Below are 57671 nucleotides of genomic sequence, written 5' to 3' on the forward strand. Positions count from 1 at the left end.
GAGCAGTTCAAGTTACCCGCCCGCCGAGAACGAAGTTACCCAAGGTGCATCAAAGCCAAACCACAGAAGTATGCGACGAGAAAACCTAGTAAAAACAATGCCAGTCAGGCTTAACTGACTGGCATTAGAGCCATCGGCTCCCGTTTTTTATTGGTGCAAGAGGGCGTCTCAGCCCCGGCGACGGATCACCCCTTCCTGCATGGTGCTCGCCACCAATACCCCATCCCGGGTGAAGAACTGGCCGCGCACCAGACCCCGACCGCCGCTGGCGCTCGGGCTGTCCACCACGTAGAGCAGCCAGTCGTCCAGCCGGAACTCCCGGTGGAACCACATGGAGTGATCGATGGTGGCCACCTGCATGTCCGGCTCCCAGTAGGAGACCCCGTGGGGCTGCAGGGCGGCGAACAGGAAGTGGAAGTCGGAGGCATAGGCCAGCAGGTAGTTGTGGACCCGCTGATCATCCGGCACCGGGCCATTGGCCTTGAACCAGGTGTAGCGAAGGGGCTCGTGAACATCCGGGCGGATGGGGTCCACCAGGGTCACGGGGCGAATTTCGATGGGCTTCTCGCACAGGATCTTGTCCCGCAGGGCCGCCGGGATCATCTGCTCGTAGGGACGCACCAGCTCCAGCTCGCTCTTGAGCTGCTCCGGGGGCGTGATGCCGGCCGGCATCTTCGCCTGGTGCTCGAAGCCCTCGGCCTCCACCTGGAAGGAGGCGTTGAGGTAGAAGATGGGCTTGCCATTCTGGATGGCCTTGACCCGGCGGGTGGAGACGGTCTGGCCGTCGCGGATGTTCTCCACGTCGTAGACGATGGGCTTGTTGGCATCCCCGGGGCGCAGGAAGTAGGAGTGGAAACTGTGGACCTGGCGGTCGCTTGCCACCGTCTGCTTGGCGGCTGACAAGGCCTGCCCCATCACCTGTCCGCCAAACACGGATCGCAACCCGAGATCCTGGCTCTGGCCCCGAAACAGGCCCTCCTCGATCTTTTCGAGCGCCAGCAGTGCCAGCAGCTCATCCAGTACCTTGCTCATTGGTTTCTCCTGTATCAGTGCGGGAAAGGCTAACAAGCCCGTCCCGGCAGGGCAACCTTCCTGGCGCGCATCCCGGCCGCAACCCCCTCCCGGCCTCCCCCTTCAAAAGGGGGAGGAGCATGAGCTCTCCAACCCACACAGAGGCAACTCTGGCCCCCTCCCCTGGCAAGGGGAGGGCTGGGGTGGGGTCAGACGTGATCAAGCCATGCCCGAATAGATACAACCACTCCGGGTAGATTTTGCATCACCTCCCTGTTGCTAAATCTCAGTACCGTCAACGACAGGGCCGCCATATAGGCATCCCGTTGCTTGTCATGGCTCAAGCCTCGCTCGTCGAAATGGCTGTCACCATCGACCTCTATCACCAATAACCGCTCGGGACAGTAAAAGTCGGCAATGTATGGGCCAATGCCTTGTTGACGGCGAAACTTGACTCCCAGTTGCCCAGCCCGAAGCACCTGCCACAATCGCCGTTCGGGCTCTGTCGGATTGCCTCTTTGTTCACGTCGTTTATCCAGCGTGGCCTCACGGTTGAAAATACGGACGGGCCTCTCGCTCATGGCTGTGCTCCTTTGGCTACAAACTATTTCAGCGTAAACCACAGCCACCCCCTCCCGGCCTCCCCCTCTCTGAGGGGTAGGAGCCTGTCTGGCCCTTTCTCTCCCCTGTGCGATTCAGTCTCAAGGAGCCCGGCGGGAACAGGCAACAAAAAGCCCGCACCATAAGGTGCGGGCTTGGGTTGTTCCGGGCCGACAGGGCGACGGCTTACTTGCTGCCGGTGCCGGAGTTGCGGGTGGAGGAGGTCGGCTTGCGACGGGCGGTGGTGCTGCGCGCGCGCGGCTCCTTGCCCTGCATCTCCTTGTGGCGCTTGACGGCGCGACGGATCTGGGCGGCCTGCTTGTGGCGACCGGCCTTGCCGTCCTGCTGCAGATCCACCTTGGACTCGGTCTCGTTCGGCAGATTCACCAGGCCGCGCAGGTAGTTCACCTCGGGGAGTTTCAGCTCCTGCCAGCCGCCGCGGGGGATGCCGCGATCCAGCTTGACGTCGCCGTAGCGGATACGCATCAGGCGGCTCACCTGCACTTCCTGGGATTCCCACAGGCGGCGCACTTCCCGGTTGCGGCCCTCGGTCAGGGTGACGTTGAACCACTGGTTCAGCCCCTCGCCACCGGCGGGCTTGATCTTGTTGAACTTGGCCATGCCGTCTTCCAGCTGCACGCCCTTGCGCAGGCGCTGCAACATGGCTTCGGTGATCTCGCCAAAGACCCGCACCGCGTATTCCCGCTCCACTTCGTGGCTCGGGTGCATCAGGCGGTTCGCCAGTTCACCGTCGGTGGTGAACAGCAAGAGACCGGAGGTGTTGACGTCAAGGCGGCCGACCGCAATCCAGCGGGCGCCATCCATCTTGGGCAGACGATCAAACACGGTGGGACGTCCTTCCGGATCGTGGCGGGTGCACATCTCCCCTTCGGGCTTGTGGTAGGCCAGCACGCGGCAGATCACTTCCTCTGCGGCGCGGGTCTTGACCTGGTGGCCATCCACCCGGATCACGGCGTTCACTTCGACGCGATCCCCCAGCGTGGCGACCTTGCCATCCACGCTGACCCGACCTGCGGTGATCAGGGCCTCCATCTCACGACGGGAGCCTTGACCCGCGCGGGCCAATACTTTTTGCAGTTTTTCACTCATCGGGTTTACCTGATTGTTGATCGCTGCCCGCCGACATCGCGGACAACCTTGGCTCTTGTGGGAAGGCCCCGTTGGCCTCCCCACCATGTTCATGCTCAGCACGGCCTGCCAGAGGCTGACCGTCACCGCCCTCGCCCGGCATGAGCGACAAGGGGGCCTGCAGCTCGGGATCCAGCTCGGGGAGCTGCTCCAGACTCTGCAGGTTGAAATAGTCCAGAAATTCACGGGTGGTGGCGAGCAGCTCGGGGCGACCCGCCACCTCCTTGTGGCCGATGCTGCGCACCCAGCCACGCTCCTTGAGGGTGTTGACGATCTGGCTCGACACCGCCACCCCGCGGATGGCTTCTATCTCCGCCCGGGTGATGGGCTGACGATAGGCAATCAGCGTCAGCGTCTCCATCACGGCGCGGGAATAACGGGGAGCCCGCTCGCTCCACAGGCGCGACAGCTCCTCGGCATACTCCTGGCGGGCCTGGAAACGCCAGCCGGAGGCCACCTCTTTGAGCTCGACCCCCCGCTCGCTGTAATCCTGTCTGAGCTCTGCCAGCAGCAGCTGGACATAGCGGCCGGTGACCGGGTAGTCCGAGAGCACGCTGCCCTTGATTTCGCTCACCGTGAGGGGACGCCCCGCCACGAAGATCGCCGCCTCGATCAGGGTCTTCAATCGTTCAGCAGGCAGCGCCACGGTGGACCTCCCGGGTCCGCGCCCCTGGCGCCGCCCCTCGCTCAGTGTAGATGCTCATGCTCCTCCCCTTTCCCCTGACTGGCCAGGGCAAAATGGATGGGGCCCAGGGGCTCCGCCTGCAAGATCCAGATCAATTGTTCCTTGCACAGCTCCAGCAGGGCCAGGAAGGTCACCAGCACCCCCATGCGCCCCTCCTCGGCCCGCAGCACCTGCTCCAGGCGCAGGGTCTGGCCCAGGGAGAGCATGGCGAGGATCTCCGCCATCCGTACCCGGGTCGGGATCTGCTCGCGGCGGATCTGGTGATGTTCAAAATGAGTCGCGCGTTTTACCACACTTTGCATGTAAAGGGCGAGTTCAACCAGAGAAACATCGGGCGCCAATGGCTTCAAGGCACCAAAATCCGGCGCCATGGCGGCGGCGACGAAGATCTCCCGCTCCACCCTCGGCAGGGCATTGACCCGCTCCGCCCCCAGCTTGTAGCGCTCGTACTCCTGCAGGCGACGAATGAGGGTGACGCGAGGATCTTCCCCCTCCTCCTCGTCTTCCAGCTCCGGGGCCTTGGGCAGCAGCAGGCGGGACTTTATCTCCGCGAGCCAGGCCGCCATCAGCAGGTATTCCGCCGCCAGCTCGAGATTGAGCCCCTGCATCAGATCCACGTACTCCATGTACTGGGCGGTGATCTGCAGGATGGGCAGGTTGAGGATGTCGAGCTGCTGGCGCCGGATGAGGTAGAGCAAGAGATCCAGCGGCCCCTCGAAGGTGTCGAGAAACACCTCCAGCGCATCGGGGGGGATGAACAAGTCCTGGGGCAGCTCATGGTAGGGCTGCCCCAGCACGGTGGCGATGGGCGGGGGAAGGGAAGCCTCCCCCGTCGTGCCCGCGGGGGTTGTCAGCGCGGGCACGGGGTCGGCAAGATCACTCAAACGGCGTCGGATCCCCGGCACCGCGGCGACGCAGCACGGGCTCGTCGTCGGAGAAGTCCACCACAGTGGTGGGCTGCTCGCCCAGATACCCGCCGTTGACCACCAGATCCAGCTGCTTGCCGAGCTTGTCGGCAATCTCCTCGGGGTCGAACTCCGCCATCTCGGAGCCCGGCAGGATCAGGGTGGTGGAGAGCAGCGGCTCACCGAGGGCCTCGAGCAAGGCCAGCGCGATGTTGTTGGCCGGGACCCGGATGCCGATGGTCTTCTTCTTCTCGTTCATGAGGCGGCGCGGCACCTCCTTGGTGGCCTTGAAGATGAAGGTGTAGGGTCCGGGGGTGTTGTTCTTGACCAGCCGGAAGGCGGTGTTGTCCACCTTGGCGTAAGTGGAGATCTCCGAGAGATCCCGGCACACCAGGGTGAAGTCGTGGTTCGGCTCGATGCGACGGATGCGGCAGATGCGCTCCAGGGCATCCTTGTTGCCCATCTGGCAGCCCAGGGCGTAGCCGGAGTCGGTGGGATAGACGATGACGCCGCCGTTTTGCAGGATCTGCACCGCCTGGCTGATGAGGCGAACCTGGGGATTGTCGGGATGTACGTAAAAATGCTGACTCATATGCTCTTCTCGCGATAGGGGGCACGCTCGTTGCCCGCTTCATGGTCAAGGGCCCCTTGGCCCATGACACTACCTTAACCTGTTTGACGCAGACTCGCCTGCATCAAAGATGCCGGCCCGGGGCGCTCAGCGGCTGGCCAGCAGGCCCGCATGCTCCTCGGGGGTGAGCCCGAAATGACCGGGGTGACCGAGCCACAGCGGCATCCCCTCCTTGGGGAGCCAGAGGTGGCGGCCAAGCTCGGTCCAGTTGGAGGGGAAGTGAAAATCGGACCCCACCGAAATATAGAGATCGTGCTCCCTGGCCCACTGGCCGAGATTCGCCCGCTCCTGTGGGCTCTGCTGGGGCAGGGAGACCTCCATGGCATCCCCCCCGACGGCCTTGAAGGCCACCAGCAGCCGCTTGATCCACTTGGCGGTGAGATTGTAGCGGCTCGGGTGGGCCAGCACCGCCAGCCCGCCTGCGGCGTGGATGGCCTCGATGGCCTCCCCCATCCCGGGCCACTCGGCGGGAACATAGCCCTTGTTGCCCCGGCTCAGGTACTTCTTGAACACCTTCTGCATATTGTCGGCCACCCCGCGCGCCACCAGCACCCGGGCAAAGTGGGCCCGGGTCACGGCGGCGTCACCGGCAAGCTGCTTGGCCTCTTCATAGGTGCCCGGGATGAGGCACTTCTCCAGACGACGCCCTATTTCCTCGGCGCGCGCCTCCCGGCGAGCCCGCTGCCCTGCCAAAAAGGCGAGCAACTGGGGATTTTTCTCGTCCACCCCGAGGGCCACGATGTGGATCTCGTGATGCTCCCACCCGGTGGAGATCTCCACCCCGCTCACCAGGCGCAGTGGCAACTGGTCGGCCGAGATGGTCTGGCGCACCTCCTCAAGCCCGTCGAGGGTATCGTGGTCAGTGACCGCTAACACCTCCACCCCTTTTTCGGCGGCGCGGCGCACCAGGTCGGCGGGGCTCAGCACCCCGTCCGAGGCGGTGGTGTGGCAATGAAGATCGAATCTCATCGGCGTGTTTCGCTCTTGTTTGGGACCTGCCTGGAAAAGGCCGGCAAAAAAGCGACTTGACTTGGCCGCGGCTTTATCGTTTTCTGTAGGCACTTCATTGCAAACATCTTTTTACAGGACTCAATCTCATGCAAGCGACTTCCATCCTGACCATCTGGTGGTGGCACACTCCCTGACATGCGGGCGTGTGGTCGTTGCTGTACCTGTAATCTGACAGCAAGTTAAGAACCCAAAGAAAAAGCCCGCTGACCCCAGCGGGCTTTTTTATTATCCGGCAAATGGACCTGTGATGAAACCGACAATTCAGAGAAGCACACTGACATGGCGATGGCGAACTCGCTGACGTGACCCGAACCCGACCCATTTTCAAGAGAGACAGCGCCATGACCATCGGTGACACACAACACATGCAAGGGAAGGCATTATGACAGGCAACAAGACCCGTTTGCCCCTGGGCGAATTCGATACCATCCGGCTCAATGCCCCCTATGTGACAGACCCCCTGGCACTCTATACTCGACTCTGCCAGGACAGACCCAACAACCTGCTGCTCGAATCGGTGGAGATCGACTCCAAGGCCGGTACCCAGAGCCTGCTGCTGGTGGACGCCTGCCTGCGCATCGAGTGCCGCGGCCGCGCCGTGCAGGTGCGCCCCCTCGGCGACAACGGCGCCGCCCTGCTGCGTCTGCTGGAGCAGCGCCTGCCCGCCGTCATCACCCAGACCCGGGTGGCGGACGAGCTGCACCTCGACTTCCCGGCGTCCGATCGGGAGCTTGACGAAGACAGCCGCCTCAAGGGCAGCAGCGTGCTGGACGTGCTGCGTACCCTGCAGCGGGAGCTGCAATGCCAGCAGGGCAAAGAGGCCCTCTTCATGGCGGGCAGCTTCGCCTACGACCTCATCGCCTCCTTTGAAGACTTGCCCGAGGTGCCAGAGGGGAGCAACGACTGCCCTGACTACTGCTTCTATGTGGCCGAGACCCTGATCACCATCGATCACATCAAGCAGAGCACCCAGTTGCTGGCCTGCCTGTTCGGCGGCGAAGAGGATGAGCAGCTGGACGCGCGCTACGCCCGCCTGACCGCTCGCCTCGAGTCCTTCAAACAGGCCTGTCAGCAGCCGCTGCCTGCGCCGCAGGGCACGGCGCCGCTGACCGGCGCCCTGGCCGTCGACAAGGGAGACAAGCAGTTCTGCGCCGAGGTCGAGAAGCTCAAGGGCTTCATCCGCCGTGGTGACATCTTCCAGGTGGTGCCGTCCCGCAGCTTCTCCCTCCCCTGCCCGGATCCCGTCGCCGCCTATCGCCGCCTCAAGCAGACCAACCCCAGCCCCTACATGTTCTACGTGCAGGACGAGGGCTTCACCCTGTTTGGCGCCTCCCCCGAGAGCGCGGTCAAGTTCTGTGCCAACAGCCGCCAGGTGGAGATGTACCCCATCGCCGGCACCCGCCGCCGTGGCCTCAACCCGGACGGCAGCATCAACCTGGATCTGGACGGCCGCATCGAGCTGGAGCTGCGCCAGGACGAGAAAGAGGTGGCCGAGCACCTGATGCTGGTGGATCTGGGCCGCAACGACATCGCCCGCATCTCCGCCCCCGGCACCCGCTACGTCAAGGATCTGCTCAAAGTGGATCGCTACAGCCACGTCATGCACCTGGTCTCCCGGGTGGTGGGCACCCTTCGCGCCGACCTTGACGCCCTGCACGCCTACCAGGCCTGCATGAACATGGGCACCCTGACCGGTGCCCCCAAGCTGCGCGCCAGCGAGCTTATCCGCATGGTGGAAGGCAAGCGTCGCGGCAGCTACGGCGGCGCCGTGGGTTACCTGAACGGCGCAGGGGAGATGGACACCTGCATCGTCATCCGCTCCGCCTTCGTGAAAGAGGGGGTCGCCCATGTCCAGGCCGGCGCCGGGGTGGTCTATGACTCCAAACCCCAGGCCGAGGCGGACGAGACCCGCGCCAAGGCGGCGGCCGTGCTGGCCGCCATCGCTGCCAGCCATGGCACCTCCCTGCAGGCCCTCAGCGCCCAGCAGGAACAACACAAGGACGTGAGCCATGACTAACATCTTCCTGCTCGACAACGTCGATTCGTTCACTTACAACGCTTTGGCCGACCAGTTCCGCACTTCGAAGGAGCAGTCCCATGACTAACATCTTCCTGCTCGACAACTTCGACTCGTTTACCTACAACCTCGTCGACCAGTTCCGCACCCTGGGCTACCCGGTGCGCATCTACCGCAACAGCCTGCCGGCGAGCCGCATCATGAGTGAGATCGACGCCTGCGAAGGGGACGCCGTGCTGGTGCTCTCCCCGGGGCCGGGCGCCCCCCATGAGGCGGGCTGCCTCATCGATCTCATCAAGCTGGCCCGGGGCCGGGTGCCCATCCTCGGCATCTGCCTCGGTCATCAGGCCCTGTGCGAAGCCTACGGCGGCACCGTCGGGGCGGCGGGGGAAATCGTCCACGGCAAGCGCTCCCTCATCGAGCACAACGGCCATGGCGCCTTCGCGGGGCTGCCGAGCCCCTTGCCGGTGGCCCGCTACCACTCCCTGGTGGCCACCTATGTGCCACAAGAGTTGCAGGTGATTGCCCACTATCAGGGCATGCCCATGGCCATCGAGCAGCGTGACGAGCGGGTGCTGGGCTTCCAGTTCCACCCGGAATCCATCATGACCAGCGAAGGGGCCCGCCTGCTCACCCAGGCCCTCGCCCATGTCACCCGTCCAGAAAGCCACGTGCGGTAAGGAAGAGACCATGCATCAACATCTCAACACCCTCTATCAGGGTCAGTCTCTCACCCGCGACGCCGCCCGCGACGCCTTCGGCCAGGTGGTTCGTGGTGAAGTGGATCCCATCGTGCTCGCGAGCCTTTTGACCGCCCTCAAGATCAAGGGGGAGACCCCGGAGGAGATCGCCGGCGCCGCCGAGGCGCTCTTGGCCGAAGCCCGCGACTTCCCGCGCCCGGACTATGCCTTCTGCGACATCGTCGGCACCGGGGGAGACGGCCTCAACACCATCAACGTCTCCACCACCTCGGCCCTGGTGGCCGCCGCCTGCGGCCTGAAAGTGGCCAAGCACGGCAACCGCTCGGTCTCGAGCAAGTCGGGGTCGAGCGATCTGCTCGATAAAATGGGCATCAAGCTCGACATGAGCCCGGCCCAGGCCCGCCGCTGCCTGGACGAGCTCGGGGTCTGCTTCCTGTTCGCCCCCCAGTACCACGCCGGGGTGCGCCATGCCATGCCGGTGCGCCAGGCCCTCAAGACCCGCACCCTGTTCAACGTGCTGGGGCCGCTCATCAACCCCGCTCGTCCCAGCTTCCAGCTGATGGGGGTCTATGCCCCCGAGCTGGTGCGCCCCATCGCCGAAACCCTGCTGGCACTCGGCCTGAAAACCGGTATGGTGGTGCACGGCGCCGGTCTCGACGAGATTGCCATCCACGGCCCGACCCAGGTGGCGGAAATCCGCGACGGCGAAATTCGCGAGTACTTGCTCACCCCGGCGGACTTTGGCCTCGACACCTACCCGGTCAGCGCCATCCAGGGCGGTGAGCCCGAGGAGAACCGCGCCATCACCGCCGCCATCCTGGAAGGACGCGGCAGCCCGGCCCACAACGCCGCCATCGCCGCCAACGTGGCGCCGCTCCTGGTCATGGCGGGCGAGGCCCCGGACTTTAGGCAGGCCGCCGCCCGGGTGCTGGCGGTGCTGGCAAGCGGCCAGGCCGCCCTCCTCGCCCGGGATCTCGCCACCCTGAGCCATCAGGAGGCATGATGTCAGCCACCACCACAGCGTGCCCCAGGGGCACTCACCCAGAACGCCCGACGGGCAACAGCCAGCTTCGCAAGGATAACGAGATGTCAGATGTCATTGCTCCCCACGCCTTTCTGAACATGGCCTCCATCAGCCAGACCATCCTCGGCAAGATCGTGGCGGCCAAGCAGGAGTGGGTCGCCGCCCGCAAGGAGAGCCAGCCCCTGGCGAGCTTCCAGGACGCGCTGACCCCAAGCGATCGGGACTTCGAGGGGGATCTGCGCCAAGGCTCCACCCGCTTCATTCTGGAGTGCAAGAAGGCCTCCCCCTCCAAGGGCTTGATCCGCAACGACTTCAGCCCGGAGGCCATCGCCGACATCTATGGCCACTACGCCACCGCCATCTCGGTGCTGACGGACGAGAAGTTCTTCCAGGGGGATTTCGCCTTCCTGCCCCGGGTACGCGGCCGCGTCCAGCAGCCGGTGCTCTGCAAGGACTTCATGATTGACCCCTATCAGGTCTATCTGGCCCGCCACTATCAGGCGGACGCCATCCTCTTGATGCTCTCCGTGCTCACCGACGAGGGGTATCGCGCCCTGTTCAAAGTGGCGAAAGAATTGGGCCTCGGGGTGCTCACCGAGGTGAGCAACGAGGAGGAGCTGACCCGCGCCATCGACCTCGGCGCCCCGGTGATTGGCATCAACAACCGGGATCTGCGGGATTTGAGCGTCGATCTTGCCCGCACCCGGCAACTGGCGGCCAGGATCCCGGGGGATCGGGTGGTGATCAGCGAATCCGGCATCAACCACCGCGCCCAGGTGGCGGCCCTGCGCCACCACGCCAAGGGCTTCCTGGTGGGATCTTCCCTCATGGCGGAGCCGGATCTGGAGGCCGCGGTGCGCAAGCTCGTGCTCGGCCAGAACAAGGTGTGCGGCCTGACCCGTCCCGAGGACGCCGCCGCCGCCCATCAGGCGGGCGCCGTGTTCGGCGGCCTCATCTTTGTGGCGAAAAGCCCGCGCTACGTGGACATTCCCGCCGCCCGCGCCGTGATGGCGGGCGCGCCGCTCTCTTACGTCGGGGTGTTTCGCAATGCCCAGCCCGCCACCATCGCCAAGACGGTGGATGCGCTGGGGCTCGCCGCCGTGCAACTGCACGGGGACGAAGACGCCGCCTATATCGAGACCCTGCGCCCCCTGCTGCCGGCGGGCTGCCAGATCTGGAAGGCCGTCGGAGTCACAAGTGGCGAGCCCCTGCCCACCCTCGACTACCCGGCGGATCGCCTGCTGCTCGATACTGTCGTGAAAACTGCGGTCGGCAGCCAGAGCGGCGGCACCGGCCAGGCGTTCGACTGGACCCTGCTGGCCCATCTCGATAAAGCCCGGCTGATGCTGGCGGGGGGCCTCAACCCCGACAACGCCCTCGAGGCCGCGCAAGTGGGCTGCCTCGGCCTTGATTTCAACTCCGGGGTGGAGAGTGCCCCGGGCAGGAAGGATGCCCACAAGCTGGCTGCCGCCTTTGGCGCCCTGCGCCAACTGTGAGCGCCCCCGTGACTCATTCAACGAATTAATGAACTGCGTTTGCCCATAAGCACAAGGAATAATGTATGACCCTGCTCAATCCGTTTTTCGGTGAATTTCGTCGATGACATGTATGTGCCCCAGCCATACGCCTCAGCCCGCCAAGGCTCATACCTGATCTCAATTGCAGAATGTAAAGGAAGATAACCATGACCCTGCTCAATCCGTTTTTCGGTGAATTTGGTGGTATGTACGTGCCCCAGATCCTCATCCCCGCCCTGCTCCAGCTGGAGAAGGCCTTCGTCGATGCCAAGGACGATCCGGCCTTCGTCGCCGAGTTTCAGGCACTCCTGACCGAGTACGCCGGTCGCCCGACCCCGCTCACCCTGACCCGCAATCTGACCAAGGGCACCAAGACCCGCCTCTACCTCAAGCGTGAAGATCTGCTGCACGGCGGCGCCCACAAGACCAACCAGGTGCTGGGTCAGGCCCTGCTTGCCAAGCGCATGGGCAAGCACGAGATCATCGCCGAGACCGGCGCCGGTCAGCACGGTGTGGCCACTGCACTGGCCTGCGCCCTGCTCGGCCTCAAGTGCCGGGTCTACATGGGAGCCAAGGATTGCGAGCGCCAGAAGCCGAACGTGTTTCGCATGAAGCTGATGGGCGCCACCGTGATCCCGGTGCACTCCGGCTCCAGCACCCTCAAAGATGCCTGCAACGAGGCGCTGCGGGACTGGGCTGCCAACTACGAGACCGCCCACTACCTGCTCGGCACCGCCGCTGGCCCCCACCCCTTCCCCACTATCGTGCGGGAGTTCCAGAAGATGATCGGGGAAGAGGCCAAGGCCCAGTGCTTCGAAAAAGAAGAGCGCCTGCCCGATGCGGTGATCGCCTGCGTTGGCGGCGGCTCCAATGCCATCGGCATGTTTGCGGACTTTATCGATGAGCCTTCCGTGCGCCTTATCGGGGTCGAACCCGGTGGTCACGGCATCGAGAGCGGCGAGCACGGCGCGCCGCTCGGTCACGGCAGCAAGGGGGTCTTCTTTGGCATGCACTCCTTCCTGATGCAGGACAACCAGGGCCAGATCCAGGAGTCCTACTCCGTCTCGGCGGGGCTGGACTTCCCCTCCGTCGGCCCCCAGCACGCCCACCTGGCCGCCATCGGCCGCGCCGAGTACCCCTCGGTGACCGACAAGGAGGCGCTGGACGCCTTCCAGGAGCTGGCCAAATCCGAAGGCATCATACCCGCGCTGGAGTCCTCCCACGCCCTGGCCCATGCCCTCAAGATGGCCCGCAGTGAACCGGAAAAAGAGCAGGTGCTCATCGTCAACCTCTCCGGCCGTGGCGACAAAGATATCTTCACCGTTGCCGACATTTTCGAGAAAGAAGGAACCTTGTCATGAACCGTTACGCACAACTCTTCTCCCGTCTGGACGAAGCCAATCAGGGCGCCTTTGTGCCGTTCGTGATGCTGGGTGACCCCACCCCCGAATTGTCCCTGGCCATCGTCGATGCCCTGGTCGAAGGGGGCGCCGACGCCCTCGAACTCGGCATTCCCTTCTCCGATCCGGTGGCGGACGGCCCCACCATTCAGGGTGCCGCCCTGCGCGCCTTTGCCAGCCACACCACCCCGGATGACTGCTTCGGCCTGCTCGCCCGCATCCGCGCCAAGTACCCACAGCTGCCCATTGGCCTTTTGGTCTACGCGAACCTGGTCTATGTGCGCCACATCGACGGCTTCTACGAGAAGTGCCAGCAGGCGGGGGTGGACTCCGTGCTGGTGGCCGACGTGCCGGTGCAGATGTGCGAACCCTACAAGGCGGCCGCCGACAAGTTCGGCATCGACAGCATCTTTATCGCCCCGCCCAACGGCGATGCCGAGACGCTCAAGGCTGTTGCCGAGCTGGGCTCCGGTTACACCTATCTGGTGAGCCGCGCCGGCGTGACCGGTGCCGAGACCAAGGCCGGCATGCCGGTGGAGGGGCTGATCAATACCTTGCGCGAGTTCAACGCCCCCCCCGCCCTGCTCGGCTTTGGCATCAGCGAACCGGCTCAGGTACGTGAGGCCATCGCCGCTGGCGCCGCCGGTGCCATCTCGGGTTCGGCAGTGGTGAAGATCATCGAAACCCACCACAAGAACCCGGAGCATATGCTCACCCGTCTGAAGGAGTTTGTGGAAGGGATGAAGGCCGCGACCAATCGATAAGGAGCGGCATGGGTCAAATGCCATTGATCATGTCTGAGAAAAGGGAGCCTGATAGGCTCCCTTTTGTTATCCGGCGTCAGCGGTTTACTCCTCTGTAGGTCTGATTAGCGAAGCGTAATCAGACGTTCGCGACCTTGATGTGGTGGCGCGGCTTCGCCATGCAATGGAGCACCGTAGGGTGCAATAAGCGCAGCGCATTGCACCGCAAGAAATCGTCTGTTCCACGACGACAGACTCTCGCCGAATTCCCGAGCCAGCGGTTGAGCCCTTGATGCGGTGCGGCTTCGCCGCATGGAACGCGAGGGCTCCGCCCTCGACAGGGTTTCGCCCGCCCTTCGGGCCGGGGCGAGTGACTTTGGAAAGACCCGCTCTCTTTGGCAAATAACACCAAAGGTCTTCTCCCCCGCTTATTCGCCCGACTGATGTCGGGTTCCTTCGGCTCACCCTCTTGTCCAACGGCACGCGCCGATGGGCCGTCCATGGCCCAACGCCACTCGCTCGGCATCCTGCCTCGCGGCCTGGACAAGAGGGCTCGCCTCAACGAATAAGAGGGGGATCAAAACCGTGCCCGCCTGAGGCTATCGTGCAACCGTGAACAAGCCCCCTCTCCCCTTGGGAGAGGGCTGGGGTGAGGGTAACTTTGCATTCCCGGCCAAATGCGTTGATCACCCAAAGCACAATCGATGACTAATTTATTGATCCAACACAGATTCCCGCCAAAACACGCTTCTCAAGGCGCCCCCCTCCCCCTTAAGATAGCCAAACGACAATCTCTCTCGGGAGCACACCATGGCTGCGATTGTTGCTATCTCGCAGGTTAACAGCAGCGAACTGGGGTCTGCCACTCAGGGGCGGTAGCGTGGTTGTTGTAGGTTGGTGCAGAGCGGATCGAAGACCAACAGGCGAGCATAATTGCGCTAACCTACGATTTTTAGCCAAATACACGATATGTTTTTTATACAGTGGTAATGAAAGAGTAAAAGATGAGGTCAAGTGAATACATGCAAGAATCAGATACAGACTGTTAATATTTTTATTTAATTTTATTTTTTCCGTGGAAACTATCTGGGCAGAGCATAGTGATACGAAAGACTCTGCTATCGGATTAGTGCCGCCTTCTATCTAATCACTGTTAGGCCTTCACAAGTTATGGCTGATCGCTACATAATTGACACTAATGTAGTACTTCAATATCCCGAAGTACTAGCAATGGCCGCCGGAAAAAAAATAGTTATTCCACAAGCGGTACTTGAAGAACTGCAACATGCGCGGTTGCGCGGAGTTCAGCGTGGGGTACAAGACGTGATTGCTGAAGCAATCGGGAAAGGTGCTCACGTTGCCCCAACTCCAGCAAGTATCAAACAAGAACCGATTGCTTCTGACAGGGCCGCTCAAAGGCTAAATGGTGCTGATATAGCCATTGCGCGGATAGCTATAGATTATGCCGATCGCATGGGGACCAAAGCAGTCTGTGTTGTTACAGCAGATCGTGCGCTTGTGGAATTCCTTGGCTCTAGGGGTATTAGCGCAATCAGTGGCCGTCAATTTCTGACCGAACCATCTATTGGCAAAGTAGATAAAGAAATTGAAGTAACAGCCAAGCAAATTATTTCCAATCAGCGGCGTTACCTGATTATTAGCTTTGTCCTTGGTATTGTTTCTGCGCTATTTGGTAATTTCGCGTTTTCAAATATTAAATACCTCATTACCACAATTTCCATTTGGGGCACATTGTTCGCGCTTCCTGTGCTTGGCATTGGCCTTTATTGGTACCGTGAGCGTTTTCGTCTGTCTTATGGAATTTTCGAGTTTATCGTTGGCGTAATCATGACCTACTACATATTCTTCCCAAACTTTGACTATTCAAAGCTTGGCCCAGTTGAAGCCATTCAAATTCTTGGTGGGCTATATGTCATGGTTCGTGGCCTAGATAATGTCGGAAAAGGCACTGAGGGAACGCGCATAGAACAGCTATGGAAAAAACTATTTTGAGCAAAAGCGTTCACGGCCTAACCCTACGCGCCAAGGGACGCGCCGCAAGCTGCGCGCCCCTGATCTAGCACGTTATGCGTTTCTCATTTATCGCTTGGGAACAACATGAAAAGAAAAGTTAAGCGCGAAAAGTAGCTTCCGGCGTTTGCAATTCACAAATCTGGGACACCCAACTTTCTGAGCAAGGTTTAGCATAGCCAACATTCAAAAAGATGGGCGTCCCAGCGCTGCTATCGGATGGCTTGCAGACACAATCGGGGTGAGAGCATTCAAACTGATACCTTTAAAAAGTTAGCCCCCCCCCTATTTCTGAGCAACGAAACCAAAATCAGGACACCCACCTTTATGAGCACAACCCTGCATAGCCAACACTAAAAAGGTGGGAGTCCCAGTGTTGCCTCCTATAAAAATATGAATGAGTAACAACTATGAATGAAGACTCAGAACCAACTGTATATGATTATATTAGTAAATACCATTTTCCAATTATTGGGTATGACCAGAAATCAGGTAAAGAAATACTTGTCGGAACATGTATTATTGTAAATTTACTTGATCGTTTTTTTCTTGTCACCGCATCTCATGTGATGAATGCTAGAGAAAATTTGAAAGATAAAGAATTATGGATATGGAATTTTTCAGATGGATGTAAGTTCACCATAACCGAAGATATAATCGGCGATGATAGTCTAGATTTGCCACACCACCATGATATCGCCGTTGTAGAGTTAAATGTTTCAAGATATGGTATTTTCAAAACCATCGATTTTCAGAGAAATTGTTTTATAGGATTGCACAGGATTATTGGTACAAAGTACTTTCAACCTGCCCTAGGTGAGGATACATTTCTTATTATTGCTGGCTACCCGAGCTCTATGAACAAACTTCTTAAAAATAGATACAAGAAACCAAAGTTATTAATTCATTCAACCGACCATTTTTTAGGTAAGATGTCTAATGATGTCATTGATGAGTTACTGACAATATCTGCAAGATGGGATGACGAAAATCTCGAGAATAAGGGAGCGAATCTTCCCGCCCCACAAGGTATGAGTGGAGGTGGGGTTTGGGTGTTGTCAAATAAATCCGAGTTCAACCCTCGTTTATATGCCATCTCTGTCGCATGCTTAAGTCGAGAAAAAAGAATAGTCGCTGTTAAAATGGCGGTTGTTTTGTCCATGATAAAGTGCTTCTTCCCAGATACTATTCTAGATAAAGTGAACCTACCTTTTAAACATGAGATTGTTTGTGATAAAAGCGTTAAATTATTTCGTGTGGAGTAGATATATAATTTTCTAGTGTTGCGGGTATTAATCGTTATCGAGGATAATATGAAAGCTAATTTATTGAAATAATAGCGCTGATTTGAGGTCAGTTGCTGAAACATTACTGATGATTCGTCATTATTTTTATTTAAACTCTTTGTCATAACACAAATCTGGGACACCCACCTTTCTGAGCGAGACGTCACATCGCCAGAACCCAAAAGATGGGTGTCCACGTTTTGATTTTTTTCTCAGCCACCATATATCCAACAACCCTTTCCAATCTCACCATTACCGCCCCCGTTTCCACACCCGCCACCCCATCAACACCAGCACAACTCCCGGCAGCCAGACCCAGTAGAGCTCGGAGAGGATCACCGCCTCACCTCGGGCGGTGAGATAGGCCTCCAGCTTGAAGGGAGCGACCCGGATCACCTGCCAGGGGGCAAAGAAACGCTCGTCACGCCACGGCCAGAGCCAGCCAACCCCCTTGCCACCTGTGGTGAGGGAATCGAGCAGGCTGTGGGAGAGCAAAGAGACCAGCAGAAACGACCAGACGGTGGCGGCGCTGGCCCGAAGATGGCGGTGAAACAGCATGGCCAGCGTGGGCAGGGCAAAGGCGAACAGCAATGAATGGGTAAAGCCGCGATGGCCAAAGACATGGCCATAGGCGACCCCCAGTTTGAAGGCGAGCACGTCGGCATCGGGCAGCATGGCGATGGCAACCCCCGCCAGCAGCAGACGCAGCGAGATAATCCGGCTGCCAAGCCCGAGTCCAAGGCAGATAGGTACGGCGGCATGGGTGACTATGGTGGGCATAGAGTGAAGCTCCAACTGAAAACTGGTGCTTACCCTAATCCCGTTCGGTGAAGTGAACATGAAGTGCACTGCGGCTCTGCAAGCGACATCCTCCCGGCCCCTCGATCATCCCCCAGACCATCCCTCACCAACTTTTCCGCCCTAAAAAGTGAACTCCTCTACACTTTTTATCTCAACCAGCACCAGGACCATAAAAAGTGCATCATCGTACACTTTTGATTGCTGTTTGCTCTTACCATAGGTTAAGGTGTAACAACCTACACTTTTTCCCGTGATCATGATGGCAGACGCATCGTTGCAAACCGGCCCGAAAGAACTGGATCCCGCCTCGCTGGGGCTGGCGATCCGCGAGAGACGCAAGGCCGCCAGGATGACCCAGGAGGTGACGGCCTCACTGTGCGGCATCTCCAAGAAGACCCTGATCAAGATTGAAAAGGGGGGGGATGTCTACCTCTCGACCCTGTTGCAGGTAATGAAGGCGCTGGGGCTGCACTTGCAACTGGTGCAGGAAACGGGCTCACAGGCAACAAGCGGCAACAGCCAACCCGAGGTCGGTGATGATGAATGGTTCTGAGCGCCATCGGCTGGAACTTCGGCTGGGTAACCAGCTGATCGGCCATCTCGAGTATGACTCCAGCCAGGATGCGTTTCAGCTCGGCTATACACCTGAGTGGCAGGCGCGTGGCTTCCCGCTCTCCCCCCCACTGGCGCTGGATGGATCGGCCAGCAGTGCCCAGATCCGGGCGTATCTCGGCAACTTGCTGCCTGAAAATCGCGGGCTGGACCATCTGATTGAGGCGCTCTCCGTTTCGCGCAGCAATCTCTTTGCCCTGATCCACGGCATCGGCCGCGATGTCTCCGGGGCTGTCACCTTTACCCTGCCCGCAGAGCCCGACGTCCCCACCCGGTTTCGCCCCATCACCCCAGAGGAGCTGTTGCTGCGCCTCGAACAGCCCGAGATCTGGCCGCTGGAAGTCTGGGATGGTCGCCCCCGCCTCTCGGTTGCGGGTGTGCAGGCCAAGCTCAACCTGCTGCGACTCGAGGGGGCGCTGGGATTTGGCGAGGGCGAGCTCTGTTCCACCCACCTCCTCAAGTTCGAGCATCACCCTCATCTGGTGATCAATGAGTTTGTGACCATGGGGCTGGCCGCACTGCTGGGCATGCCGGTGGCGCGGGTCGAACTGCACAGGGTCGGCCAAGGCGATAAGTCCCACCGAGGTTTGCTGGTAGAACGCTTCGATCGGCGCCTCGATGAAGATGGCTTGAGGGTGCGCCGTCGCCATATGATCGATGCCTGTCAGGGGCTGGGGTTTCCCGTCGCCCGAAAATATGAACGCAACTTCGGTGACGGGCGAGACGTGGCCCATATTCGGGAAGGGGTGAGCCTGCCACGGCTGTTCAGTCTCAGCGCACTTTGCGTCAATCCGGCGCAGGCCAGACTGGACATGCTGCAATGGCTGCTCTTCAACCTCTGCGTCAACAATCACGATGCCCACGGCAAGAACTACAGCTTCTTCGTATCAAAAGCAGGGCTGATGCCCACCCCCTGGTACGATCTGGTCAATGTGGGGCTTTACCCCGAGTTCAACCAGCATCTGGCCATGGCCATAGGCGACGAGTTTGCTCCCGAGGCGGTCAACGCATGGCAGTTGCTGGAGATGGCCGAGGCATGCGAGCTGCCCAAACGCCTGTTGCAGCAGACCTTGCACAAGATGGCCAGCGACATACTGCATCAGCTTGATGCCGCCATCGCCCTGGTTGAGACAGACAATCCCGCCGAGCTGGCTTATCTGGCACGTTACAGAGACGACGTTGAGCACCGTTGCGACCATTTTCAGGCGCAGGCGACGCTGTTGCCCGAGCTGCAACTGTAGCCTGGACTTGCCACTCCTATGGGACGCAACCCAGCCTTGAGCCCATGGCGGGCATTGCCTACAATGACCCACTTTTTATCACACTCAGGTCTATAAAATGAGCGACAACAAACCTGCACTGCCCGACCGTCTGGCGGCCAACCCGCGCAGCCCGCACCATGTGGCGGAGTGTTTCGAGCACGAGATCGGCATTCGCGTGAACGGCAAGGAGCGCACCAATGTCGAGGAGTACTGCATCAGCGAAGGTTGGGTGAAGATCCCCTCCCCCAAGGCCAAGGATCGCTACGGCAACCCCATGCTGATCACCGTCAAGGGCACCGTCGAGGCTTTCTACGCCTAAGCGGCCCTGACCGCGCGCCCCGTCGGGCCCGCCGCCATGCGGTTCAGAACACCGGCCTTGCGCCGGTGTTCTGCTTTTGGGCTGGCCCAGGGTTACAGGCGCCTCTCTTTCTTTGCTCTCTGTTGCCTTCCTGTTTCTTCCTTTCCCTCCCTTTCTTTCGCCTTTTCCTTTTCATCTGGGCCCTGATCCGGCTGGCGAGCCGCCTTTGGCATCCAGGCAGGGAGGCGCTCCTGTCATCCCTGCCGGTTTACCCAGGCCATCACCGCATCACTCACCCTCGGGAGCACGACTTGCCGCCCTGCCAGCGTTGCAGCGCAGCCCCCGCCAGCACCAGCAGGATGCCGAGCAGATCGCTCGCGGCCAGCCGTCCGGCCAGGGCATCGAGCAGGGCGCCCCCCGCCAGCTGGCCCGTGACGATGAGCAGGGCGCAGGCCAGGGCGCCGATCCGACCGATGGCCCAACTGCTGATGGCGACGAACAGCGCCCCCAGCACCCCGCCGAGCAGCAGCCAGGGATCGAGCCCGGCTAGCCGCTCCCAGGGTGCCCCTTTGAGGATGAGCAGGGCGCCGAGCAGCCCGAAGCCGAGCAGGTGGTTGGCAAGGGAGGCCGTCATGGCGCCCCGGGCGCTGGCGAGGCGGCCATTGAGGGTGCGCGACAGGCTCACCGCCACGCCGTTCAGCAGTCCCAACAGGATCAGAAGGGTCATGGTGTTTCTCCTAGCCGAGCACGATAAACAGGGCGCCGGCCATCACCAGCAGGGCGGCGAGCGCGTCCTTTCCCGAGGGGCGGCGGCGAGCCAGTCCGAGCCAGCCGAGGCCATCGCACAGGGCACCAAACAGCAGCTGGCCGAGCAGCAGCAGGGCCAGGGTGCCCGCCATGCCGAGGGGCGAGTTGAGGCAGAGGGCCGCCAGCACCACGGTGAGCGCCCCCGGCAGACCGCCGAGCCAGGCCCAGGGCGGGGCCGCCTCCGGCGTCGGGGGCCTTGGGGAGAGCCACCACAGGAGCCCGGCCACCAGGCTGCCGACCCCGTGGGCCAGCCAGCTCGCGAGCCAGGGGTCGGTGGCGCGGGACAGGGCGCCGTTCTGGGCGATCATCAGCGCCAGCAGCAGGCCGGCGGCGAAGGCGGCCAGGGCACCCAGGGTCTGGCCAAGTGTCTGGCCGAGGGCGGGGCGGCCGGGGCCGCGGTCAACAAGCGGGGGGATCATGGGGTTGCTCCTTGGTTGAACTGACGAGCAGGGTAAATTGTTTTTGATTTGGGGATAATCTACCCTCCTGGAACAACATTGTTTCCATATCGAGAACAACATGAACCAGGAAGCCTTCGCCCTGCTCCCCGCCTTCGTCGCCGTGGTGGAGTCGGGCACCTTCTCCGGCGCCGCCCGTCAGCTCGGCCTCAGCAAGTCGGTGCTGAGCAAGAAGGTGAGCCAGCTCGAGCAGGCCCTCGGCTGCCAGCTCCTCTATCGCACCACCCGTTCCCTCACCCTCACCGAGGCGGGGGAGCGCTACTTCGAGACGGTGCGCCATGCAGTGCGCCTGGCCAGCGACGGGGAAGATGCCATCGGCGCCCTGCAATCGGCCCCCCGCGGCCTGCTGCGGGTGACGGTGCCCATGGTCTATGGCCGGCGCCACATCGCCCCCCTTGTCCCCGAGTTTCTCGCCCTTCACCCCGAGGTGCAGTTGCAGCTGGAGATGAGCGACGCCCGGCAGGATCTGGTGGCCGAGGGGTTCGACGTGGCGGTGCGCATCGGCGAGCTGGAGGATTCGAGCCTGGTCGCCCGCCGCCTCGCCCCCTGTCTCAGCACCCTGTGCGCCGCCCCCGCCTACCTGGCGCAGGCCGGCACGCCCCGCACCCCGGCGGATCTCGAGCGCCACAACTGCCTCTTCTACTCCCTGTTTCGCGGCGGCACCCAGTGGCGGCTGCACGGGCCCGAAGGAGAGGTGGCCATCACCCCCAGGGGCAATTTCGAGGTCAACAACAGCGATGCCATCCACACCGCGCTGCTGGCGGGGCTTGGCATCGGCAACATGCCGGACTTCATCGTGGCGCGGGATCTCGCCATCGGGCGGCTGGTGCCCGTCCTGCCAGACCATGCCCTGCCCGAGCACGGCATCTGGTGCGTCTATCCCAAGCGCCGCCACCTGCCCGCCAAGGTGGCGGCCTGGCTGGCCTTCCTGCAGGCGCGTCTGGGGCTGCGCTGAGGGGGGCATCGGGATAACCGGAACGGTTCACGTTTTTTTCATCGGGAAGGGAGTAGAGTAGGCAGCAAACCAAGCATCTGTTTTTATTGGAAAAGCATTCAGGGGACGAGCCAAGGCATCGCGCCCCGCACCCCACAGGGAGCCCCATGATGAATAAAACCGCGATTGCCCTGACCCTCACCAGCCTGCTGACGCTGCCGCTCGTTATCTCATCCGATGCCTGGGCCGCCCCGGTGCGCTCCCTGCAAAAGGAGCAGAATTACGAGCAGTTCATCAGCAAGCGCCAGGTGGTGGATCAGCTGCTGGCAGACGCCGCCCGCATCTTCCACTCCCCCGCCCGGGTCTCCGATGCGGGCTTTACCGCCAAGATGCCGAGCAACATGGAGCAGGTGACTACCCTGCTGCTGGAGGCCCACCAGCTTGAGCCCTATCGCACCGATCTGCTCATCTCGGCGGCCAACGCCCAGATCTACAACGGCAACGTGGACAGGGCCATCGCCCTGTTCGAGCAGGCCCTCACCGCCGCCCCGGACGATCTGGACATCAACACCTATCTGGCCACCTGGCAGCGCTTCAAGGGCAACCAGGCCAAATCCGATGGCTACCTCAAGCGGGTCGGCGAGCTCAATGCCGGTCGCGCCGCCGACTTGCAGCGACTGTTCGCCACCGTGGACAGGGTGGTCGCCACCCCCCTCAAGGAACGTCAGGGACGGGGCGAGAAGAAGGGGCGCCGCGCCATCGTCACCCTGGGCTATGCCCTCAATCCCGACGGCTCCATGCACGACATCCTGCTGGGACGCCTCGAGACCACCCGCGCCCTGGCCCAGGCCGATCCGGCGGCCCTCGTCATCCTCACCGGCGGCGTGCCCCAGAACCGCCAGACCGAGGGCAAGCTGATGGCGGACTGGCTGGCGAAAAAGGGCATCGACCGCTCCCGCATCATCGAGGAGAACTACGCCACCAGCACGGTGGAGAACGCCCTCTACAGCGGCTATGCCCTCGCCCGCCACGAGATTGAGTTCGCCACCCTGGTGAGCTCGGCGAGCCATGTGCGCCGGGGCCAGACCCTGCTGGAAATCGCCTGCTGGCAGAGCGGCCCGGCGAACATCCGCATCGACAGCGTCGCCTACCCGGACAAGCCCCTCTCCGCTCTGGCCAAGGCAAGCCCGGAGGAACTGCTTGGCATCTACCGGGACGCCCTGCGTACCTATGGCCTGTGGAGCTACCGCTCGGCCCCGCTGGTGGAGCGCTGATCCCCCGGCATGGCGCCCAGCAAAAAGCCCGCCGGCTGGCGCAATGCTGTTCAGATAAGCACTTTTTTGACTGATTATTCATAAATTGGATTTGAGTTGAGGGGGCAAGGCTGTGTCCAGTCGATCTTCCTCCAGCCTTTATCCAGCGGGGCTTGCAATAGAAAGAGGGAGGCATCATGCCTCCCTCGATTTTTTGTCCTGATACTACGTGGACTGGAACTCAAATTCTCTTAAGTGAACAGCATTGCGCCGGCTGGCGGGCTTTTTCATCATCTGACGGGCCTGGGTGTTGCTATCGGCCCTTGCGCTCCGGCCACCAGGGTGAAGCCCCGATGGCCGGTCTCAGCCCTTGAGCTCCAGCACGGTGGTGAAGCCTCCGAAAATCATGCGGGCACCATCAAACGGCATGGTCTGGTGCAGGGGATTGGCGGGGTCCATCCTGGGGTCCTGCATCATCTTGCCCATGGCGTCGTCCCGCACCGCCTTGCTCGGCCACTCCACCCAGGAGAAGACCACGGTTTCATCCTCCCTGGCCGCCACCGCCCGGTAAAAGTCGGTCTGCTTGCCGTGGGGCACATCGTCCCCCCAGCACTCCAGCACCCGGGTGGCGCCGTATTCGAGGAAGATGGGGTCAAACTGCCCCGCATGATCGATCAGGGCCTGCTTGTTGGCCGTCGGCACGGCGAGCACGAATCCGTCCACGTATGACATCAGAGGTTCCTCCAGTGAGTGAGGATCTCAGCATAGCAGCCGCCCATCAGCCCGCGCTCTGCGCCGCCCCGCGCAGCCAGCCATCACAACGAGACCAGCCGCTCCAGATCGCTGCGGGTCAGGCGCTTGCTGTCCACCTTCACGTAGAGGGAGTGCTCCTCGCGCACCAGCAGCACGTCGCTTACCCCCTCGCTGGCGCGGATCCGCTGCTCCAGGGCCGGGGTGGCCTCGACCCCTTCCGGCAGCACGATGCGCAGGCTGCTCACATAGGGGGGCTCGGCCATGGTGAGGCTCACCCCGAGCCAGGCGAGGGCCAGGGCGGCGCAACCGCCAAACACCAGGGGGCCGCCCCCCAGGCTGTAGAGCAGGCCGCCGAGACTGCCGCCGATGGCGACCCCGAGGAACTGACTGGTAGAGTAGACCCCCATGGCGGTGCCCTTGTAGCCCGGCGGGGACTCCTTGCTGATGAGAGACGGCAGCAGTGCCTCCATCACGTTGAAGCCGATGAAGAAGAGCTGCAACCCGGCGAGCAGACCCCACAGCTGCTGGCCGCTCTGCCAGAGCACCAGCTCGGCGGCCAGCATCACCACCACGCACCCGATGAAGACCCGCTTCATCTGGCGGTGCTTCTCGGCATAGATGATGAAGGGCACCACGCTCACGAAGGCGATCATCATGGTCACCAGATAGGCCTGCCACTGGCTGTCACGGGGCAGCCCGGCACGCTCCAGCAGGGGCGGCAGGGCCACGAAGCTCGACATCAGCAGGGTGTGGACGCAGAGGATGCCGAGGTTGAGTTTGAGCAGGCGAGGGTTGGTGAGCACGGTACGAAAGCTGCCTCGCACCATGGCGGACTCGCGATTTTGCAGGTGGGCCGCCGGGGTCGGCACCACCCAGAGCACCATGGCGATGGCGGCCAGGGCCAGCAGGGCGATGAGCCAGAAGAGGCCGGACAAGCCCAGGGCATGGGTGATGAGGGGGCCGGTCACCATGGCGATGGCGAAGGTGATGCCAAAGCTCACCCCGATGAAGGCCATCGCCTTGGTGCGATTCTGCTCCCGGGTGAGATCCGACAGGAGCGCCATGACGGCGGCGGAGATGGCGCCGCTCCCTTGCAGGGCGCGCCCGACGATGACCCCCCAGATGGCGTCGCTCAGGGCGGCGATGACGCTGCCAAGGGCAAACATCAGCAGGCCGCCAACGATGAGGGGCTTGCGCCCCACCTTGTCGGAGAGCAGGCCGAAGGGGATCTGGAACAGGGCCTGGGTCATGCCGTAGATGCCGATGGCAAGCCCGATGAGCGCCTCGGAGGCGCCCGCCAGGGACATGCCGTAGGTGGTCAGCACCGGCAGCACCATAAACATGCCGAGCATGCGCAGCGAGAAGACGGAGCCGAGCGCCCAGGTCGCGCGTCGCTCGCCCCTCGTCATGGTGAAATCATTCATGAGGGCCTCGATGAGTCAAAAAGAAGAGAGAAAGAAAGGGGTGACAGGCGCCCGGCCGCCCCGAAAAATCGGCGATGCCCCTCGCAGGGCGGCGCCCATAATAGCAGAGCCGGGAAGATTCCCGGCTCTGGATTTCATGCATTTCAGGGGTGCAGTTCACACTATCAGGGCAGCATGCTCACCAGTACCGGCGCTGCGTCCGGCTGGAAGCCCACCGACATCATCACGCTCAGGCAAGTGAAGATGATGACGACGATGGAGAACATGTCAGCTCCAGCGTCAGGGCAGCATGCTCACCAATACAGGCGCTGCGTCCGGCTGGAAGTCCACCGACATCATCACGCTCAGGCAAGTAATGGTGACGATGGAGAACATGAACAGCTTGCGCGCCCAGAGGGAGTCGTCCACCGCCGCCTTGTAGCCCGACAGCGCCATCCCCAGCCACCAGACGCTCACCGCGGTGGCCACCACCAGATACTTGTACCCGGCGTAGCCGCCGAGGAACAGCATCAGGGTCGGCACCATGAACGCCAGGATGTAGAGGGTGATGTGGAGCTTGGCCACCGGGATCCCCTTCACCACCGGCAGCACCGGGATGTTGGCAGCCTGGTAGTCCTTGAAGCGGAAGATGGCGATCGCATAGGAGTGCGGCATCTGCCACAGGCTGAAGATCGCCAGCAGGATCAGGGCCCCCGAGTCGAACTGCCCGCTCACCGCGCAGTAGCCGATGACCGGCGGCGCGGCGCCGGAGAGGCTGCCGACCAGGGTGCCATAGACCGAGTGGCGCTTCATGTAGAGGCTGTAGACCCCCACATAAACCAGGAAGCCCAGCACCGCCAGCAAGGCGGCCAACGGATTGGCCGCAAAGTAGAGCAGTGCAATGCCCGCAACGCCCAGCGCCGTCGCATACCAGAGGGAGACACCGGGGGCGATGAGCCCCCGCACCAGGGCGCGGTTCTTGGTGCGCTCCATGATGCAGTCGATGTCCCGGTCGATGTAGTTGTTGAACACGCAACCGGAGGCCACCACCAGTGACACCCCCACCATGGTCAGGATGAACAGGGGCACATCCAGGCTCCCCTTCGAGGCCAGCAGGAATCCCCCGATAACCGAGATGAGGTTGCCGAAGATGATGCCCGGCTTGGTCACTTGCAGGTATTGCTTCATCATCATCAACCCGCTCAGTGAACCATCATGTTGATGTTGAGGTTGTACATGATCCACAGGGAACCCACGACCACGATGGCGATGATGAGCACGGTAAAGACCAGTGCCACCAGGTTCCAGCGCTCCTCGGAGGAGGTGTTCATGTGCAGGAAGTAGACCAGGTGTACGAAGATCTGCACCACCGCCATGGCCACCACGGTGCCGAGCACCACGGCGTGGGAGGCGGAGCCGTCCATCACCATCCAGAACGGCACGGCGGTCAGGATGAGTGACAGCACGAAACCGATCATGTAGGACTTGACGCTGCCGTGGCTGGCGCCGTGATTGTCAACGGAATGACTCATTTACATGACCCCCATCAGATAGACCACGGTGAAGACGCAGATCCATACCACGTCGAGGAAGTGCCAGAACAGGCTCAGGCACATCAGGCGAGTGCGGTTGCGCTCGGTCAGCCCCTTCTTGGTGATCGACACCATCATCACGATGATCCAGACCAGGCCGCTGGTCACGTGGATACCGTGGGTCCCCACCAGGGTGAAGAAGGCAGAGAGGAAGCCGCTGCGATCCGGGCCCGCCTCGTGCACGATCAGGTGATGGAACTCGTAGATTTCCATCGCGATGAAGCCGGCACCCAGCAGGAAGGTGACGAACAGCCAGGTGTTGACCGCCGCGACTTTGTTCTTGTTCATGGCCAGCATGCCGAACCCGAAGGTGATGGAGCTCAGCAGCAGCAGCATGGTTTCGGCGAACACGAACGGCAGTTCGAAGATGTCCTTGCCGGTGGGGCCGCCGGCAGTGCCGTTGACCAGGACCGCATAGGTCGCGAACAGGGTCGCGAACAGGATGCAGTCACTCATCAGGTAGATCCAGAAACCGAATACCTTGGTGGCACCGGCATCGTGGTGCCCATCCTCATGGGCACCGTGAGAGTGATGTAGTACGTCAGTCGCCATGGAATTAAGCCACCTTGTTGATGTTGTCGAAATGCTGACCTTCGATGCGCTCGATCTCGTCAACCTGTACGTAGTAGTCCACATCGTCGTTGAAGCTGTGGATGATCCAGGTGGCGATCATGCCGATGAAGCCGGCGATGGCCATCCACCAGATGTGCCAGATCATGGCAAAGCCGAACACCACGCTGAAGGCGGCGATGATGACACCGGCACCGGAGTTCTTCGGCATGTGGATGGGGGCATACTGGGCAGGCTTCTTGTAAGCGCTGCCGTCAGCCTTGGCTTCCCAGAAGGCGTCCAGACCGGTGACCTTCGGCTCGATGGCGAAGTTGTAGAACGGCGGCGGAGAGGACGTCGCCCACTCCAGGGTACGGCCACCCCAGGGATCGCCGGTCAGGTCGCGGTTCTTCTCGCGGTCGCGGATGCTGACCACGATCTGGATGACCTGGCACAGCACGCCCAGGGCAATCAGACCGGCGCCGCAGGCGGCGACCACCAGCCAGCCGTGGAACTCGGGATCGATGTTCTGGCTGACACGACGGGTCATGCCCATGAAGCCCAGCACGTAGAGCGGCATGAAGGCCACGAAGAAGCCGGTGATCCAGCACCAGAAGGCACGCTTGCCCCAGACGTCATCCAGCTTGAAGCCGAACGCTTTCGGGAACCAGTAGGTGATACCGGCGAAGCAGCCGAACACCACGCCGCCGATGATGACGTTGTGGAAGTGGGCGATGAGGAACAGGCTGTTGTGCAGCACGAAGTTGGCGGCCGGCACGGAGAGCAGTACCCCGGTCATGCCACCCACGGTGAAGGTGATGATGAAGCCGACGGTCCACAGCATGGGCGAGGTGAACTCGATGCGACCGCGGTACATGGTGAACAGCCAGTTGAAGATCTTCACCCCGGTCGGGATGGAGATGATCATGGTGGTGATGCCGAAGAAGGCATTCACGTTGGCGCCGGACCCCATGGTGAAGAAGTGGTGCAGCCAGACGATGAACGACAGCACGGTGATCGCCACGGTTGCCCACACCAGGGAGGTGTAACCGAACAGCTTCTTCTTACAGAAGGTCGCCACCACTTCGGAGAAGATCCCGAACACCGGCAGCACCAGGATGTACACCTCGGGGTGACCCCAGGCCCAGATCAGGTTGATGTACATCATCATGTTGCCACCCATGTCATTGGTAAAGAAATGGGTACCCAGGTAGCGGTCTGCGGTGAGCAGGGCGATGGTGACGGTCAGGATCGGGAAGGAGGCGATGATCAGGATGTTGGCACACAGGGCGGTCCAGGTGAAGACCGGCAGGCGCATCATGGTCATGCCAGGGGCACGCATGCGGATGATGGTGGCGAAGAAGTTCACGCCGGTCAGCAGGGTCCCCAGACCCGAAATCTGCAGACTCCATATCCAGTAATCGACCCCGACCCCGGGACTGAACTCCAGCCCCGACAAGGGCGGATAGGCCAGCCAGCCGGTCTGGGCGAATTCACCGACCCCGAGGGAGACGTTGATCAGCACCACGGCCGCGGCGGTGAACCAGAAGCTCAGGTTGTTCAGGAAGGGGAAGGCCACGTCACGGGCACCGATTTGCAGCGGCACCACGATGTTCATCAGACCGATCACCAGCGGCATGGCCACGAAGAAGATCATGATGACGCCGTGGGCGGTGAAAATCTGGTCGTAGTGATGGGCGTTCAGGTAGCCTTCGCCACCCCCGGAGGCGATGACCTGCTGGCCACGCATCAGCACGGCGTCGGCAAAGCCACGCAGCAGCATGACCATGCCCAGAATGAGATACATGATACCGAGGCGTTTGTGGTCGACCGAGGTCAGCCACTCTTTCCACAGATATTGCCACTTGCCGTAGTAAGTGATGAGACCGGCGATGGCCAGGCCCCCCAGAATGATACCGGCTATCGTGACCATGATGATGGGTTCATGGTACGGAATAGCCTCGAGTGTCAATTTTCCAAACATCGATTATTCCTCGGATCCTGCTTTCACACTCTTGTCGGCCGACATGGCCATGTGTCCGGCATGGGCGTCATGGTTCATGGCCTGGTTCTCCATGGCGTCCTCTTGCGAGGCCTCATGGTTCATCCCTTCATGGTCCATGGCACCCGCTTTCGGGGCGGCGTCATGGTTCATGGCCTCGTGGTTCATGCCCTCGTGATCCGCGGAGCCCGCAGCCGGGGTGGCGTGACCACCATGGGACATGCCGCCCATGAACTTGTTGATGATGTTGACGAACAGCTTGGGATCGGCGCTGGCGAAGTACTCCACCGGGTGGTTTTCGCTCTTCTTGGCCAGGGCATTGAACTCATCCATGGTGCTCAGGGCCTTGGAAGAGGCCTTCACCTTGGCTACCCAGGCGTCGAAACCGGCTTGATCCTGGGTCGCGATGGCCTTGAACTTCATGCCGGAGAAACCGGCACCGCTGTAACCGCCGGAGATGCCCTTGTACTCGCCCGCTTCGTTGGCGATCAGGTGCAGCTTGGTCTGCATGCCCGCCATGGCGTAGATCTGGCCGCCCAGTTGCGGGATGAAGAAGGAGTTCATCACGGTGTCGGAGGTCACCCGGAAGTTGACCGGGGTGTTGACCGGGAAGGCCAGCTCGTTGACCGACGCAATGCCCAGCTCCGGATAGACGAACAACCACTTCCAGTCCAGGGAAATGACATCCACCTGAACCGGTTTGACGTCCGATTCCAGCGGCTTGTAAGGGTCGAGGGAGTGGGAAGTTTTCCAGGTGATCACCGCCAGGATGACGATGATGATGACGGGTACAGTCCAGACGACTGCCTCAATCTTGTTGGAGTGGGCCCAGTCCGGCGCATAGGTGGCACTGGTGTTGGACGCCCGGTATTTGTAGGCGAACGCCACCGCCATGACAATCACGGGCACCACCACGATCAGCATCAAGCCGAGTGCGGTGAGTATCAGTGACTTCTGCTCCATACCGACCTGCCCCTTGGGGCTCATCAGTGCCATGTCGCAGCCACTCAGCAAGCTGGCGGTCGCGAGCAGCAGCAAAGCGCCCAAGCCCCTCTTCACATCAAAGAGTCTCATGCAATGTCCTCATCTTTTGAAGGCTTATTGGTATAAAAAAATGCAGCATTTTATTGCATCAGACCGGCATGTGAACAACATGAAAAATTAATCCCAAAAATGTTCAAAAGGTGATGGAAAGCGGTATCAGATGTTAATCCCTTGACAATGACCAATTTATTCAAGTTACACCGCGGCAATTCATCTTCCGTTAATCTCTCGCGCCACCAAAAGTGACCACCAATTAACCAAAAAGATCCATCTGGTCTGTTTTTAACCCGCCATTGCGATCAAAAAAGAGCCATACAGCCCCTTTTCGACTCACAGGTCATTTCTCCACACCTTGATCTGGATGGGTATTTTTCGGGGAAGATTAAAAAAATAATTAATCAAACGAATGTATGATTAACTTCCCGCCCCCCGACAACGGTCGCAACCCCTGGCGCCAGAAGGCACACTTCGTAACAAAACGGGCCCTTGTGCGGGCCCGTTGACAATCGTTTTCTCTCCCTCCCTCGAGGTCCGGTGTCAGGAGTGATCGTGTTCCATCCGGGTCGCCACGGCGATCCGGTTCCAGGCGTTGATGGTGACCACCTGCATCAGACACTGGGCCAGCAGGGTTTCCCCCAGTTGGGCCAGCGCCGCCTCATAGGTCTGCGCCGTGAGCCCCTTGTCGGCGATCAGGGTCACCTCGTCGGTCAGGGCCAGCACCGCCCGCTCCCGGGCGTCGAACAGCGGCGACTCCTGCCAGGCGGCCAGCGCCAGCAGACGCTGGGCGCTCTCCCCGTGCTTCATCGCCACGTCGGCGTGCATCTCGATGCAGTAGGCGCAGCCGTTGATCATGGAGGCGCGCAACTTGATGAGCTCCTTGAGCGACAGGGGAATGTCGGTGCCCCCGAGGTAGGACTCGAGGCCCATCATGGCCGAGACGGCGGCGGGCACCTGGTTGGCGAGCTGGATACGGTGTGACATGGCAAGACTCCTGTGATGGACCCCGGATGGGGCGGTGAGCTGATTGTTCACTTTTTCATTGTTGATTAGAATATCGTCATAACCTGCAACAGTTTTGCGTTTATCGCAAAGGTGAATCCATGCTGGATCGCATCCGCATCCTGGCCCAGGTGGTGGAATCGGGCAGTTTCTCCCGTGCCGCCCGCGCCCTCAACCAGGCCCCCTCCTCCGTGACCCGTGCCATCGACGCCCTGGAGCAGCAGCTCGGGATCCCGCTCTTCAAGCGCAGCACCCGCCAACTGGTGCTGACCGAACAGGGCGCCTATTTTCTCGCCCGCTCCCTGCCCCTGCTGGAGGAGGCGGATCAGCTGGTGCAATCCCTGCAACCCCTCTCGGTGGCGCCAGAGGGGCCGCTGCGGGTCTCGGTGTTCGAGAGCTTCGGCGCGTCCTGGCTCTCTCCCCGCCTGCCCGACTTCCTCACCCGCTACCCCGGGGTGCGCCTGGAGGTTGCGCTGGACAACCGCATGGTGGATCTCGATGCCGAGAACGTGGACGTGGCGGTGCGCATCGGCAAGCCCGCCGACAGCAGCTTGCACACTCGCCATCTGCTCACCAACCGCTCGCTGCTGGTCGCCTCCCCCGCCTATCTGGCCCGCCATGGCGAACCCGCCCATCCCGCCGAGCTGGCCCACCACAACTGCCTCATTCGCGGCCATGGGCGCCAACGCCAGCACTGGTACTTCCAGCAGGGCACGGAGCGCGAGAAGGTGGCGGTGCAGGGCAACCTCGCCTCGGTCGGGGGCACGCCCCTGCTCTGCGCCGCCCTCGCGGGGTGCGGCGTGCTGCTGCTGTCGAGCTGGATGGTGCAGCAAAGCATCGATGAGGGCACCCTGCTGCCGCTGCTGCCAGAGTGGCTCGCCTCCCCCTGCGAGGATCGCCAGGACGAGATCCACGCGGTGTTTCGTGGCGGCCGCTTCCTCAAACCCCAGACCCGCGCCTTCATCGACTTTCTGGTCGAGGCGATCAGGCCCCTGCAAGGGCCGCGCTGACCGCAACAGGGCCTCCTGGCGAAGCGCTGAAAACGCAGACGCCGGGCACAGGGCCCGGCGTCTGGAAATGAGGGTCGCCACGGCGACCGCTCAGCGTGATTTTCGCCCGTCAGGGCTCGGAGAGAGCCCCCGGTAATCCCCGTAGGGGAAGATGTTGCGCAGGCGCTGGGCCACGGGCTCGGGGATGGAGCGGGAGAAGACCAGCCTCACCCCGTTGCCGTCCCGCAGGCCCAGGATGCGTCCGCGCACCGGCTCATGGTGCAGGATCTGGGTCGCCTGGGTCACAAAGCGCGGCGGCACCGAGCCACGCTTCACCACCACCTTGCCCGGCGCGAGCCGGACCTCGAACAGGGCGCCGCGCCCCAGCGTCATCAACCACCCGATCAGGGCTATCGCCACCAACAGAGACAACCAGGCCATTGCGTCTTCCTCCCGTCAACCCGATGTTCGCCAGTATAACCGGGGGCGCCTCACCATGACCCGGCCGCCATCACGCTTTCACTCACTGCCGGGCCTTATCGGCGCCCCTTGCCCCAGGCCACCAGGGTATCCCGATAGAGGGCGAGCAAGGCCTGATCCCGCACCGCGACCCCGACCTGCTGGGCCGGGCAGTCGGCCCACTCGTCATGGGGATGGCGGGTGTCGTCAAACTTCTGCAGGGTATGGCCGATGGCGGGCCCCTCGGTGATGACCCGCACCGGCCCCTTGCGCAGGGTGAACAGCGCAGGATCGATCACATAGGCGATGGCGGAGGGATCGTGCACATGGCACCCCGCCATGCCAATGCGCTCGGAATAGAAGCGCAGGTAGAAGCGGCTGACATCCCACAGGAAGCGGCCCGGCTCCCCCGCATCATCCCGCAGGGCATCCAGATAGTCGGCGGTGAAGATGCTCTGCTGGGTGACGTCGAGCCCGATGATCACCAGGGGCCAGGGGGCGGTGAAGACCCGGTCCGCCGCATCGGGATCGTCGTGGATATTGGCCTCGGCATAGGGGGTCACGTTGCCGCGATGGCCGTTGACGCCAAAGGCGCCGCCCATCACGACCACTTCTTTCACCAGGGCGGCTACCTCGGGGGCCGCCTCGAGCGCCAGCGCCAGGTTGGTGAGGGGCCCGATGGTCACCAGGGTGATCTCGCCGGGATGGGCCTTCACCGTCTCGACGATGTATTGCCAGGCCGGGCGGGGATCCGGGCTGAGGGTCACCTCCCCCGCCTGGACGTCGCCAAAGCCACTCGGGCCGTGCACCACTGTCGTCGGCCCCACGGGCTCGCGCAGCAGCGGCGCGGCGGCGCCCCGGGCCACGTCCGCCTTCATGCCATATTTTTGCTTGAGCCAGAGGGCGTTGCGGGTGCCGTTTTCGATGGTGGCATTGCCAAACACCGTGGTGATGGCGAGCAGGTCAATGGCGGGGTGCGCCTCGGCAAACAGAATGGCCATGGCATCGTCGATGCCGGGATCGGTATCCAGAATGATCTTGTGGGTCATGGGTCCTCCGTGAAACGAGCTGCCAGTGTAGCGGGCCGTCGCCGCTTTGACAGCACCGGGATCACAACCTCGGGGTTTCCTTTGCATCAGGCATGCTGGCGGGACCACTCGCCCTTTGAGTCAGGGCAGGGTCACTCGGAAGGGGCGACCACGGCCTCCTCTCCCCTGGCGGTGCGTTTCAGTTGCCCCATGAATTGCTTGAAATGGGGGAGAAACCCCTTGAACAACTCCTCTTTGCGATGCTGCATCATGACTTCGCCAAACAGCTTCAACCCGACGATAAACGCCTGATGTTCCTGCTCCGACATGGCCAGCTTCCCCTTGCTGAGCGCCAGGATGGCAAAGATGTCGTCGTGATTCTGGCAGTCGAACTGCAACGGGGGCACCTCGCGGTCCAGCGCCTGGACCTGTACACGATAAGTGTGTGGCATCTTTCATCTCCTCTCGGGCTGGGCTTTTGCCCATATGGTTGATAAAATCAATTAAACCCTTTTAAGTTGACTTTATCAACCATGAAGTTATCAAACCACCTCTTCCGGATCCTCGATCAGTACAAAATCGCCATGACGCAGCATTTCCGGGCACAGCAGATCGCCCTTAGCCCACTCCATTACAAGGTGCTGCAACTGATCCATGCGCTGGATCCCGCCACGCCGCAGCTCATCGCGCAGCGGTCGGGCCGCGACAAGGCGCAGGTGACGCGCCTGCTGCAGGAGATGGAGAAACAGGGGCTCATCGAGAAGCGGCCCCATCCCACTGACAGACGCAGCATCTGTCTGGCCTTGACCCCGCTGGCCTGCGAGCGGGTCAACCAGGGGGAGCAGCAGGCCGCACGGCTCGACGAACGGCTGTGTTCTCTGCTGACGCCGGCGGAGATAGCGCAGTTGCAGCAACTGCTGGACAAGATAGAAAAAGGGCTTGAGTCGACCGATTAGGGTCAGCGTCAGGGGGTCCGCTGCCTGATTTGTGGTCAACCAGCGCGGCCTGCGCTGGCGGCGCCTTGTGAGCCACTCCCGGAGATGGTATCACTGGCCCCACTCTCCCCTTCCCGCCGAGGCGCCATCGTGATCACCCTGATTAAAGAGTCCGACCAGTTGAAAATGCCCTGGAAGAACAGGCAGGGCACCACGGCCCAGATCCTGATCTCCCCCCCTGGTTCGACCCTGGACAAGCTCGACTTTGACTACCGGCTGAGCTCGGCCCCCATCAAGGAAGCGGGGAGTTTCTCCCGCTTTCCCGGCTACCAGCGCATCCTGCTGCCCGTCAGCGGTGCCGGTTTCGTGCTCAACGGCCACCCCTACGCCACCTTCGAGGCGGCCCACTTCAGCGGGGATGACGAGACCCGTTGCGAGCTGCTGAAAAAAGAGGTGACGGATCTCGGGCTCATCTACCACCCGGCGCGCATCAGTGCCAACGTGCGGGTGCTGAACCTGCCCTTCCCCCTCAGCCTCACCCTGGAGGCGGACAAGTGCTACCTCTGCCACCTGCTGGAGGGCCAGCTCACCGTGCAGGGACAGCAGGTCGCACCGGGCGAGACCCTGGTGGTGCAGGGGGAGGAGAGCATCCGCTTCGAGTGCGGCAAGAAGACCACCCTCGCCTTCTTTACCCTGCAGCCCAAGCAAGCCGCCGTTTAACGCCGGGGGGCACGGCCCCCGCTGTCGAGGCAGGCCTGCATGGTGTCATAGGGGGTATAGTGCCTGGTGCGGCTGTAGTAGGTGCTGCCCTTGGGGTGACAGATGCCGCTCCGGCTCTTCTTCACCGGGGGCTCGGCGGCCAGCGCCATGGCACACAACAGCATAAGGCAACAGCCAAGCATCCATTTCACTGCGTTCATTCTCTCTTTTCCGAAGGGGCGTAGGCGGGCCACTGGCCCATTTGCGGCCTATTCTACGCCGGTCATCTCCTTGCCACCCCAGACCAGATCATGAAAGCACCGCGACGCAGCGCAAGCGAAGACAAAAAAGCCGGGACACTCCCGGCTTTTGCTTGTACTGGCGGCGACACTGTCCTTGGCACTACCCCACCTTGAAGCTGCCCTTCATCAGGGCGAAGTGGCCCGGGAAGGAGCAGAAGAAGGTGAGATCCTTGCCCGCCAGGCCGTCGGTCTTGAAGGTGACGCTGGTGCTCTCGCCGCCCCCCACCAACTTGGTGTGGGCCAGGATCCTGGGGTCATCCTTGGGCAGGTAGTCGTGATCGACCCCGGCGCTCATGCCGGCGGTGGCGATAGCCTGATAGTCGGCGGTGTTGGCCAGCACCCAGTTGTGGCCCATGTTGGCCACCGGCAGCTTGCCCGTGTGATTGAGGGTCACCGTCACCTCCTTGCAGGTGGCCGGCACGCTCATCTCTTTCTGGTTGAACTGCATGGCATCATTGCCTTCGATGACCAATGCGCATTCATCGGCCAGGGCGGGGGTGGCGAGGGAGCTCAGAAGCAGCAGGGCTAACACCTTTTTCATCATCTTCTCCTTTGATTGGCGATGGAAGACAGCAAACTCGCCTCGAAAGTCCGAGCGGCACCAGGCAAAGATGCTGTCAGAATCGATCTTCATTGTACCCAGATGTCACCGGGGGACGACGGTTTTTGCTCAAAGATGCGGGCCGGGTCACTCCTCTCCCCCGCGACACGACAAGGGACCGGATTGGTCAACGGGCCGTCCGGCTTAATTATTTGCAGGGTTGGCGCCCTTGGCCAGCTCGCCAACCCGAACGCCCTTGGCTAAGCTGCTCACCCGTCGACGACTCCCGCGAGAATGACAGATGCACACCTCTTCCCTGCGCCAGGCACCGCGCGCCCTGCTGCTCTCCCTGATGCTGCTGTTGGCCGCCTGTCAGCCAGCCCCGACCCAGACCCGCATTCAGGGCAGCACCATGGGCACCTACTATGCGGTGACCCTGAGCGACCCCTTCCCCGGCGGACAGGGCGCCCTGCAACAGGAGGTGGAGACCCTGCTGGCGCGCCTGAACCAGGAGATCTCCACCTATGATCCCGCCTCCCTCATCTCCCGCTTCAACCAGGGGACGGGGCAGCCTCCCCAGGTCATCCCGGCCACCATGGCGAAGATTGTGCAACAGGGCATGGACGCAGGTCGCCTCACCCTGGGCGCCCTGGATGTCACCGTGGGTCCCCTGGTCAACCTCTGGGGCTTCGGGCCGGACAAGCGCCCGACCCAGCGCCCCGGCGCCGAGCAGATCGCCCAGGCCAGGGCGAGGGTCGGCATCGACAAGCTGAGCCTGACACCCCAAGGAGATCACTTCCTGCTCGGCAAGGCCATACCGGGGCTCTATCTGGACCTCTCCACCCTGGGCGAGGGGGCGGCCTCCGACGAGATAGCCGGCCTGCTGGAGCAAAGAGGAGTGCACAACTACCTCGTCGAGGTGGCGGGCGCCGTGCGCAGCAAGGGCCGCAACGCCAAGGGCAACCCCTGGCGGGTGGCCATCGTCGAACCCTCGGACAGGCCGGGCGCCATCGAGGACGTGGTCACCCCCAACGGCATGGCGGTGAGCACCGCCGGCAGCTATCGCAACTATTACGAGCTGGACGGCAAGCGCTACTCCCACATCATCGATCCCGCCACCGGCGAGCCCGTGACCCACAGACTGGTCTCCGCCAGCGTCATCACCCCGACCGCGCTGGAGGCCGACGCCCTCGACACCGCCCTCATGGTGATGGGGCCCGAGCGGGCGATGGCCTTTGCCAAGGAGCACAGGCTCGCGGTCTATCTCATCGAGAAGACGGATCAGGGGTTTGTGGCGCGCCACACCCCCGAGTTTGCCCCCTATCTGGTGCGCAGCGAGCCATGAACGACGAGGCCCCGCACGGCGGGGCCTCTTTACATCATGGTACCGCTATTCGATGGGAATGCGGTGGGGCGCCGGAGTCACCGTCTGTTTGGGCAGGCGCAGGGTGAGGATGCCGTTGTCGAACCTGGCGCTCACCTGCTCCGGCGACACCTCCACCGGCAGCTCGACGGTGCGCGACACGCTGCCAAAGTAGCGCTCGCTGCGCAGGGCACGTTCATCCTTGTTCTGGCTGTCAAACTGGCGGATCTCCGCCTTCAGGGTCACCAGCTTGCCATGCACGTCCACTTGTATGTCCTCCCGGGCGACCCCGGGCAGCTCGGCCTGCAGCAGATAACCGCCGTCGCTCTCCCGCACATCCAGCTTGATCTGGCTGGGCAGCGGGTCCCCGTGCAGGGGGCGGATATAGAAGCCGGAGGCCATGTCGTGGAACAGGTCATCAAACAGGCTGGTGCGGCTCGGTAGCAAACTCATTTGATTCCTCCTTCTGGTGCACACGAGGCATGGACGGGCATCCGCCCCTCTGCGGAACGCCGGGATCTGCCTCTCTTCAAGTCTAAAAACCGGGCCGGCCTTCGCCACTGCCATTTCGCCTCTCCTTGATGAAGATCAAGGGTGCGGCGTGCATTTTTGCGATCCGCTCCCGGCGGGAAAAAGCGGGGGCTCGGCCCGCGTCCGATTGCCTGTCTGCGGACTTTGGTGGCACACTTCTCCCACCAGCCCGTAGCGCCTTGATGCCAGACAGATGCAGACACCGGACTCCGTACCCGAGAAGAAACCCCAGCCCAAGCCCAAGCGCATCCTGCTGGTCAACGAACAGCGTTCCTTCCAGATGATGATGAAGGCGATGCTGATCAACATCGGTATCAACCGCATCACCTACACCAACTCCGCCGACGAGGCGCGCCGCCGCTGCCAGAAAGAGAGCTTCGACATCTATCTGCTCGACTATGAGCTGGGGGCGGGCGAGAACGGCCGCCAGTTGCTGGAAAGCCTGCGGGATCAGCAACTCATTCCGCCCCAAAGCGTGGTGATCATGGTCAGCAGCGACGGCTCCCGCGCCATGGTGCTGAGCGCGCTGGAAGCCGAGCCCGACGAATACCTGATGAAGCCCTTCTCCCAGGAGCAGTTCTCGTTTCGCCTCAAACGCGCCCTCGCCCGTCGCCAGGCACTGGAGAGCGTCTTCAGCGCCCTCACCCGGGACGATCTGCCCGCCCTGGTGGAGGCCTGTGCCAAACAGGCGGACGCGGTGCCCCGCTTTGCCAACTTCTGCCGCTGCCTGCAGGCCGACACCCAGCTCAAGCTGGGCCAGGCCAAGGAGGCCCGCAGCCTGATGCGCCAGCTGCTGGCGGGGCAGGAGAACAGCTGGGCTCGCCTCACCCTGGGCAAGGCGTGCCATACCCTGGGTCTGCACGAGGAGGCGGTGAGCCACCTGCAAGCCACCCTGAAACACACCCCCCTGATGGTGGAGGCTTACCTCTGGCTCGCGGAGTCCCTGCTGGCGCTGGGCAATGACGAGCAGGCCCAGCAGGAGCTGCGCCGGGCGGTGGACATCTCTCCCCAGTCGGTGCAGCTCTCCCGCCGTCTGGCGGAGGTGTGCCTGCAACGGCACGACTACGCCCAGGCCAAGGACGTGCTGCTCGCCCTCATCGACTTGTCGCGCAACTCGATCCACCGCACGCCGCATTATCTCGGGGCCTATATCCAGACCCTCACCTTGTACGCCCTCAACAGCAACGACGGCTACCACATCGCCAACCTGCAAAAGCAGGTGAACTCCGCCCTGTCGCGCATCCGCGACTCCCTGATGATGTCGGAGTTCAACTACCCGGTGTTCGAGCAGATCTGCCAGGCCCGGGTGCGCATCGCTCTGGGGGAGCTGCTCAAGGGCAAGAAGATGCTCTATCGCGCCAACCAGAACTGGCTGGACAAGCCCGCCACCATGCCTCCGGCTCTCCTTGGCGAGACCATACTCGCCCTCTATCAGCTCGGGGAGTTCGAGTACGCCGAGAGCCTGCAACCCCTGCTGGCGGAGGATGAGGATCGGCTGCTCACCACCTGCATCCAGGTGACCCGGGATGACAAGACGGTGCAGGAGCGGCGCCAGCGCTATCAGCAGCTCAACGATCTGGGCATCAAGGCCTATCAGGCCGGGGAGCTGGAGCAGGCCCTAGGCCACTTTCGCGAGGCCCTGCGCGGGCGCCCGCCAATACCGGCGCCGCCCTCAACAAGATCCAGGTGCTGCTGCAACTCATGCAGAAGAACCGCAAGAGCCCGGAGTTTGGCGCCGAGTGCAAGGAGACCCTGGAGGTGCTGGAGGGCATCCCCCTCAACCCCGCCCAGCAGGAACGTTTTCGCAAGCTGCGCCAGGAATATCATCAGCACAGCTGATATCCCCCCTCCTCCCCTCACCTATGCTGATACTGACTCAGGGAAGGGAGGGGCAACACCATGGCAATGTGCCGATACCTGGTGGCCGATGGCCGCCACTGCACCGAAGAGGCAGGGGATCATGATCTCTGCCGCTGGCACGACCCCGCTGCGGCCCACAACACCCCTGATACCGCCGAGGCGCTGGAGCGCTATGTGCGCCAGGGAGGCCTGTGCCACGGCCTGCAACTGGCCCGCGCCGAGCTGGCGGATCTCAACCTGGTGAACAGGCAGGGTCCGGAGGGATTCTTGCTGGAGCAGTGCAACCTCTATCGCGCCAACCTGCGAGGTGCCCATCTCTACGGCATTCGCATCAAGGGCGGCAGCCTGATGAAGGCCGATCTGAGCGAAGCGAACCTCCACTGCGCCACCCTCGACGACGTCAACCTGCTCGGCATCCGCTGGAAGAACACCCGCCTCGACAACCTGGAGACGGGCAAGCGACTGATGCAGGACAGAAAGGGGCGCCGCGAGCGGGACCCGGCGCAGGCCCGCGTCTGGTTCAAGGAGGCGGAGGAGGCCTACCGAGATCTGCGCAAGGCCTCGGAGGCCCAGGGCATCTTCACCATGTCCGGTCGCTACATCCAGCAGGAGCTCACCATGCGCCGCCTGCAGATGCCGTTCTGGTCCTACCGCCGCTTCGCCTCCTGGATAGTGGATCTCTTCTGCGGTTACGGCGAGGCCCCCATGCGGGTGGTGCTCTTCTCCCTGCTGCTCATCGTCATCTGCAGCATTTTTTACTTCTTCTGCGGCCTCAACTTCGCGGGCACCCACCTCATCTATCGCCCGGACGCTCCTCTGGAGCAGAACGCCATCTTCCTGATGGAGTGCCTCTACTACAGCGTGGTGACCTTCACCACGCTGGGGTATGGGGACTTCACCCCGGTGGGGTTGTCGCGGATCTTCGCCGCCTTCGAAGCCTTTACCGGCAGCTTCACGCTTGCACTGTTCGTGGTGGTGTTTGTCAAGAAGATGACCCGCTAGAAACCTGTCCACGATCTTGCTGGGAAGCCGCTTCCAAGGCTCATGTGCTGCTCGCTTATGTGTCGCCAGGCGCTTCCATGTATACATATGCACTCAGGCTCCTCTGCTGCGCGTCACCTTGCTGACAGACTCTCGCGACAGATCGTGAACAGATTACCGAGCCGCTGCGCCAGTCACAGCCCCCGAACTTGCATCCATCGCGGATTCCTAGTCCAATAAGCGACGAACAAAAACGACATGAGCACCCCGAACATGAAGATCATCTCTTTCAATATCAATGGCCTGCGCGCCCGTCTTCATCAGTTGCAAGCCCTTATCGACAAGCACCAGCCGGATGTGATCGGCCTGCAGGAGATCAAGGTCCACGACGAGGCCTTCCCGGTGGCGGACGTGGAGGCCATGGGCTATCACGTGGAATTCCACGGCCAGAAGGGTCACTACGGGGTGGCCATCATGAGCAAGCAGAAGCCGCTCAAGGTGCAAAAAGGCTTTCCCACCGATGAGGAAGACGCCCAGCGCCGCATGATCATGGCCGACTTTAAGCGGGAAGATGGCTCCATCATCACAGTGATGAACGGCTATTTCCCGCAAGGGGAGAGCCTGGATCACGAGACCAAGTTCCCGGCCAAGCAGAAGTTCTATGAAGACCTGCAGCACTACCTCGAGACCCACCACAGCCCAGACGATCAGATAGCGCTGATCGGGGATATGAACATCTCCCCCACGGATCTCGACATCGGCATCGGCGAGGCGAATCGCAAGCGCTGGCTGCGGGATGGCAAGTGCTCCTTCCTGCCCATCGAGCGGGAGTGGATGGAACGGCTCAAGGGGTTCGGCCTGACCGACACCTTCCGCGCCGCCAACCCCACCGAGTGCGAGCGCTTCTCCTGGTTCGACTACCGCTCCAGGGGCTTTGACGAGAACCGGGGTCTGCGCATCGACCTCATCATGGCCTCCGACGCCCTCAAGGACAAGGTGACCGAGACCGGCATCGACTATGAGCTGCGCGGCATCGACAAGCCCTCCGATCACGCCCCCATCTGGACCTGCTTCGCCTGATCCCGGCCGTCGGGCTGCCCTGTCACTCCTGACCCTGAGCCCCCGCCACGCGGGGGCCTCTTCGTCAGCCAATCCGGCATTTCTTAATCCATATCAACTCTTTGGCAGATGGTACAGGGCGAACCTTGACCTTCTCCTATAGGTAAGGTTTACATTCATCCCATACGTCACAGGGAACCTGCACCATGTTGTCATCGAGATTGCCTACAGCGCTCATCGCCCGGCTATTGCTGGCGCTGGTGCTCGTCTGCAATCTCACCCTGTGCATCGGCTGGCATGGGGTGGCCACCGCCTTTCCGGGCGACGCATCCGGTCCCATCCTGACCCCGCCACAGCCCTCCCTGTCTCATGGGCTGCACCAGAGCGGGCCGGTACGGCACGCCGCCATGACCCCTGACCAGATCGACACCGCCTCCCTCTCCTGCCATTCGGGCACACTGAATGCGGGGACCCTGCCGGGGGATGAGTGTCAGATGCAGCCCGGCTTATCCGGCGCCGCCAGTGCGCCCCCCCTGCTCGGCATGCTGCTGTCACTGCTGTTGCTGCCCCTGCTGTTGCTCCCCTCTTCGTGGAGTATCGGCCCCCTGCTGGACAACTGGTTGCGGGATCCCTTCCTGCGCCTGCGTGGTACCCATCCCCCTTCCTGGCCCAGACGGCATCTGATGTTGTCCGTGCTGCGCCATTAGAAACCGCTTCTCCCGTTAGCCCGGGCGATGGTTCGCCATTGCAACAAGTGCCGTGCACCGGCCGACTCGTCGGCAGTGCTCCGTTTGCCGCCCAACCCGTTCGCTGTGATTCGAGTGTTGCGTGACGCAGGTGCGTGAATAACGCCTCTGCCCCGCCCCTGGACACGACGCTCATGCAGGAACCCGGTCAGGCGGCCTGATAGAAGAGAAGATGTAACCATGTCATCAGCCAAGATTTTCGCCGTTGCCGGCGCCCGCGCCTCCCGTTCGACTCGTGCCGGAGGCCTGCGATGAACAAGACCCTGATCCTGTCGACTCTGATGCTCGTCCTCGGGGCTGGCGGCGGTTACTGGGCCGCCACCAAGATGGGCGGCGCTACTACCGCCAAGGAGAAGGCCCCCCTCTACTGGGTCAATCCCATGGATCCCCGCGACAAGCGCGATGCCCCCGCCAAGGACAACATGGGGATGGACTTCATCCCCGTCTATGAAGAGAAACAGGGCGGCTCGCCGGGCACCGTTACCATCAGCCCCGAGATCCAGCAGAACCTGGGGGTGCGGCTGGCCAAGGTGGAAAAACTGCCCGTCCACCAGCAGATCGAGACGGTGGGCTATGTGGGATATGACGAGGAGCGCCTCGAAGCCATCAACTCCCGGATGGCGGGCTGGATCCGCAACCTCGCCATCAAGAACGAGGGGCAGCAGGTGGCCAGGGGCAGCTTCATCTACGATCTCTACGCCCCGGATCTGGTGAACGCCCAGCACGAGTACCTGCTGGCGCTCAATACCACCAACCCGCTGCTGCTGCGCGCCGCCGAAGGCAAGCTCAAGTCCCTGCAGGTACCGGCGGATCAGATAGCGGCCCTCAAGCGCACCCGCAAGGTGCAGGAGACGGTGCGCATCTATGCCCCGAGCAGCGGCTATGTCTCCGAGCTCAAGGTGCGTGAAGGCCAGTATGTGGAGCCCGCCGCCCCCCTCTTCAACATCAGTACCCTCAAGCAGGTGTGGGTGAGCGCCGAGGTGTTCGAGCGCCAGGCCGCCCAGATCAAGGTCGGCGATCCGGTCACCATGACCCTGGACTATGCCCCGGGCCGCCGCTGGCAGGGTCGGGTGGACTACCTCTACCCGACGCTCGATGCCAGTACCCGCACCCTGCGGGTCCGCCTGCGCTTCGACAACCCGGACGAGTTCCTGAAACCCAACATGTTCGCCAAGGTGAGCATCGGCACCGGCAAGGGGGAACCCCGCCTGGTGGTGCCGAGCGAAGCGGTGATCCGCACCGGCAGCCAGGACCGGCTGGTGCTGGCACTGGGGGATGGCAACTTCAAGTCGGTGGCCGTCACCCTGGGCCCCCAGTTTGGTGACAAGGTCGCCATCCAGGAGGGGGTCGAAGCCGGTGACAGCATCGTCAGCTCGGCCCAGTTCCTACTCGACTCAGAATCGGCCATCGATTCGGACTTCCAGCGCATGACGGCGGTGCGTCCCATGCAGGTGTGGACCCAGGGCCAGGTGCAGAACATCGATCTCGCCGGGCGTACCCTCGGCATCTCTCACCAGCCCATTCCCGAGTGGCAGTGGCCCGCCATGGAGATGGACTTCACCGTGGCCGACGGCGTGGACATCAGCCAGCTGAAACCGGATCAGACCCTGCATCTGCAGGTGGAGCAGGAGGGGGACGAGTACCGCATCATCCAGATCCATGTGGAAGACAAACCGGCAGCAGACGAGCCGATGAAAGAGGCCAAGGGCGAGATGCCAGGCATGGAAGGCATGGATCACAGCCAGCACCAGATGGGGGATAAATCATGATCCCGGCCATGCTTCGCTGCATTGAGCACAAACCCAATCGGCTGCCAGCCCACCGAATGAGAGGAGCCCAGTCATGATCCCTGCCATCATTCGCTGGTCCGTCGGCAACCGCTTCCTGGTGCTGCTGCTGACCGTCATGCTCACCGCCTGGGGCCTCTGGTCGGTCAAGCAGACCCCGGTGGACGCCCTGCCGGATCTCTCCGACGTCCAGGTGATCATCAAGACCTCCTACCCGGGCCAGGCGCCCCAGGTGGTGGAGGATCAGGTGACCTACCCCCTCACCACCGCCATGCTGGCGGTGCCGGGGGCCACCACGGTGCGCGGCTACTCCTTCTTCGGCGACTCCTTCGTCTATGTGCTGTTTGACGACGACACCGACCTCTACTGGGCCCGCGCCCGGGTGCTGGAGTATCTGAGCCAGGTGGCCCCCAATCTGCCCGCCGGGGCCCAGCCCCAGCTCGGGCCGGACGCCACCGGGGTGGGCTGGGTCTACCAGTACGCCCTGGTGGACAAGAGCGGCAAGCACGATCTCAGCGAGCTCACCTCCCTGCAGAACTGGTTCCTCAAGTACGAGTTGCAGACGGTGGAGGGGGTCTCCGAGGTTGCCACCGTCGGCGGCATGGTGCGTCAGTATCAGGTGCGGGTCGACCCGGACAAACTGCGCGCCTACGGCATCCCGCTCTCCCTTATCGAAACCGCCATCAAGCAGGGCAATCAGGAGACCGGCGCCTCCGTCATCGAGATGGCGGAAGCGGAGTACATGGTGCGCTCCAACGGCTATCTGAAAAGCGTCGAGGATCTGAAGCAGATCCCGCTCGGTACCACTGTGCGCGGCGCCCCGCTGCTGCTGGGGGATGTGGCGGATGTGGTCACCGGGCCCCAGAGCCGGCGCGGCCTGGCCGAGCTCAATGGCGAAGGGGAAGTGGTGGGCGGCATCATCGTCATGCGTTACGGCGAGAATGCCCAGCACACCATCGACGGGGTCAAGGCGCGGCTCGCCCAGCTGAAGAGCAGCCTGCCAGAGGGGGTGGAGATCGTCACCGTCTACGATCGCTCCGACCTTATCCAGCGCGCCATCGACAACCTCTCCGGCAAGCTGGTGGAGGAGTTCGCGGTGGTGGTGCTGGTCTGCCTCGCCTTCCTGTTCCACCTGCGCTCATCGCTGGTGGTGGTCATCTCCTTGCCCATCGCCATCCTGACCGCCTTTATCGTGATGCACCTGCAGGGGATCAACGCCAACATCATGTCGCTGGGGGGCATCGCTATCGCCATCGGCGCCATGGTGGATGGCGCCATCGTGATGATCGAGAACGTCCACAAGCACATGGAACGGGAAGCATTAACGGACAAGAACCGCTGGCGCATCATCACCGAGGCGAGCATCGAGGTGGGGCCGGCGATTTTCTTCTCCCTGCTCATCATCACCATGAGCTTCCTGCCGGTGTTTGCCCTGGAGGCGCAGGAGGGACGGATGTTCCACCCGCTGGCCTACACCAAGACCTACGCCATGGCCGCCGCCGCCGCGCTCGCCATCACGCTGGTGCCGGTCATCATGGGCTATTTTATCCGCGGCAAGGTATTGCCCGAGCAGGCCAACCCCCTCAACCGTGGCTTGAGCCAGGCCTATGTGCCCCTGCTCAATGCCGTGCTGGCCCGCCCCAAGACCACCCTCGCCGCCGCCCTGGTGGTCACGGTCGCGGGTTTCTGGCCGCTCCAGCACCTGGGCTCCGAGTTCATACCGCCGCTCGATGAGGGGGACATCATGTACATGCCCACCACGGCGACCAACATCTCGGTGGGCAAGGCGCGGGAGATTTTGCAGCAGACCGACAAACTCATCCGCACCGTGCCCGAGGTACAGAACGTGTTCGGCAAGGCGGGGCGCGCCGACTCGGCCACCGACCCGGCGGATCTGGTGATGATGGAGACCAGCATCCAGCTCAAGCCCCGCGATCAGTGGCGTCCCGGCATGACCCCGGAGAAGCTGAAAGAAGAGCTCGACTCCCTCATCCGCTTCCCCGGCCTCACCAACGCCTGGGTGCCCCCCATCAAGACCCGTATCGACATGCTGGCCACCGGCATCAAGACCCCGGTGGGGATCAAGATCGCCGGCCCCGACCTCAAGGTGGTCCAGCAGATTGGCCAGCAACTCGAGCAAATTGTCGGCAAGGTGGAAGGCGCTGCCTCCGTCTACGCCGAGCGGGTGGCGGGCGGTCGCTACGTCAAGGTGGATATCGATCGGCTCAAGGCGGCCCGCTACGGCCTCAACATCGCCGACGTGCAGGCGGTGCTCGCCACCGCGGTGGGCGGCATGGACGTGGGGCAGACCATTGAGGGGCGCGAACGTTACCCCATCAACCTGCGCTATCCCCAGAGCTATCGCGATTCGGTGGCCAGCCTCGAACTGCTGCCCCTGGTCACCCCCAAGGGTGAGCGGATCGCCCTGGCGGACGTGGCCCGGGTCTACATCAGCGACGAGGCGCCCATGCTGCGCAGCGAAAACGCACGCCTCAACGGCTGGGTCTACGTGGACATCCGTGGCCGCGACATCGGCTCCTTTGTGGCAGAGGCCAAGGCCGAGGTGGACAAGCAGCTGGTGCTGCCACCGGGTTACGCCCTCACCTGGTCAGGTCAGTACGAATACATGGAGCGGGCCATGGAGCGCCTCACCTACGTGGTGCCCCTGACCCTCGCCATTATCGTGCTGCTGCTCTATCTCGCGTTTCACCGCTTCCAGGAGGTGCTGCTCATCCTCACCACCCTGCCGCTGGCGGTGGTCGGGGGGATCTGGGCCGTCTGGCTGCTCGACTTCAACCTCTCGGTGGGCGTCGGCGTCGGCTTCATCGCCCTGGCCGGGGTGGCCGTGGAGACGGGGGTGCTGATGCTGGTCTACCTCAACCACGCCTGGGACGATCTGGTGGCCAGCGGCAAACCGGACAAGGCCGGCCTGCACCAGGCGGTCATTCACGGCGCCGCCCTGCGCCTGCGCCCCAAGATGATGACGGTGGTCACCATCATCGCCGGCCTTCTGCCCATCATGTGGAGCCATGGCACCGGCTCGGAGGTGATGCAGCGAATCGCCGCCCCCATGATCGGCGGCATGGTGACGGCGCTGGTGCTGACCCTGCTGGTGCTGCCCGCCGCCTACTACCTGTGGCGCAGCCGCACCCTGAAAACCCTTGAACACACGACGTCGCAGACGGATACCCCGACTGCACCCTGATCAACCGGACAACACAAACAAGGAAACCATCATGAACTACAAGACGCTGACGCTGACCCTGCTATTGGGCCTCGCCACCCACACCGGCCTGCAGGCCGAGGAGATGATGAACCACGAAGGGCACGACATGAGCCAGATGGGGGAGATGGGCCAGATGGAGGGCATGGATGGCATGGAGGAGAAGGTGATGACCAAGGGGGTCATCAGCCGTATCGACACGCAAAACGGCAAGGTAGGCATCAAGCACGAGGCCATCGCGAACCTCAAGATGCCCCCCATGACCATGGTCTTCCAGGTGGCCGATCCCGCCCTGATGGAAGGGTTCAAGGTCGGGGATGCGGTGAGCTTCCACGCCGAAAGTCCGGCTGGAAAGCTCACGGTGACGAAGCTGCAGAAGCAGTAACCACTCACAAGGGCAGTAAAAAAACGGCGGGTTGAACCCGCCGTTTTGTTGTCTGCTTGTCAGCGCCGGGCCGATCCTCAGCCGCGAATGTGGTCGATAAAGGCGTCGATCTGCTCGCGGCTGCAAGCCGGGTTCATGAATACCGCCTTTTCCCCGGCGATGTAGGAGTAACGGCCGCGCGCGTCGTAATCGGAGCGGGCCACCGCCTCCACCCAGTTGGTGTAGAGCCCCACCTTGCCGCGCCCGGTGAAGAGGCTGCGGTGGTATTCGGTGTTGCGTGCCAGCCGCGCCTTGTAGGCGGGGTCGGGACTGCGGGCCAGCTCGAAGGCGAACTCGGCCTCCGGATCCTGCACCCACTCGGGGTTGTAGATCTTGAAGCCCACGCTCGGCCCCTGGTTCTCCTGGGCCACCAGCTTGACGTTGCCGAGCTGGCTCAGACGGAAGCGGAAGTAGTTGGCGTTTTGCAGGCAGTGGGCCAGCACGGTGCGATACCCCTCGACCCCCAGGTAGTTGAGGGCCGCGTAGGCACCGAACAGGCCGCTCGCCCCGCGGGAGCACTCGATGGTGGACTGCAGGTGGGTGTGGCCCTGGATGTCGCGCTCGAAGTAGGAGAAGTTCTCCGGATCGTTCTCCATCGCCTTGAGGTCGTTCTGCTCCTTGATCATCACCAGGCTGGAGGTGTAGGGCACATAGCCCCACTTCTGGAAGTCGACGGTGAACGAATCGGCGTATTTGAGCTCGGCAAAGCGCGCCACGTTGCGCTCGATGCCGGCCAGGGTCGCGGCGTTGATGGCCAGGGGGTTGGCGGCAAAGTCGTAACCCAGGAAGAAGATCATCGACCAGCCGATGGCGGCGTCCACGTGGATGTGGGGCTTGACCGCCACCTCGAAGCGCTCGCACAGGCGATCCCGCAGGTCCACCACGGGTTTGACCTGATCCACCCCGAAGGTGTCGGTGGTACCCATGGTGAGCATGATGGTAGGCACCACGTGCTTCAAGGCAAAACAGGCGGTCAGGGTGCGCTCGAGATCCGCGAGATCGATGTCGTTGTTCTCCCCGACCTGGATGCGGATGGTCTTGTTCTCGATGTCCACCCCGAGCAGGGAGAGGTTGGTGATGTTGGAGTAGTGGCCGCCCTGGGAGTTGATGATGCGGTAGTCCTGATAGTGGCCGAGCCCCTTGTGCTTGGCTTCCGGCAGGCTCTTGCGAATGCCGAGCAGGTAGCCGTAGAGGTTACAGAAGGTCCCCCCCTGGGTGAAGATGCCGGTGGCGCGGGCCGGGTCGTAACCCGCCAGCAGTGCTATCTGGCGCACTACCTTCTTCTCCAGCTCCTCGGCCACCCCGGCGTATTCGGAGTAGACCAGGTTGGGGTTGGCCAAAATGCCCATCTGGGCGCCGTAGATGGCGGGATCCGCCGACATGGTGATGACGTTCTCGACGCTGGAGGGGTTCTCCCAATCCTTTGACAGGGCGCCGGCAAACAGCAGCTCCGTCATGGGCTCCCCCGGGGTACGCATCTGCGCGGGCACCGGCATGGTCTCGCAGAGATCCGCGAGACGGGCGCGGCCATCTGGCCAGGCATTGAGGCGCGCGTCCGGCGCCAGTCCACGGGCGCGAAACTCGTTGAGGGTGGCAAAGCCGGGCTCGCGAAACACCGGCCAGAGGTCGGGGTTGCGTGAGAAAAAGTGGGCTTTGACGGTGGCAAAACGGCGGGCGAATTCGGGGGAGACGGCGTTGACGCCCTCATCTTTCAGATAGACCAAGTGATTCATTTTTATACCATTGATACTGCTGAGGTGCGGTTTTTATACTCCAGTGACACCTCTATCAACAGAGACAATAACTAATGGTCTGCCCTACTTTTTGTCATGTTGGCGCCCTGATGGGCGCCGCGCCCCCTCTCCCCTCTTTTCCCCTGTTCATCTTGTGATCCTGGTCATGGGCAAGGTCAGCGCAGGGCGGTCAGCAGCCATGCCGAAAACCCTTCCAGCTCGGAGTTGGCCGAAAACGTCGCCCGCCACTGACGCAGCAACTCGTCGATGGCGTCGGGACGATAGGCCACCCCGGGCAGGCGTGCGGCCAGGTCATCCAGGGGCGCAGGGTCCAGGGTGTCACTGAAGATCTGTGCCCGTCCTATCACCCCCTTCTCCACGTCGAAATGAAGCTCGACCCCGCCCCAGGGGAAGCGCTCCTCCAGCAGGTGGCTGAAGGCGGGAGCATGGCCGAAGTTCCACTCCCAGCTGCGTTGGCGGGCAAAAGTCTCGGCAAAGCCGGGCAGGTCGGGCATCCGCTCGGGGGAGATATGCTCGGGCGGCACCACCTCACCGTAATGGGCAAAGAAGGCGTCGCACAGGGCCTGTACCACCTGCTCATGATCCAGACCAGGCAGCAGCTCGCCAAGGTTCGCCACCCGGCTTCTCACCGAACTGATGCCCTTGGCCGCCAGCTTCTTGGGGTCGGGATTGAGGTAGTGGGCAAGGCGGCCGAGATCAGCATCCAGCAGCAGGGTACCGTGGTGAAAGCCGCGATCATGGTTCTCCCGGTAGGCCGAACCCGACACCTTGCGATCCCCGTCCGGGGTCGCCACCAGCAGGTCGTTGCGCCCGGAGGCAAAAGCGCTCACGCCGAGTCTGGCGAGGGCATCGATGACGATGGTGGTGGAGACGCTCTTGTCATAACCGGGCTTGCCCGCCATGAAGGTGAAACAGCTGTTGCCAAGGTCGTGGAACACGGCGCCACCCCCGCTGCTGCGCCGGGCCAGGGTCACCCCGTCCTCTTCCATGCGGCGGGTGTTGCACTCCTTCCAGGGGTTCTGGGCCCGGCCTATCACCACCGTATTGTCGTTGCGCCACAGGAACAGCACCCGCTGGGCCGGGTCCATCTGGCGAAAAATGCACTCCTCCACCGCGAGGTTGAACAGGGGATCGTGGGAGTCGGAGAGCAGCAGGCGCAAGGAAGACATGACAGGACCTTCTCGGAAAACAGGAAACGGATGACTACCATACCACCCTGAACGAAGGAAGGCGTCCCCCGACCGCCACAGGTCGACATCCGATCGGGGCAAGAGCATCAACTTCTGATACGACAGGAGAAGACAAGAGGGAGTCGCCGAAAACACGCAGTTTATCATTAACAGGCGAGAAGAGAGGCGGCAGCCACCCCTCCTGGAATGACACCTTATGCCCTTGTCACCGGGCCGGTGACGGGTTGACAAGGTTTCAAAACGAGCCGTGACGCCCATTGACGTGATGAATGACACAAAAATGACTTTTACTGCCTCCCGCGCCCCATCTTATTGGGGCCTGCTCCCCTTGCGAATGGCAGGAAATTGTTTGACTCTAGCCAGAAGAGCACCTCCCGAGAGAACAGCGGTATGACGGAGTCCGATGCATCTCGCCAGCCTGTACGCTGGCTTCTGCCTTTCTGGGTGATGATTGCCACCCTGACCACGGCTCCCCTCAGGGCGGATGAGCGCGTCATCCTGCAACTTCCCTGGCAGCACCAGTTCCAGTTTGCCGGTTACTACGCCGCCATCGCCAAGGGGTTCTACCAGGAGGTCGGCCTGCAGGTCACCCTGCGGGAGGCGGGGCCGGGCACCGACGTCATCAATGAAGTCACCACGGGTCGTGCCCAGTTTGGCATCCGCGGCAGCGATCTGCTGCTGGCCCGGGCAGCAGGCCGCCCTGTGGTGGTGCTCGCCGCCATGTTGCAGCACTCCCCCCTGATGCTCATCACCCTGGAGCGGCCGGATATCCAGACCCCGGGCGATCTGGCCAACAAGCGGCTGATGCTCGAACCCGGCTCCAACGAGCTGCTCACCTACCTGCATCGCTACACCCGCAGCCGGCAGTGGGATACCCTGCCCTACGAGCGGGGGGTACAGGCACTGCTGAGGGGCCAGGCGGACGCCATCAGCGCCTACAGCACAACCGAGCCCTTCACCCTGCAGCAACAGGGCATTCCCTACCGGGTGTTCAGTCCCCGCGACATCGGGTACGACTTCTACGGAGACAACCTCTTCACCTCGGAAAATGAGGTCTTCAACCAGCAGGAACGGGTCCAGCGCTTCTTGCAGGCCAGCCTCAAGGGGTGGCGCTATGCCATGGATCATCCCGAGGAGATGATCAACCTGATCCTGGAGCACTACCCCAGCGGGGCCGGGCGCGAGGCGCTCGCCTTCGAGGCCCGTGAAACCCGGGCCCTGATGCAGCCCGACATCATCGAGCCCGGCTACATGCAGCAGGATCGCTGGCAGCAGATCGCCCGCACCTACCAGGAGGCCGGGATGATCAAGGCGGTGCCCAACCTCACCCCCTTCCTCTACAACAGTACCCAGGCGAGCCTTCGCCAGCAGCGCCAACTGCTCGACAGGAGCGTGGCCATCGCCATGCTGATCTCCTTCTCCCTGCTGGCCCTGCTCGGCGTCTTCCTGCACCTCTATCTGCGTCTGCGGGAAGAGGCCAGTGACCGACAGCGGCTCACCCGGGAACTGGCCCAGCGCGAGCAGCACTACCGTTTCGTGGCGGAGAACAGCGGCGACGTGATCTGGACCATGGACACCGACAGTCTGCGTTTTCGTTACATCAGCCCCGCCATCGCGTCCCTGAGCGGCTATGAGCCCGCCGAACTCTTTGCCCTCTCCCTGCGCCAGCTGCTCCCCGATGAGTCCTGGAAACAGCTTCGCGACGGCATCACCGCCTCCCTCGAGGCCTGGCAACGGGGGGATCATGGGCAGACCCGGTGCGTCATCCACTCCCAGCTGCGCCACAAGCAGGGTCATCTGGTGGCCATCGAGACGGTCACTACCTTGCATGGCAGCGCCAGCACAAGACCGGACGCCATTTTGGGGGTGACCCGGGATGTCACCGAACGTTCGGCCCGGGAGGAGATGATGCGCCGCCTCGCCTTCTATGACCCCCTCACCGGCCTGGCCAACCGCCGCCTGCTGCAACAGCGGCTCAAGGAGACCCTGGAGCAGGCTCCCCAGCAGCCCCTGGCCCTGGTCTTCATCGATCTCGACCACTTCAAGCCCATCAATGACACCTTCGGCCACGAAACCGGCGACCTGCTGCTCAAGCTGGTGGCCGAGCGCATGGGGGAGTGCGTCAGGGAAGAAGATCTGGTGGCACGCCTTGGGGGGACGAATTCGTCATCATGCTGCCCGATACGGATGCCTCGGCCCTCGCGGTCGCCGACAAGCTGCACCACTGCCTGCATCACCCCTTCCAGCTTGAGCAGCAGGCGCTGCACATCTCCGGCAGCATAGGGGTCGCCCTCTATCCGGATCACGGCACCGACCCCAAGACCCTGATGCACCACGCCGATCAGGCCATGTATCAAGCCAAGCACCATGGTCGGGGCAGGGTCTGCCTGTTTTCCACCGGGCAGGATCCCCTCCCCGGCACCCTGCAATGGCAGCCCGCCCACGCATGCGGCCACCCCCGCATCGATGCGGACCACCGCCAGCTCTACCTGCTAGCCAACCGCTTGCTCGAGCACATGCAGGATCCAGGCATCCATCCGGATGCCTTGCTGGCAGACATGGCGCAGATATTCGAGATGGCGCGCCAGCACTTCCTCTTCGAAGAGCAGGTCCTCGCGCAATATGGCTATGAGGAGCTGGCGGCCCATCGCCAGGAGCACCAGCATCTGCTGAAAAAAGCCGGTCAGCTGATGGCGGCCGCACAGGCGGGCACCCTTGGCAACGACGCCCTGCTCAACTTCATCATTCAGGAGCTGGTCGTGGGTCACATGAGCCAGGCGGATCGCCGTTATTTCCCCCTGATGAAAACCTGCGATGCCCGCGAGGCGGTGTGATACCCGAAAACAGGGGGCACGTGCCCCCTGTGTTTACCTCTGACTTCGGCGAACGAGCAGGCTGTAGTAGAGCAGCGGGATCACCACCAGGGTGAGCAGGGTGGAAACCAGGATCCCGAAGATAAGGCTGATGGCGAGGCCATTGAAGATGGGGTCATCCAGGATGAAAAGCGCCCCTATCATGGCCGCCAGCGCCGTCAGCATGATGGGTTTGGCTCGCACCTGCGCCGCCTCGATCACCGCCTGCTCGAACGCCATGCCACTCGCCCGCTGCTGCTCGATGAAATCCACCAGCAGGATGCTGTTGCGCACGATGATCCCGGCCAGCGCAATCATCCCGATCATCGAGGTGGCGGTGAACTGGGCCCCCAGCAGGGCGTGACCCGGCATCACCCCGATGAGGGTGAGCGGAATGGGGGCCATGATGATGAGCGGCACCAGATAGGAGCGGAACTGGGCCACCACCAGCAGGTAGATGAGGATCATCCCCACCCCGTAGGCCAGCCCCATGTCACGGAAGGTCTCGTAGGTTATCTTCCACTCCCCGTCCCACAAGAGGGCCACCTCCCCCAGCTTGTCGGGCTGATGCACGTAATACTGTGGCAGCGAGATGTCGGCACCGGCGGCAAACATGCCGTAGAGCGGGCTGTCGGCATGGCCGCCCATGTCAGCCACCACCATCACCATGGGCTGCATGTTCTTGTGCATGAGGTAACTGGGGGCGACCTCGTCACGACGGCTCACCAGCTCGGAGACCCGCACCAGCTGGCCGCTCTGGCTGCGCACCTTGAGAGCCAGGATGCCGGTCAGATCCCGCTTGTCACCGGGGGCGAGCTCGATGCGGATCGGCACCGGATACTTGGCGCCTTGCCCTTGCAGCCAGCTCACATCCTGATAGCCCACGCCCCCGTTGAGGGTCGCCACCAGATCCCCGAGATCGACCCCGAGCAGGGCCGCCTGGGCGCGATCCACCCCCAGCCGCCACTTGGGCTGGGGGTCGGTCAGATAGATGTCCACGTCCACCAGATCCGCCGTGGCCACAAAGCGGGCCTGTACGGCGCGGGCAGCGGCTTCACGGGCGGCCTGCGTCGGGCCATACACTTCCGCGACAATGGGCGACCAGACAGGCGGTCCCGGGGGCACCTCCACCACCTTGAGGTTGCCCCCTGCCGCACTGGCGATGGCCTGCAAGGGCGCACGCACCGACCGGGCAATCTCGTGACTGCTGCGATCCCGTTCATGCTTGTCCACCAGATTGACCTGAATATCACCCACGTTGGCGCCGCTGCGGATGAAGTAGTGGCGCACCAGCCCGTTGAAGTTGATGGGGGCGGCGGTGCCGGCGTAGATCTGGTAATCCTTCACCTCGGGCACCCTGGCAAGCTCCCGACCCACCGCCAGCAGGGTGCGCTCGGTCTGCTCCAGGGTCGCCCCCTCCGGCATGTCGAGCACCAGCTGGAATTCCGACTTGTTGTCGAAGGGGAGCATCTTGAGCACCACCCACTGCACCACGGGCATGGCGGCCGCCCCCGCCACCAGCAGCAGAATGGCCAGCCAAAGCTTATGTCTCGCTCTCCTGGCACCCGCCCCCATCAGGAAGGGGGTCATCAGTCGGTGAAAGAGCCCAGCCTTGGCCTCGCCGTGGGCACCGTGCGCCTCCCCCTTGAGCAAATGGCTCGCCAGCCAAGGGGAGAAGATAAAGGCCACCAGCAGGGAGATGAGCATCCCCATACTGGCATTGATGGGGATGGGGCTCATGTAGGGGCCCATCAGGCCGCTGACGAAGGCCATGGGCAGCAGGGCCGCGATGACGGTCAGGGTCGCCAGTATGGTCGGCCCCCCCACCTCGTCCACCGCCCCCGGAATGAGATCCTTGAGCGACCCCTTGCCCAGGCCGCGATGGCGGTGGATGTTCTCCACCACGACGATGGCGTCATCCACCAGGATGCCGATGGAGAAGATAAGTGCAAAGAGGGACACCCGGTTGAGGGTAAAGCCCCATGCCCAGGAGGCGAACAGGGTCAGCGCCAGGGTGATGACGATGGCGATGCCCACCACCAGCGCCTCGCGCCACCCCATGCTCACCAGCACCAGCAATACCACCGCCGTGGTGGCAAAGATGAGCTTGCCGATGAGGGTGTTGGATTTGGTCTCGGCGGTGACGCCGTAGTCACGGGTCACCGTCACCTCGACGCCAGCCGGGATGAGCCGGTTCCTGAGGCTCTCCACCCGTGCCTCCACCCGCTTGGCCACCTCCACCGCGTTCTGCCCCGGCTGCTTGCCGATGGCCAGGGTCACCGCCGGGTAGCTGGCTTGCCCCTGCCCCATCCAGCTGCGCTGCACCGGGGTCTCCTCCCCAAGGGACACCCGGGCCACCTCACCGAGATAGACCGGCTTGCCGTTATGCAGGCCCACCACCAGTTCGCGGGCCTCCTGCTCGCTTTGCAGGAACTGCCCCACCTGCACCTTGATTTCCCGGTTATCCTGCACCACGGCCTGCTCGCTGCCCACCCGGTTGGCGGCAGAGAGACGCTGGCTCAGTTCGCCCCAGCTGATGCCATGGGCGCTGAGGGCCGCCGGGTCCGGCATCACCCGCAACACGGCGCTCTGGCTGCCCAGCGTGTAGATATCGCGGGTACCGGGAATGCGCTTGAGTTCGGTCTCCAGCTCATGGGCGACCCGGGTCAGATCGGGGGCCCCTAGCTGCTTGCTCCCCTCTTTGCTCCAATCTTTGCTCCATAAGGTCAGACTGACGATGGGAACATCATCGATCCCCCGGGGTTTTACCAGTGGCTGACCGACTCCGATCCCCTGTGGCAACCAGTCGCGGTTGGAGTCGAGCTGGTTGTTGAGATCCACGATGGCCTGCTCCCGGCTCACCCCCACCTTGAACACCACCACCAGCAGGGCACCATCGGGTTGGGAGAAGGAGTAGAGGGTATCTATCCCCTCTATCTGGGAGACCACCTGCTCGGCAGGGGTGGTGACGAGGGATTCCACCTCTGCCGGGCTGGCCCCCGGGAAGGGAATGTAGACGTCGGCGAAGGTGACATCGATCTGGGGCTCCTCCTCCTTGGGGGTCACCAGCACGGCAAAGAGGCCGAGCAAGAGCCCCACCAGCGCCAGCAGCGGGGTGATGGCCGAGCCCTGAAACAGGGCCGCCAGCCGACCCGCGGGCCCAAGGCGGCCATGGTTGCCGTTCAGCTCGCTACTCATGGGGCACCTCCTGTTGACGGCTCCAGGCATCGGGGGCCAGGGTGTCACCGCCCTTGAGACCCGCCAGGACCTCGCACAGCCCAGCCTCGCAGTGGCCGACCCGCACCGGGGTCAGGGCCCAGCCCTCCCCCTCTTTGAGGTAGACGCCGTTGAACTCCCCCTGCCGCAGCAGGGCGGGCTCCGGCACTTGCAACACCTGACGCTCACCCTGTTCGAGCTGCACCTTGAGCCACATGCCGGGCAGCACCCCTGTCGTGTTCGGCGGCAGATCG

Annotated in this window: 50 protein-coding genes and 3 pseudogenes (1 of these 53 running past the window's edge); 25 read left to right on the forward strand and 28 right to left on the reverse strand. The window is 62.5% G+C overall.

The genetic code is table 11. The features are described 5' to 3' along the window. Positions 1-168: 168 nt before the first annotated feature. The 7 genes from tesB to rnm all read right to left on the reverse strand — a co-directional run bounded on the left by tesB (position 169) and on the right by rnm (position 5950). Entirely contained in the window at positions 169-1032 is an 864-nt protein-coding gene (gene tesB / locus HKD46_RS04945; RefSeq protein ID WP_039039188.1) for an acyl-CoA thioesterase II, read from the reverse strand. Positions 1033-1220: 188 nt separating this feature from the next. Next, positions 1221-1592 carry an endonuclease domain-containing protein gene (locus HKD46_RS04950; RefSeq protein ID WP_161470207.1) on the reverse strand — a complete coding sequence of 124 codons (372 nt, stop codon included), beginning with the start codon at positions 1590-1592 and terminating at the stop codon, positions 1221-1223. A gap of 205 nt (positions 1593-1797) precedes the next feature. Further along, positions 1798-2721, reverse strand: a complete 924-nt coding sequence (gene rluB, locus HKD46_RS04955) for a 23S rRNA pseudouridine(2605) synthase RluB (protein WP_128297159.1) — start codon at positions 2719-2721, stop codon at positions 1798-1800. After that, on the reverse strand, positions 2714-3406 hold the full coding sequence (gene scpB, locus HKD46_RS04960; RefSeq protein ID WP_042014199.1) for an SMC-Scp complex subunit ScpB: 693 nt from the start codon (positions 3404-3406) through the stop codon (positions 2714-2716). The genes rluB and scpB overlap by 8 nt, the downstream gene beginning before the upstream one ends. Before the next feature lie 41 nt (positions 3407-3447). After that, positions 3448-4329 (reverse strand): ScpA family protein, encoded by an 882-nt coding sequence (locus HKD46_RS04965; RefSeq protein ID WP_010673703.1) that lies wholly within the window; start codon positions 4327-4329, stop codon positions 3448-3450. Continuing rightward, on the reverse strand, positions 4322-4942 hold the full coding sequence (locus HKD46_RS04970) for an L-threonylcarbamoyladenylate synthase (RefSeq protein ID WP_010673702.1): 621 nt from the start codon (positions 4940-4942) through the stop codon (positions 4322-4324). Before HKD46_RS04970 ends, HKD46_RS04965 begins: the two co-directional genes overlap by 8 nt. 126 nt (positions 4943-5068) lie before the next feature. Next, positions 5069-5950: an RNase RNM gene (rnm, locus tag HKD46_RS04975; protein ID WP_039039192.1), complete on the reverse strand. Its 882-nt coding sequence runs from the start codon at positions 5948-5950 to the stop codon at positions 5069-5071. A 424-nt stretch (positions 5951-6374) separates the two neighbouring features. Between rnm and HKD46_RS04980 the strand changes: the two genes are divergently transcribed. The 8 genes from HKD46_RS04980 to HKD46_RS05015 all read left to right on the forward strand — a co-directional run bounded on the left by HKD46_RS04980 (position 6375) and on the right by HKD46_RS05015 (position 16690). Further along, complete coding sequence (locus HKD46_RS04980) at positions 6375-8009, forward strand: anthranilate synthase component 1 (RefSeq protein WP_041213211.1); 1635 nt, start codon at positions 6375-6377, stop codon at positions 8007-8009. Between the two features lie 80 nt (positions 8010-8089). Next, on the forward strand, positions 8090-8689 hold the full coding sequence (locus HKD46_RS04985; RefSeq protein WP_109422165.1) for an aminodeoxychorismate/anthranilate synthase component II: 600 nt from the start codon (positions 8090-8092) through the stop codon (positions 8687-8689). A gap of 10 nt (positions 8690-8699) precedes the next feature. Further along, a complete protein-coding gene (gene trpD, locus HKD46_RS04990) occupies positions 8700-9713 on the forward strand; it encodes an anthranilate phosphoribosyltransferase (protein ID WP_010673697.1) in 1014 nt (337 codons plus the stop codon). Further along, complete coding sequence (gene trpCF, locus HKD46_RS04995) at positions 9713-11230, forward strand: bifunctional indole-3-glycerol-phosphate synthase TrpC/phosphoribosylanthranilate isomerase TrpF (RefSeq protein WP_109422164.1); 1518 nt, start codon at positions 9713-9715, stop codon at positions 11228-11230. The genes trpD and trpCF overlap by 1 nt, the downstream gene beginning before the upstream one ends. 188 nt (positions 11231-11418) lie before the next feature. Continuing rightward, on the forward strand, positions 11419-12612 hold the full coding sequence (gene trpB, locus HKD46_RS05000) for a tryptophan synthase subunit beta (RefSeq protein ID WP_041214833.1): 1194 nt from the start codon (positions 11419-11421) through the stop codon (positions 12610-12612). Then, on the forward strand, positions 12609-13415 hold the full coding sequence (gene trpA, locus HKD46_RS05005) for a tryptophan synthase subunit alpha (protein ID WP_109422163.1): 807 nt from the start codon (positions 12609-12611) through the stop codon (positions 13413-13415). The genes trpB and trpA overlap by 4 nt, the downstream gene beginning before the upstream one ends. A 1149-nt stretch (positions 13416-14564) precedes the next feature. Further along, positions 14565-15407 (forward strand): PIN domain-containing protein, encoded by an 843-nt coding sequence (locus HKD46_RS05010; protein ID WP_128297157.1) that lies wholly within the window; start codon positions 14565-14567, stop codon positions 15405-15407. 428 nt (positions 15408-15835) lie between these two features. Further along, positions 15836-16690, forward strand: a complete 855-nt coding sequence (locus HKD46_RS05015) for a hypothetical protein (protein ID WP_128297156.1) — start codon at positions 15836-15838, stop codon at positions 16688-16690. A 273-nt stretch (positions 16691-16963) separates the two neighbouring features. On the opposite strand, the gene HKD46_RS05020 is transcribed toward HKD46_RS05015, so the two are convergent. After that, positions 16964-17491: a metal-dependent hydrolase gene (locus HKD46_RS05020; protein WP_128297155.1), complete on the reverse strand. Its 528-nt coding sequence runs from the start codon at positions 17489-17491 to the stop codon at positions 16964-16966. Positions 17492-17771: 280 nt separating this feature from the next. On the opposite strand from HKD46_RS05020, the gene HKD46_RS05025 reads away from it, so the two are divergent. From HKD46_RS05025 to HKD46_RS05035, 3 genes are all read left to right on the forward strand, one after another. Continuing rightward, positions 17772-18065, forward strand: coding sequence for a helix-turn-helix domain-containing protein (locus HKD46_RS05025; protein WP_234657696.1), 294 nt, complete (start codon positions 17772-17774; stop codon positions 18063-18065). Then, a complete protein-coding gene (locus HKD46_RS05030; RefSeq protein ID WP_128297563.1) occupies positions 18049-19365 on the forward strand; it encodes a HipA domain-containing protein in 1317 nt (438 codons plus the stop codon). Before HKD46_RS05025 ends, HKD46_RS05030 begins: the two co-directional genes overlap by 17 nt. Positions 19366-19462: 97 nt before the next feature. Next, positions 19463-19705, forward strand: a complete 243-nt coding sequence (locus tag HKD46_RS05035) for a DUF3297 family protein (protein ID WP_010673692.1) — start codon at positions 19463-19465, stop codon at positions 19703-19705. Positions 19706-19976: 271 nt separating this feature from the next. Here HKD46_RS05035 and HKD46_RS05040 read toward each other — a convergent pair whose 3' ends face one another. Both HKD46_RS05040 and HKD46_RS05045 read right to left on the reverse strand, forming a co-directional pair. Further along, complete coding sequence (locus HKD46_RS05040; RefSeq protein ID WP_048208022.1) at positions 19977-20411, reverse strand: DMT family transporter; 435 nt, start codon at positions 20409-20411, stop codon at positions 19977-19979. Positions 20412-20421: 10 nt separating this feature from the next. Further along, the gene (locus HKD46_RS05045) at positions 20422-20910 is read right to left on the reverse strand and encodes a DMT family transporter (protein WP_171864988.1); all 489 of its coding nucleotides are present in this window, start codon (positions 20908-20910) and stop codon (positions 20422-20424) included. A gap of 100 nt (positions 20911-21010) precedes the next feature. On the opposite strand from HKD46_RS05045, the gene HKD46_RS05050 reads away from it, so the two are divergent. After that, positions 21011-21904 carry a LysR family transcriptional regulator gene (locus tag HKD46_RS05050; protein ID WP_128297549.1) on the forward strand — a complete coding sequence of 298 codons (894 nt, stop codon included), beginning with the start codon at positions 21011-21013 and terminating at the stop codon, positions 21902-21904. A gap of 149 nt (positions 21905-22053) precedes the next feature. Beyond that, positions 22054-23157, forward strand: coding sequence for an ElyC/SanA/YdcF family protein (locus HKD46_RS05055; RefSeq protein ID WP_128297550.1), 1104 nt, complete (start codon positions 22054-22056; stop codon positions 23155-23157). Between the two features lie 342 nt (positions 23158-23499). Here the strand turns inward: HKD46_RS05055 and HKD46_RS05060 are convergent, their stop codons facing one another. The 8 genes and pseudogenes from HKD46_RS05060 to HKD46_RS05100 form a co-directional block, all read right to left on the reverse strand. Then, positions 23500-23868 carry a DUF1428 domain-containing protein gene (locus HKD46_RS05060; RefSeq protein WP_010673687.1) on the reverse strand — a complete coding sequence of 123 codons (369 nt, stop codon included), beginning with the start codon at positions 23866-23868 and terminating at the stop codon, positions 23500-23502. 83 nt (positions 23869-23951) lie between these two features. After that, positions 23952-25313, reverse strand: a complete 1362-nt coding sequence (locus HKD46_RS05065) for an MFS transporter (RefSeq protein WP_113978023.1) — start codon at positions 25311-25313, stop codon at positions 23952-23954. A gap of 279 nt (positions 25314-25592) precedes the next feature. Beyond that, positions 25593-26486: a heme o synthase gene (gene cyoE / locus HKD46_RS05075; protein WP_010673685.1), complete on the reverse strand. Its 894-nt coding sequence runs from the start codon at positions 26484-26486 to the stop codon at positions 25593-25595. A gap of 8 nt (positions 26487-26494) precedes the next feature. Further along, entirely contained in the window at positions 26495-26824 is a 330-nt protein-coding gene (locus tag HKD46_RS05080; RefSeq protein WP_010673684.1) for a cytochrome o ubiquinol oxidase subunit IV, read from the reverse strand. Further along, positions 26825-27472 (reverse strand): annotated as a pseudogene (locus HKD46_RS05085) (cytochrome o ubiquinol oxidase subunit III); the annotation flags it as partial. Further along, positions 27441-29417 carry a cytochrome o ubiquinol oxidase subunit I gene (cyoB, locus tag HKD46_RS05090; protein WP_041211612.1) on the reverse strand — a complete coding sequence of 659 codons (1977 nt, stop codon included), beginning with the start codon at positions 29415-29417 and terminating at the stop codon, positions 27441-27443. The gene cyoB and the pseudogene HKD46_RS05085, both read right to left, overlap by 32 nt. A 3-nt stretch (positions 29418-29420) precedes the next feature. Then, positions 29421-30509, reverse strand: a complete 1089-nt coding sequence (gene cyoA / locus HKD46_RS05095; protein ID WP_080767819.1) for a cytochrome o ubiquinol oxidase subunit II — start codon at positions 30507-30509, stop codon at positions 29421-29423. 507 nt (positions 30510-31016) lie between these two features. Beyond that, on the reverse strand, positions 31017-31460 hold the full coding sequence (locus tag HKD46_RS05100; RefSeq protein ID WP_109422028.1) for a carboxymuconolactone decarboxylase family protein: 444 nt from the start codon (positions 31458-31460) through the stop codon (positions 31017-31019). 119 nt (positions 31461-31579) lie between these two features. Between HKD46_RS05100 and HKD46_RS05105 the strand changes: the two genes are divergently transcribed. Next, entirely contained in the window at positions 31580-32488 is a 909-nt protein-coding gene (locus HKD46_RS05105; RefSeq protein WP_113978021.1) for a LysR family transcriptional regulator, read from the forward strand. A gap of 90 nt (positions 32489-32578) precedes the next feature. Here HKD46_RS05105 and HKD46_RS05110 read toward each other — a convergent pair whose 3' ends face one another. The 3 genes from HKD46_RS05110 to HKD46_RS05120 all read right to left on the reverse strand — a co-directional run bounded on the left by HKD46_RS05110 (position 32579) and on the right by HKD46_RS05120 (position 34406). Next, positions 32579-32908 (reverse strand): DUF3634 family protein, encoded by a 330-nt coding sequence (locus HKD46_RS05110; RefSeq protein ID WP_039039207.1) that lies wholly within the window; start codon positions 32906-32908, stop codon positions 32579-32581. 95 nt (positions 32909-33003) lie between these two features. Next, a complete protein-coding gene (locus HKD46_RS05115) occupies positions 33004-33975 on the reverse strand; it encodes a nucleoside hydrolase (RefSeq protein WP_113978020.1) in 972 nt (323 codons plus the stop codon). Positions 33976-34106: 131 nt separating this feature from the next. Continuing rightward, entirely contained in the window at positions 34107-34406 is a 300-nt protein-coding gene (locus HKD46_RS05120; RefSeq protein ID WP_042014216.1) for a DUF3861 domain-containing protein, read from the reverse strand. An 81-nt stretch (positions 34407-34487) separates the two neighbouring features. Between HKD46_RS05120 and HKD46_RS05125 the strand changes: the two genes are divergently transcribed. Together HKD46_RS05125 and HKD46_RS05130 are read left to right on the forward strand one after the other, a co-directional pair. Next, positions 34488-34910 carry a MarR family winged helix-turn-helix transcriptional regulator gene (locus tag HKD46_RS05125; RefSeq protein WP_113978018.1) on the forward strand — a complete coding sequence of 141 codons (423 nt, stop codon included), beginning with the start codon at positions 34488-34490 and terminating at the stop codon, positions 34908-34910. 129 nt (positions 34911-35039) lie between these two features. Further along, positions 35040-35609: a HutD family protein gene (locus HKD46_RS05130; protein ID WP_029314060.1), complete on the forward strand. Its 570-nt coding sequence runs from the start codon at positions 35040-35042 to the stop codon at positions 35607-35609. Here HKD46_RS05130 and HKD46_RS05135 read toward each other — a convergent pair. Both HKD46_RS05135 and azu read right to left on the reverse strand, forming a co-directional pair. Next, positions 35606-35809 carry a hypothetical protein gene (locus tag HKD46_RS05135; RefSeq protein WP_109422024.1) on the reverse strand — a complete coding sequence of 68 codons (204 nt, stop codon included), beginning with the start codon at positions 35807-35809 and terminating at the stop codon, positions 35606-35608. The two genes, HKD46_RS05130 and HKD46_RS05135, sit on opposite strands and share 4 nt — an antisense overlap. Before the next feature lie 181 nt (positions 35810-35990). Continuing rightward, the gene (gene azu, locus HKD46_RS05140) at positions 35991-36431 is read right to left on the reverse strand and encodes an azurin (protein ID WP_171864989.1); all 441 of its coding nucleotides are present in this window, start codon (positions 36429-36431) and stop codon (positions 35991-35993) included. A gap of 301 nt (positions 36432-36732) precedes the next feature. On the opposite strand from azu, the gene HKD46_RS05145 reads away from it, so the two are divergent. Continuing rightward, a complete protein-coding gene (locus HKD46_RS05145; RefSeq protein WP_171864990.1) occupies positions 36733-37776 on the forward strand; it encodes an FAD:protein FMN transferase in 1044 nt (347 codons plus the stop codon). Positions 37777-37821: 45 nt separating this feature from the next. Here HKD46_RS05145 and HKD46_RS05150 read toward each other — a convergent pair whose 3' ends face one another. Then, the gene (locus tag HKD46_RS05150; protein ID WP_042076053.1) at positions 37822-38247 is read right to left on the reverse strand and encodes an Hsp20/alpha crystallin family protein; all 426 of its coding nucleotides are present in this window, start codon (positions 38245-38247) and stop codon (positions 37822-37824) included. 271 nt (positions 38248-38518) lie between these two features. Here HKD46_RS05150 and HKD46_RS05155 point away from each other — a divergent pair. The 7 genes and pseudogenes from HKD46_RS05155 to HKD46_RS05185 all read left to right on the forward strand — a co-directional run bounded on the left by HKD46_RS05155 (position 38519) and on the right by HKD46_RS05185 (position 48366). Continuing rightward, positions 38519-40164: pseudogene (locus HKD46_RS05155) on the forward strand (tetratricopeptide repeat protein). Positions 40165-40224: 60 nt separating this feature from the next. After that, positions 40225-41187, forward strand: coding sequence for an ion channel (locus tag HKD46_RS05160; protein ID WP_109422021.1), 963 nt, complete (start codon positions 40225-40227; stop codon positions 41185-41187). A gap of 252 nt (positions 41188-41439) precedes the next feature. Further along, positions 41440-42246 carry an exodeoxyribonuclease III gene (gene xthA / locus HKD46_RS05165; RefSeq protein ID WP_109422020.1) on the forward strand — a complete coding sequence of 269 codons (807 nt, stop codon included), beginning with the start codon at positions 41440-41442 and terminating at the stop codon, positions 42244-42246. 185 nt (positions 42247-42431) lie between these two features. Beyond that, positions 42432-42932, forward strand: a complete 501-nt coding sequence (locus tag HKD46_RS05170; RefSeq protein WP_109422019.1) for a hypothetical protein — start codon at positions 42432-42434, stop codon at positions 42930-42932. Positions 42933-43222: 290 nt separating this feature from the next. Further along, positions 43223-44740 (forward strand): efflux RND transporter periplasmic adaptor subunit, encoded by a 1518-nt coding sequence (locus HKD46_RS05175; RefSeq protein WP_052815049.1) that lies wholly within the window; start codon positions 43223-43225, stop codon positions 44738-44740. Between the two features lie 73 nt (positions 44741-44813). Continuing rightward, positions 44814-47963 (forward strand): efflux RND transporter permease subunit, encoded by a 3150-nt coding sequence (locus tag HKD46_RS05180; protein WP_171864991.1) that lies wholly within the window; start codon positions 44814-44816, stop codon positions 47961-47963. Positions 47964-47994: 31 nt separating this feature from the next. After that, entirely contained in the window at positions 47995-48366 is a 372-nt protein-coding gene (locus tag HKD46_RS05185; protein WP_043759198.1) for a copper-binding protein, read from the forward strand. A gap of 77 nt (positions 48367-48443) precedes the next feature. On the opposite strand, the gene HKD46_RS05190 is transcribed toward HKD46_RS05185, so the two are convergent. Next, the gene (locus HKD46_RS05190) at positions 48444-50138 is read right to left on the reverse strand and encodes a pyridoxal-dependent decarboxylase (RefSeq protein ID WP_052815047.1); all 1695 of its coding nucleotides are present in this window, start codon (positions 50136-50138) and stop codon (positions 48444-48446) included. Positions 50139-50314: 176 nt separating this feature from the next. Next, positions 50315-51328 (reverse strand): lipoate--protein ligase, encoded by a 1014-nt coding sequence (locus HKD46_RS05195; protein WP_052815046.1) that lies wholly within the window; start codon positions 51326-51328, stop codon positions 50315-50317. Between the two features lie 468 nt (positions 51329-51796). On the opposite strand from HKD46_RS05195, the pseudogene HKD46_RS05200 reads away from it, so the two are divergent. Next, a pseudogene (locus HKD46_RS05200) lies at positions 51797-54183 on the forward strand (diguanylate cyclase domain-containing protein). Positions 54184-54216: 33 nt separating this feature from the next. On the opposite strand, the gene HKD46_RS05205 reads toward HKD46_RS05200, so the two are convergent. Further along, complete coding sequence (locus HKD46_RS05205; protein ID WP_113978204.1) at positions 54217-57399, reverse strand: efflux RND transporter permease subunit; 3183 nt, start codon at positions 57397-57399, stop codon at positions 54217-54219. Then, a protein-coding gene (locus HKD46_RS05210; RefSeq protein ID WP_109112196.1) for an efflux RND transporter periplasmic adaptor subunit crosses the window boundary here: on the reverse strand, positions 57392-57671 show its 3' end. Its footprint extends 740 nt past the window's final position; the window shows 280 of its 1020 coding nt (coding positions 741-1020); its start codon lies beyond the right edge, outside the window — the gene reads right to left on this strand; its stop codon occupies positions 57392-57394. The genes HKD46_RS05205 and HKD46_RS05210 overlap by 8 nt, the downstream gene beginning before the upstream one ends.

The organism is Aeromonas sp. TW 6 (assembly GCF_013168745.1).
Lineage (GTDB): Bacteria > Pseudomonadota > Gammaproteobacteria > Enterobacterales > Aeromonadaceae > Aeromonas > Aeromonas caviae.

Excerpts from the sequence above, each read along its gene's own strand:
- tesB (WP_039039188.1), bottom strand. The coding sequence starts at position 1,032 with ATGAGCAAGGTACTGGATGAGCTGCTGGCACTGCTGGCGCTCGAAAAG.
- HKD46_RS04950 (WP_161470207.1), bottom strand. The coding sequence starts at position 1,592 with ATGAGCGAGAGGCCCGTCCGTATTTTCAACCGTGAGGCCACGCTGGAT.
- rluB (WP_128297159.1), bottom strand. The coding sequence starts at position 2,721 with ATGAGTGAAAAACTGCAAAAAGTATTGGCCCGCGCGGGTCAAGGCTCC.
- HKD46_RS04970 (WP_010673702.1), bottom strand. The coding sequence starts at position 4,942 with ATGAGTCAGCATTTTTACGTACATCCCGACAATCCCCAGGTTCGCCTC.
- rnm (WP_039039192.1), bottom strand. The coding sequence starts at position 5,950 with ATGAGATTCGATCTTCATTGCCACACCACCGCCTCGGACGGGGTGCTG.
- HKD46_RS04980 (WP_041213211.1), top strand. The coding sequence starts at position 6,375 with ATGACAGGCAACAAGACCCGTTTGCCCCTGGGCGAATTCGATACCATC.
- HKD46_RS04985 (WP_109422165.1), top strand. The coding sequence starts at position 8,090 with ATGACTAACATCTTCCTGCTCGACAACTTCGACTCGTTTACCTACAAC.
- trpD (WP_010673697.1), top strand. The coding sequence starts at position 8,700 with ATGCATCAACATCTCAACACCCTCTATCAGGGTCAGTCTCTCACCCGC.
- trpCF (WP_109422164.1), top strand. The coding sequence starts at position 9,713 with ATGTCAGCCACCACCACAGCGTGCCCCAGGGGCACTCACCCAGAACGC.
- trpB (WP_041214833.1), top strand. The coding sequence starts at position 11,419 with ATGACCCTGCTCAATCCGTTTTTCGGTGAATTTGGTGGTATGTACGTG.
- trpA (WP_109422163.1), top strand. The coding sequence starts at position 12,609 with ATGAACCGTTACGCACAACTCTTCTCCCGTCTGGACGAAGCCAATCAG.
- HKD46_RS05010 (WP_128297157.1), top strand. The coding sequence starts at position 14,565 with ATGGCTGATCGCTACATAATTGACACTAATGTAGTACTTCAATATCCC.
- HKD46_RS05015 (WP_128297156.1), top strand. The coding sequence starts at position 15,836 with ATGAATGAAGACTCAGAACCAACTGTATATGATTATATTAGTAAATAC.
- HKD46_RS05020 (WP_128297155.1), bottom strand. The coding sequence starts at position 17,491 with ATGCCCACCATAGTCACCCATGCCGCCGTACCTATCTGCCTTGGACTC.
- HKD46_RS05025 (WP_234657696.1), top strand. The coding sequence starts at position 17,772 with ATGGCAGACGCATCGTTGCAAACCGGCCCGAAAGAACTGGATCCCGCC.
- HKD46_RS05030 (WP_128297563.1), top strand. The coding sequence starts at position 18,049 with ATGATGAATGGTTCTGAGCGCCATCGGCTGGAACTTCGGCTGGGTAAC.
- HKD46_RS05035 (WP_010673692.1), top strand. The coding sequence starts at position 19,463 with ATGAGCGACAACAAACCTGCACTGCCCGACCGTCTGGCGGCCAACCCG.
- HKD46_RS05040 (WP_048208022.1), bottom strand. The coding sequence starts at position 20,411 with ATGACCCTTCTGATCCTGTTGGGACTGCTGAACGGCGTGGCGGTGAGC.
- HKD46_RS05045 (WP_171864988.1), bottom strand. The coding sequence starts at position 20,910 with ATGATCCCCCCGCTTGTTGACCGCGGCCCCGGCCGCCCCGCCCTCGGC.
- HKD46_RS05050 (WP_128297549.1), top strand. The coding sequence starts at position 21,011 with ATGAACCAGGAAGCCTTCGCCCTGCTCCCCGCCTTCGTCGCCGTGGTG.
- HKD46_RS05055 (WP_128297550.1), top strand. The coding sequence starts at position 22,054 with ATGAATAAAACCGCGATTGCCCTGACCCTCACCAGCCTGCTGACGCTG.
- HKD46_RS05060 (WP_010673687.1), bottom strand. The coding sequence starts at position 23,868 with ATGTCATACGTGGACGGATTCGTGCTCGCCGTGCCGACGGCCAACAAG.
- HKD46_RS05065 (WP_113978023.1), bottom strand. The coding sequence starts at position 25,313 with ATGAATGATTTCACCATGACGAGGGGCGAGCGACGCGCGACCTGGGCG.
- cyoE (WP_010673685.1), bottom strand. The coding sequence starts at position 26,486 with ATGATGATGAAGCAATACCTGCAAGTGACCAAGCCGGGCATCATCTTC.
- HKD46_RS05080 (WP_010673684.1), bottom strand. The coding sequence starts at position 26,824 with ATGAGTCATTCCGTTGACAATCACGGCGCCAGCCACGGCAGCGTCAAG.
- cyoB (WP_041211612.1), bottom strand. The coding sequence starts at position 29,417 with ATGTTTGGAAAATTGACACTCGAGGCTATTCCGTACCATGAACCCATC.
- cyoA (WP_080767819.1), bottom strand. The coding sequence starts at position 30,509 with ATGAGACTCTTTGATGTGAAGAGGGGCTTGGGCGCTTTGCTGCTGCTC.
- HKD46_RS05100 (WP_109422028.1), bottom strand. The coding sequence starts at position 31,460 with ATGTCACACCGTATCCAGCTCGCCAACCAGGTGCCCGCCGCCGTCTCG.
- HKD46_RS05105 (WP_113978021.1), top strand. The coding sequence starts at position 31,580 with ATGCTGGATCGCATCCGCATCCTGGCCCAGGTGGTGGAATCGGGCAGT.
- HKD46_RS05110 (WP_039039207.1), bottom strand. The coding sequence starts at position 32,908 with ATGGCCTGGTTGTCTCTGTTGGTGGCGATAGCCCTGATCGGGTGGTTG.
- HKD46_RS05115 (WP_113978020.1), bottom strand. The coding sequence starts at position 33,975 with ATGACCCACAAGATCATTCTGGATACCGATCCCGGCATCGACGATGCC.
- HKD46_RS05120 (WP_042014216.1), bottom strand. The coding sequence starts at position 34,406 with ATGCCACACACTTATCGTGTACAGGTCCAGGCGCTGGACCGCGAGGTG.
- HKD46_RS05125 (WP_113978018.1), top strand. The coding sequence starts at position 34,488 with ATGAAGTTATCAAACCACCTCTTCCGGATCCTCGATCAGTACAAAATC.
- HKD46_RS05135 (WP_109422024.1), bottom strand. The coding sequence starts at position 35,809 with ATGAACGCAGTGAAATGGATGCTTGGCTGTTGCCTTATGCTGTTGTGT.
- azu (WP_171864989.1), bottom strand. The coding sequence starts at position 36,431 with ATGAAAAAGGTGTTAGCCCTGCTGCTTCTGAGCTCCCTCGCCACCCCC.
- HKD46_RS05145 (WP_171864990.1), top strand. The coding sequence starts at position 36,733 with ATGCACACCTCTTCCCTGCGCCAGGCACCGCGCGCCCTGCTGCTCTCC.
- HKD46_RS05150 (WP_042076053.1), bottom strand. The coding sequence starts at position 38,247 with ATGAGTTTGCTACCGAGCCGCACCAGCCTGTTTGATGACCTGTTCCAC.
- HKD46_RS05160 (WP_109422021.1), top strand. The coding sequence starts at position 40,225 with ATGGCAATGTGCCGATACCTGGTGGCCGATGGCCGCCACTGCACCGAA.
- xthA (WP_109422020.1), top strand. The coding sequence starts at position 41,440 with ATGAAGATCATCTCTTTCAATATCAATGGCCTGCGCGCCCGTCTTCAT.
- HKD46_RS05170 (WP_109422019.1), top strand. The coding sequence starts at position 42,432 with ATGTTGTCATCGAGATTGCCTACAGCGCTCATCGCCCGGCTATTGCTG.
- HKD46_RS05175 (WP_052815049.1), top strand. The coding sequence starts at position 43,223 with ATGAACAAGACCCTGATCCTGTCGACTCTGATGCTCGTCCTCGGGGCT.
- HKD46_RS05180 (WP_171864991.1), top strand. The coding sequence starts at position 44,814 with ATGATCCCTGCCATCATTCGCTGGTCCGTCGGCAACCGCTTCCTGGTG.
- HKD46_RS05185 (WP_043759198.1), top strand. The coding sequence starts at position 47,995 with ATGAACTACAAGACGCTGACGCTGACCCTGCTATTGGGCCTCGCCACC.
- HKD46_RS05190 (WP_052815047.1), bottom strand. The coding sequence starts at position 50,138 with ATGAATCACTTGGTCTATCTGAAAGATGAGGGCGTCAACGCCGTCTCC.
- HKD46_RS05195 (WP_052815046.1), bottom strand. The coding sequence starts at position 51,328 with ATGTCTTCCTTGCGCCTGCTGCTCTCCGACTCCCACGATCCCCTGTTC.
- HKD46_RS05205 (WP_113978204.1), bottom strand. The coding sequence starts at position 57,399 with ATGAGTAGCGAGCTGAACGGCAACCATGGCCGCCTTGGGCCCGCGGGT.